Source organism: Bradyrhizobium sp. JYMT SZCCT0428, assembly GCF_018131075.1.
Taxonomy (GTDB): domain Bacteria; phylum Pseudomonadota; class Alphaproteobacteria; order Rhizobiales; family Xanthobacteraceae; genus Bradyrhizobium.
The window spans coordinates 1-57,497 of sequence record NZ_JAFCLS010000028.1; the positions used below are offsets into that span (position 1 = coordinate 1).

General features: G+C 59.1%; 49 protein-coding genes, 1 tRNA gene, 3 pseudogenes and 1 riboswitch (1 of these 54 running past the window's edge). Of the genes and pseudogenes, 24 read left to right on the forward strand and 29 right to left on the reverse strand.

Annotated features, from left to right (window positions below):
* Window positions 1-472 precede the first annotated feature (472 nt).
* Window positions 473-715: a hypothetical protein gene (locus JQ575_RS26020; RefSeq protein ID WP_212035993.1), complete on the reverse strand. Its 243-nt coding sequence runs from the start codon at window positions 713-715 to the stop codon at window positions 473-475.
* Between the two features lie 284 nt (window positions 716-999).
* On the opposite strand from JQ575_RS26020, the pseudogene JQ575_RS44915 reads away from it, so the two are divergent.
* Window positions 1,000-1,180: pseudogene (locus JQ575_RS44915) on the forward strand (CsbD family protein).
* Window positions 1,181-1,759: 579 nt separating this feature from the next.
* Here the strand turns inward: JQ575_RS44915 and JQ575_RS26025 are convergent.
* The 4 genes from JQ575_RS26025 to JQ575_RS26040 form a co-directional block, all read right to left on the reverse strand.
* Window positions 1,760-2,596, reverse strand: coding sequence for a transglutaminase family protein (locus JQ575_RS26025; protein WP_212035994.1), 837 nt, complete (start codon window positions 2,594-2,596; stop codon window positions 1,760-1,762).
* Window positions 2,597-3,074: 478 nt separating this feature from the next.
* The gene (locus JQ575_RS26030) at window positions 3,075-3,257 is read right to left on the reverse strand and encodes a hypothetical protein (protein ID WP_212035995.1); all 183 of its coding nucleotides are present in this window, start codon (window positions 3,255-3,257) and stop codon (window positions 3,075-3,077) included.
* 1,423 nt (window positions 3,258-4,680) lie between these two features.
* The gene (locus JQ575_RS26035) at window positions 4,681-6,411 is read right to left on the reverse strand and encodes a calcium-binding protein (RefSeq protein ID WP_212035996.1); all 1,731 of its coding nucleotides are present in this window, start codon (window positions 6,409-6,411) and stop codon (window positions 4,681-4,683) included.
* A gap of 126 nt (window positions 6,412-6,537) precedes the next feature.
* Window positions 6,538-6,732 (reverse strand): hypothetical protein, encoded by a 195-nt coding sequence (locus tag JQ575_RS26040; RefSeq protein ID WP_212035997.1) that lies wholly within the window; start codon window positions 6,730-6,732, stop codon window positions 6,538-6,540.
* Between the two features lie 162 nt (window positions 6,733-6,894).
* Between JQ575_RS26040 and JQ575_RS26045 the strand changes: the two genes are divergently transcribed.
* Both JQ575_RS26045 and JQ575_RS26050 read left to right on the forward strand, forming a co-directional pair.
* A complete protein-coding gene (locus JQ575_RS26045) occupies window positions 6,895-7,854 on the forward strand; it encodes an AEC family transporter (RefSeq protein WP_212035998.1) in 960 nt (319 codons plus the stop codon).
* A gap of 291 nt (window positions 7,855-8,145) precedes the next feature.
* On the forward strand, window positions 8,146-8,703 hold the full coding sequence (locus JQ575_RS26050; RefSeq protein ID WP_212035999.1) for a MarR family winged helix-turn-helix transcriptional regulator: 558 nt from the start codon (window positions 8,146-8,148) through the stop codon (window positions 8,701-8,703).
* 107 nt (window positions 8,704-8,810) lie between these two features.
* Here the strand turns inward: JQ575_RS26050 and JQ575_RS26055 are convergent, their stop codons facing one another.
* The 8 genes from JQ575_RS26055 to JQ575_RS26090 are packed head-to-tail and all read right to left on the reverse strand — an operon-like array spanning window position 8,811 to window position 16,476.
* The gene (locus JQ575_RS26055; protein ID WP_212036000.1) at window positions 8,811-9,512 is read right to left on the reverse strand and encodes an ABC transporter ATP-binding protein; all 702 of its coding nucleotides are present in this window, start codon (window positions 9,510-9,512) and stop codon (window positions 8,811-8,813) included.
* Window positions 9,505-10,293, reverse strand: coding sequence for an ABC transporter ATP-binding protein (locus JQ575_RS26060; protein WP_212036001.1), 789 nt, complete (start codon window positions 10,291-10,293; stop codon window positions 9,505-9,507). Before JQ575_RS26060 ends, JQ575_RS26055 begins: the two co-directional genes overlap by 8 nt.
* On the reverse strand, window positions 10,290-11,321 hold the full coding sequence (locus JQ575_RS26065; protein ID WP_212036002.1) for a branched-chain amino acid ABC transporter permease: 1,032 nt from the start codon (window positions 11,319-11,321) through the stop codon (window positions 10,290-10,292). Before JQ575_RS26065 ends, JQ575_RS26060 begins: the two co-directional genes overlap by 4 nt.
* On the reverse strand, window positions 11,318-12,190 hold the full coding sequence (locus JQ575_RS26070) for a branched-chain amino acid ABC transporter permease (protein ID WP_212036003.1): 873 nt from the start codon (window positions 12,188-12,190) through the stop codon (window positions 11,318-11,320). The genes JQ575_RS26065 and JQ575_RS26070 overlap by 4 nt, the downstream gene beginning before the upstream one ends.
* Window positions 12,191-12,223: 33 nt before the next feature.
* Window positions 12,224-13,369, reverse strand: coding sequence for an ABC transporter substrate-binding protein (locus tag JQ575_RS26075; protein WP_212036004.1), 1,146 nt, complete (start codon window positions 13,367-13,369; stop codon window positions 12,224-12,226).
* 44 nt (window positions 13,370-13,413) lie between these two features.
* Window positions 13,414-13,950, reverse strand: a complete 537-nt coding sequence (locus tag JQ575_RS26080) for a flavin reductase family protein (protein WP_212036005.1) — start codon at window positions 13,948-13,950, stop codon at window positions 13,414-13,416.
* A 23-nt stretch (window positions 13,951-13,973) separates the two neighbouring features.
* Window positions 13,974-14,972, reverse strand: a complete 999-nt coding sequence (locus JQ575_RS26085; protein ID WP_212036006.1) for a succinylglutamate desuccinylase/aspartoacylase family protein — start codon at window positions 14,970-14,972, stop codon at window positions 13,974-13,976.
* A 7-nt stretch (window positions 14,973-14,979) separates the two neighbouring features.
* Window positions 14,980-16,476 (reverse strand): 4-hydroxyphenylacetate 3-hydroxylase family protein, encoded by a 1,497-nt coding sequence (locus tag JQ575_RS26090; protein ID WP_212036007.1) that lies wholly within the window; start codon window positions 16,474-16,476, stop codon window positions 14,980-14,982.
* Between the two features lie 165 nt (window positions 16,477-16,641).
* Here JQ575_RS26090 and JQ575_RS26095 point away from each other — a divergent pair, with 165 nt between their 5' ends.
* The gene (locus JQ575_RS26095; RefSeq protein ID WP_212036008.1) at window positions 16,642-17,187 is read left to right on the forward strand and encodes a MarR family winged helix-turn-helix transcriptional regulator; all 546 of its coding nucleotides are present in this window, start codon (window positions 16,642-16,644) and stop codon (window positions 17,185-17,187) included.
* 289 nt (window positions 17,188-17,476) lie between these two features.
* Here JQ575_RS26095 and JQ575_RS26100 read toward each other — a convergent pair whose 3' ends face one another.
* From JQ575_RS26100 to JQ575_RS26135, 8 genes are all read right to left on the reverse strand, one after another.
* Complete coding sequence (locus tag JQ575_RS26100) at window positions 17,477-19,063, reverse strand: gamma-glutamyltransferase family protein (RefSeq protein ID WP_212036088.1); 1,587 nt, start codon at window positions 19,061-19,063, stop codon at window positions 17,477-17,479.
* 232 nt (window positions 19,064-19,295) lie between these two features.
* On the reverse strand, window positions 19,296-19,640 hold the full coding sequence (locus tag JQ575_RS26105; RefSeq protein ID WP_212036009.1) for a carboxymuconolactone decarboxylase family protein: 345 nt from the start codon (window positions 19,638-19,640) through the stop codon (window positions 19,296-19,298).
* 19 nt (window positions 19,641-19,659) lie between these two features.
* Window positions 19,660-20,937 carry a serine hydroxymethyltransferase gene (glyA, locus tag JQ575_RS26110; RefSeq protein WP_212036010.1) on the reverse strand — a complete coding sequence of 426 codons (1,278 nt, stop codon included), beginning with the start codon at window positions 20,935-20,937 and terminating at the stop codon, window positions 19,660-19,662.
* 13 nt (window positions 20,938-20,950) lie between these two features.
* On the reverse strand, window positions 20,951-22,321 hold the full coding sequence (locus JQ575_RS26115; RefSeq protein ID WP_212036011.1) for an L-serine ammonia-lyase: 1,371 nt from the start codon (window positions 22,319-22,321) through the stop codon (window positions 20,951-20,953).
* A 77-nt stretch (window positions 22,322-22,398) separates the two neighbouring features.
* Window positions 22,399-25,266: an aminomethyl-transferring glycine dehydrogenase gene (gene gcvP / locus JQ575_RS26120; RefSeq protein ID WP_212036012.1), complete on the reverse strand. Its 2,868-nt coding sequence runs from the start codon at window positions 25,264-25,266 to the stop codon at window positions 22,399-22,401.
* Window positions 25,267-25,299: 33 nt separating this feature from the next.
* Complete coding sequence (gcvH, locus tag JQ575_RS26125; RefSeq protein ID WP_212036013.1) at window positions 25,300-25,665, reverse strand: glycine cleavage system protein GcvH; 366 nt, start codon at window positions 25,663-25,665, stop codon at window positions 25,300-25,302.
* Window positions 25,666-25,674: 9 nt separating this feature from the next.
* The gene (gene gcvT / locus JQ575_RS26130; protein ID WP_212036089.1) at window positions 25,675-26,820 is read right to left on the reverse strand and encodes a glycine cleavage system aminomethyltransferase GcvT; all 1,146 of its coding nucleotides are present in this window, start codon (window positions 26,818-26,820) and stop codon (window positions 25,675-25,677) included.
* A gap of 143 nt (window positions 26,821-26,963) precedes the next feature.
* Window positions 26,964-27,053, reverse strand: a riboswitch (glycine riboswitch).
* A 76-nt stretch (window positions 27,054-27,129) separates the two neighbouring features.
* The gene (locus JQ575_RS26135; RefSeq protein WP_312016029.1) at window positions 27,130-28,395 is read right to left on the reverse strand and encodes a M20/M25/M40 family metallo-hydrolase; all 1,266 of its coding nucleotides are present in this window, start codon (window positions 28,393-28,395) and stop codon (window positions 27,130-27,132) included.
* Window positions 28,396-28,491: 96 nt separating this feature from the next.
* On the opposite strand from JQ575_RS26135, the gene JQ575_RS26140 reads away from it, so the two are divergent.
* On the forward strand, window positions 28,492-29,400 hold the full coding sequence (locus JQ575_RS26140) for a LysR substrate-binding domain-containing protein (RefSeq protein WP_212036014.1): 909 nt from the start codon (window positions 28,492-28,494) through the stop codon (window positions 29,398-29,400).
* A 2,176-nt stretch (window positions 29,401-31,576) separates the two neighbouring features.
* Here the strand turns inward: JQ575_RS26140 and JQ575_RS26145 are convergent.
* A tRNA-Ser gene (locus tag JQ575_RS26145) sits at window positions 31,577-31,666 on the reverse strand.
* Between the two features lie 136 nt (window positions 31,667-31,802).
* Here JQ575_RS26145 and JQ575_RS26150 point away from each other — a divergent pair.
* Window positions 31,803-32,666 carry an alpha/beta fold hydrolase gene (locus JQ575_RS26150; protein ID WP_212036015.1) on the forward strand — a complete coding sequence of 288 codons (864 nt, stop codon included), beginning with the start codon at window positions 31,803-31,805 and terminating at the stop codon, window positions 32,664-32,666.
* Window positions 32,667-32,963: 297 nt separating this feature from the next.
* Here the strand turns inward: JQ575_RS26150 and JQ575_RS26155 are convergent, their stop codons facing one another.
* Window positions 32,964-34,100: an ROK family protein gene (locus tag JQ575_RS26155; RefSeq protein WP_212036016.1), complete on the reverse strand. Its 1,137-nt coding sequence runs from the start codon at window positions 34,098-34,100 to the stop codon at window positions 32,964-32,966.
* 364 nt (window positions 34,101-34,464) lie between these two features.
* Between JQ575_RS26155 and rplU the strand changes: the two genes are divergently transcribed.
* From rplU to JQ575_RS26170, 3 genes are all read left to right on the forward strand, one after another.
* Window positions 34,465-34,911 (forward strand): 50S ribosomal protein L21, encoded by a 447-nt coding sequence (gene rplU / locus JQ575_RS26160; RefSeq protein ID WP_211999221.1) that lies wholly within the window; start codon window positions 34,465-34,467, stop codon window positions 34,909-34,911.
* Window positions 34,912-35,001: 90 nt separating this feature from the next.
* On the forward strand, window positions 35,002-35,271 hold the full coding sequence (gene rpmA / locus JQ575_RS26165; RefSeq protein WP_192739055.1) for a 50S ribosomal protein L27: 270 nt from the start codon (window positions 35,002-35,004) through the stop codon (window positions 35,269-35,271).
* A gap of 124 nt (window positions 35,272-35,395) precedes the next feature.
* Complete coding sequence (locus JQ575_RS26170) at window positions 35,396-35,989, forward strand: GNAT family N-acetyltransferase (protein ID WP_212036017.1); 594 nt, start codon at window positions 35,396-35,398, stop codon at window positions 35,987-35,989.
* A gap of 128 nt (window positions 35,990-36,117) precedes the next feature.
* Here the strand turns inward: JQ575_RS26170 and JQ575_RS26175 are convergent, their stop codons facing one another.
* Complete coding sequence (locus tag JQ575_RS26175; protein WP_212036018.1) at window positions 36,118-37,032, reverse strand: DMT family transporter; 915 nt, start codon at window positions 37,030-37,032, stop codon at window positions 36,118-36,120.
* Between the two features lie 213 nt (window positions 37,033-37,245).
* Here JQ575_RS26175 and JQ575_RS26180 point away from each other — a divergent pair, with 213 nt between their 5' ends.
* The 4 genes from JQ575_RS26180 (at window position 37,246) to JQ575_RS26195 (ending at window position 41,497) form a co-directional block, all read left to right on the forward strand.
* Complete coding sequence (locus JQ575_RS26180) at window positions 37,246-37,725, forward strand: MaoC family dehydratase (RefSeq protein WP_212036019.1); 480 nt, start codon at window positions 37,246-37,248, stop codon at window positions 37,723-37,725.
* A gap of 310 nt (window positions 37,726-38,035) precedes the next feature.
* Window positions 38,036-39,094 (forward strand): GTPase ObgE, encoded by a 1,059-nt coding sequence (gene obgE, locus JQ575_RS26185; protein WP_212036020.1) that lies wholly within the window; start codon window positions 38,036-38,038, stop codon window positions 39,092-39,094.
* 79 nt (window positions 39,095-39,173) lie between these two features.
* Window positions 39,174-40,799, forward strand: coding sequence for an alkaline phosphatase family protein (locus tag JQ575_RS26190; protein ID WP_212036021.1), 1,626 nt, complete (start codon window positions 39,174-39,176; stop codon window positions 40,797-40,799).
* A 17-nt stretch (window positions 40,800-40,816) separates the two neighbouring features.
* A complete protein-coding gene (locus JQ575_RS26195; protein ID WP_212036022.1) occupies window positions 40,817-41,497 on the forward strand; it encodes an ankyrin repeat domain-containing protein in 681 nt (226 codons plus the stop codon).
* 56 nt (window positions 41,498-41,553) lie between these two features.
* Here JQ575_RS26195 and JQ575_RS46570 read toward each other — a convergent pair.
* Window positions 41,554-42,518, reverse strand: a pseudogene (locus tag JQ575_RS46570) (Bug family tripartite tricarboxylate transporter substrate binding protein).
* Window positions 42,519-42,660: 142 nt separating this feature from the next.
* Between JQ575_RS46570 and proB the strand changes: the two are divergent.
* The 11 genes from proB (at window position 42,661) to JQ575_RS26255 (ending at window position 53,136) form a co-directional block, all read left to right on the forward strand.
* Window positions 42,661-43,803, forward strand: a complete 1,143-nt coding sequence (gene proB, locus JQ575_RS26205) for a glutamate 5-kinase (RefSeq protein WP_212036023.1) — start codon at window positions 42,661-42,663, stop codon at window positions 43,801-43,803.
* A 126-nt stretch (window positions 43,804-43,929) separates the two neighbouring features.
* A complete protein-coding gene (locus tag JQ575_RS26210; RefSeq protein WP_212036024.1) occupies window positions 43,930-45,222 on the forward strand; it encodes a glutamate-5-semialdehyde dehydrogenase in 1,293 nt (430 codons plus the stop codon).
* Window positions 45,223-45,271: 49 nt separating this feature from the next.
* The gene (locus JQ575_RS26215; protein WP_212036025.1) at window positions 45,272-45,898 is read left to right on the forward strand and encodes a nicotinate-nucleotide adenylyltransferase; all 627 of its coding nucleotides are present in this window, start codon (window positions 45,272-45,274) and stop codon (window positions 45,896-45,898) included.
* A 222-nt stretch (window positions 45,899-46,120) separates the two neighbouring features.
* Entirely contained in the window at window positions 46,121-46,477 is a 357-nt protein-coding gene (gene rsfS / locus JQ575_RS26220; protein ID WP_212036026.1) for a ribosome silencing factor, read from the forward strand.
* A 101-nt stretch (window positions 46,478-46,578) separates the two neighbouring features.
* Complete coding sequence (gene rlmH / locus JQ575_RS26225; protein WP_212036027.1) at window positions 46,579-47,061, forward strand: 23S rRNA (pseudouridine(1915)-N(3))-methyltransferase RlmH; 483 nt, start codon at window positions 46,579-46,581, stop codon at window positions 47,059-47,061.
* Window positions 47,062-47,218: 157 nt separating this feature from the next.
* Entirely contained in the window at window positions 47,219-48,526 is a 1,308-nt protein-coding gene (locus JQ575_RS26230; protein WP_212036091.1) for a murein hydrolase activator EnvC, read from the forward strand.
* Window positions 48,523-49,878, forward strand: a complete 1,356-nt coding sequence (locus JQ575_RS26235) for a S41 family peptidase (RefSeq protein WP_192739042.1) — start codon at window positions 48,523-48,525, stop codon at window positions 49,876-49,878. The genes JQ575_RS26230 and JQ575_RS26235 overlap by 4 nt, the downstream gene beginning before the upstream one ends.
* A 181-nt stretch (window positions 49,879-50,059) precedes the next feature.
* Window positions 50,060-51,259, forward strand: coding sequence for a divergent polysaccharide deacetylase family protein (locus JQ575_RS26240; protein WP_212036028.1), 1,200 nt, complete (start codon window positions 50,060-50,062; stop codon window positions 51,257-51,259).
* Window positions 51,260-51,341: 82 nt separating this feature from the next.
* Window positions 51,342-51,845, forward strand: coding sequence for an RNA pyrophosphohydrolase (locus JQ575_RS26245; RefSeq protein WP_212036029.1), 504 nt, complete (start codon window positions 51,342-51,344; stop codon window positions 51,843-51,845).
* A gap of 114 nt (window positions 51,846-51,959) precedes the next feature.
* Window positions 51,960-52,469 (forward strand): RNA pyrophosphohydrolase, encoded by a 510-nt coding sequence (locus tag JQ575_RS26250; RefSeq protein WP_212036030.1) that lies wholly within the window; start codon window positions 51,960-51,962, stop codon window positions 52,467-52,469.
* Between the two features lie 10 nt (window positions 52,470-52,479).
* Window positions 52,480-53,136: an HAD family hydrolase gene (locus JQ575_RS26255; RefSeq protein ID WP_212036031.1), complete on the forward strand. Its 657-nt coding sequence runs from the start codon at window positions 52,480-52,482 to the stop codon at window positions 53,134-53,136.
* A 9-nt stretch (window positions 53,137-53,145) separates the two neighbouring features.
* On the opposite strand, the pseudogene JQ575_RS26260 reads toward JQ575_RS26255, so the two are convergent.
* The 4 genes and pseudogenes from JQ575_RS26260 to JQ575_RS26275 form a co-directional block, all read right to left on the reverse strand.
* Window positions 53,146-54,866 (reverse strand): annotated as a pseudogene (locus JQ575_RS26260) (adenylate/guanylate cyclase domain-containing protein).
* A 197-nt stretch (window positions 54,867-55,063) separates the two neighbouring features.
* On the reverse strand, window positions 55,064-55,471 hold the full coding sequence (locus JQ575_RS26265) for a F0F1 ATP synthase subunit epsilon (RefSeq protein WP_212036032.1): 408 nt from the start codon (window positions 55,469-55,471) through the stop codon (window positions 55,064-55,066).
* Between the two features lie 95 nt (window positions 55,472-55,566).
* Window positions 55,567-57,009: a F0F1 ATP synthase subunit beta gene (atpD, locus tag JQ575_RS26270; RefSeq protein WP_212036033.1), complete on the reverse strand. Its 1,443-nt coding sequence runs from the start codon at window positions 57,007-57,009 to the stop codon at window positions 55,567-55,569.
* Between the two features lie 57 nt (window positions 57,010-57,066).
* Window positions 57,067-57,497, reverse strand: partial view of a F0F1 ATP synthase subunit gamma gene (locus JQ575_RS26275; RefSeq protein ID WP_212036034.1) — the end only. It continues 448 nt past the right edge of the window; only the last 431 of its 879 coding nucleotides appear in the window; its start codon lies beyond the right edge, outside the window; its stop codon occupies window positions 57,067-57,069.

The window sequence follows — 57,497 nt, forward strand, 5'->3', positions numbered from 1 at the left end:
TGGGCTAATATTTTGAGGACGGCGCACCGGAAGCTCCGCGACACCACGAAATTGGTCAACGTGGTTGCAGCATCCACCACGAATTAGGCTTCCAAATGACTGCAACGGCCCACCTCAGACCTCACTATCGCATCCGGCTTGGCCGACGTCCTTCGAGATCAGTTCCTCATCACTCCTGGGATGCGCGACGGTCGCGAATATGCTTGAGGTCCAAGAAAAGAACCCAGCACTTCTGATCATCTACCTCCGGCGAAGGCCGCCTCGTTAATTAGTGCGATTGGTGCATGACGGTCCTTATAGAGGCTCGTTGGACTGGATGCGCCGCGGTGCCCGTTAGGACGTCGGCGAGCCAAGCTTGTGGATCCCGTCGTGCGTAACAGTCCTTGGTTGCGCCGAAAGCGGTACTGGATCGTTGAAGTTGGCCGATTGCCACTTGGCATTTGTAGTCCTCGCGTAATTTCTGCACCCACAGTCAACTCATGAGAAGATCGTAGTCCCGCCGCAAGATAGCTTGGACGTGGACTGCGGCGCGGGCAGCGGTATTGGCGTCGGCAGCGCCAGCGGCCATCACGCACAGTGACCAATTGAATTCAGTGCGCTCTTCTGTAACGCGGTTGACTGCTACTTCTTGAACGTTGTGGCATCCGGGCATCTTTCGGATCTCTGCCAAAGCTCGTCGTTGCAAATCCGGCAATGGAAGTCGGATCTTGGACATATGGCCCACCTGTTTGAGACCCTGACCTGACTGGGCGGCTGCGGTGTGCGGCACTCAAGACAGAACGAAAGTAGCTAGTGCCGGTTCCGCTCACGTGCGCAACCTTCGGGCTCGCTACCAGCGTTACGAACGACCGGCGCCGATAGTCGGGAAACCTGTCCAGCATCACCAGCAGATTGCCGACGAAGCGATGGATGACCCGAACGAGCGCGCAGACCCAACGCGGCGTGGAATATCATGTCATATCGCTCGTTAGAATAGTCTCAGAACGAAAGGAACATGCAATGGACCGGAACCGAGTTGAAGGAAATTGGAAGGAAGTAAAAGGCAAAGTGAAAGAGCAATGGGGAAACTCACCGACGATGATCTGACTGCCCTAAACGGTCATCGCGACTAATTGGAAGGCGTCTGCAACAGCGCTATGGACTAGCCAAGGATCAGACCCGGAAAGAGGTCGGTAGTTAGGTTTCGACGTTGAAGTAACTCAACTGCGATCTCAGCCCCGTTGTCCCCGAAAAGAGGCCCCGGTTGACCGGGGCTTTATTTGTGCGGGGCATATCTTTCATGGGTTTCCTTCCTCATGGCCTTCCGCTGCTTTTTGAGAGCACCAAGTCGAATGCGTTCTCGTATACGCGCCGTCCGAACTTCTTCTTCATCCGTCTTGCGTTTCTTTTGATGGAGCGCCGGAGACGTCGGCTTAGCGCCAGGCATTCTGGGTAACGATTGCGTTGGCACCGTTGAGCCATGCACCACCGGTTGAATGCTCATGGGTTTCTGCTCATGCGCCTTTGGAATCGGCATCTCATTGCCTCAGATTTTGGCAAAATAAAAGACCATGCGGCATTACACATGGCCTCATACGTCCCGGCTGTTTTTCGAATAGCGACTTATCGCAACCCGATTAAGCCAATCACAACAATTAGGCCCACGAAATGATACTATTCATTCGCGCCTACTCCAGAGTTGCCATGATCTTGAACGCCCGTCGATGGACAAAGTTCCACTCGGCTAATCGCAGCGAATGGCCGCGTTCTTTCCGCCATCTTAAGCAGCCTCCTGAAGCGGGGTATCTTGTTCAACAAGCTGCTGGGTCATCACTTTGAACCGGGCCAATCGTGCAGGACCGAAAGCCGTCGAAATAGCAACATCGGCGGCGTCACGGCCCCTGGCGATGACGATGCGGCCAATGCGAGGATGGTTGTGCCTTGCATCGAAGGTGAACCAGCGACCATCAAGAAACACTTCGTACCACGCACTAAAATCCATCGGAGCAGGGTCGGTGGGAACTCCGATGTCACCAAGATATCCGGTGCAGTAACGCGCGGGGATGTTCATGCATCGGGAAAGCGCAACTGCGAGATGAGCGAAGTCCCGACAAACACCGCGCTCTTCCTCGTGACCTTCGGATGCGGTGCGGTCAGCTCGCGCATGATGATAACCAAATTCAATGCGATTGTGAGCGTAATCGCAAATGGCTTGCGCTCGCTGCCATCCCCCTTGGATACCTCCAAAGAGCGACCACGCAAGATTCGACAGCTTTTCAGTGTCGCAGTAGCGACTGGCCAACAGGAAGGGCAGTACCTCGCCGGGCAACGCGCTTACGTCCCATTGTTGCGCGGTCGCGCACACTTCATCGGGTAGCCCATTATCCTGAACAATAAATTCACTGCGGACTTCGAGCAGGCCGGGTGGCGCTACAAGCCGGGTGCAAATGTTGCCATATGGATCAAAGTAGTCACGTGCTTCCACTTCGACGGAAAACTGCATCGACTGATCAGTGAGGATATCTCCGTCTCGCGACGGATGGCTGGTGAGCATCAGCACTATTGGAACCGCGTGGGGACACTGAAATGCAATATCGTAGCCTGCCCGGATCTTCACAAAAACCTCCTCAGTCCTGTTGAGCTGGGCAAGTCAAATTTGCACCTCTTTGTTCCTGAGGTAATCGAACAAATGTTGCTCTGAGCAGCAGAGCGAGCCCCTTTAACGAAGAATTCGCTCCGATCGCGACCATGAAGTTCCGCGAATAGGTGATCGATTTCACGAATTCTCAATCAAGCAGGCGTCACACAATGCTGGCTAAGCTGTGGTCTGCTCATTCCAGCGCATGTCGCCACTCAATCCACACGCCCAGTCCGAACGGTGGCAGTATGATGCTACTGAGCTGCCGACCAAGCGGTATTGGAACGCCCGCGTCTGACGTGCTGGCATATCTGCCCACCTACGAGTCACACGCCCTCTATCTGAAACGTAATGGCTCATTGCTGGCCGTGAGGAACGGTAATTAAAGAGAGCGGATTTTGAACCTGAGAGCCTTACAGAGTGACACCCGGGCGCGGATTACCGGCCCGGGCGACTCTCAGGCGCGTGTATCCAGCGAAATCTCCAGCTGGCTGGCCTTCACGGCGACCGCGCCAACAGTGCGCTTCAGTGACTTTGAGATCTTGGCGACTCCGACACGTTTCTTAGCCAACGATCTTAATACCTTGACGTCGTTCTTGGACCAAACGCGCTTTACAATTTTCTTTATAGTTTTAGCCATTGTCACTCCGATTTTGGTGACGGGCCTTTTATCACGCGACACCGCAAGGGCAACGTTATTGTTTCCTCAATCAAGCATTCACTAATATTTGTCGCGTTTTCTGAGACACTCTATGAGCATGCAGCAACGAAAGAGATTGTGCCGCTACACCGCGCACACCCTGTACAGGCTGCGGCAGGACTTGGAAGCTGGCTTCCACCTAGACCGAGCTGGCGCGCATCTCCGGTACTCGCGAAAGACACAAAAACAGATGAAGCGTTAGGACGCTCGAAAGAACGTTGCGGAGAAATTTTGCACAGGACGGCTGGCCCCGCCTACACCATCATGAATGCTAGCTTTTGCGCGTAATAGCGCCGTCCTGATGGGCGCCATGCGCTCGCGGGAGGATTTTACATCCGCCCTGTTTCGACTGCATTCAGACTGAATTGGCAGACACGCGCTCGATCTGCCCCATGTCGTTGTGAAGAATGGCCTGCTCGTTACCGACCTTCCATCGGATGGTCACACCCGCCCAACTAGTTCCGGTGATCGTGCCTAGGTCGTTCTTGTCAGAATTCCAGCACACTAGGTCACCTACTTTAAGTGCTGTCGATTGAGTGCCAGTCATGATTTCGATCGCACCCTTTCTATACGCGCCATCTGTTTGCTCCGCAGCCGAACCTGCCGTAATCGGATTCGTCGCCAAGAGAGAGAACTTGGTGGACCTTGACGCCCACTGAACAACTCGTACGAAGATCGACTAAGCTAAATCCTAGTATCGCTACGGATCGAGACTTAGCTACTGCCCAAACCCATTCTATATTCGGGCAGCGTGGTTCACGCGAGCTTAAACTCGGCGTTAGCGGCTTCTTTCGCCAAACCGGGAACCTAAGAACAAGGCATCGAGCTCCTCAACACTTGTCCGCGAGACTTTCGCATGGTCCAGCTTGACCTGGTAAGTAAGGGCTCTGTGGAATTCGGCCGGATGAGCTATTTCACATAGCTCGGCTGGGGCGTCCAGGAGCCTATGCAGCGATTGCCCTGCCTCAGCAGGAGCAATAAAGGACATGATCTCGCTGTCCTTAGGATGCTCAACCTGAGCCCCTATGATTTCCCCTTGCGCATCCCGGATAAGTAACATGCGGCGGAGCCACGATCACGTCTGGGCACCTTTGAGACATGCCTGCCTATCCTGGAATGTCCGTTCACCGGGATAGACTGGAAGTCGCCGTGGTTCGGCCAAACCGAGGCGAATGACCCACCACTGACTTCGGCGCCTCGCCGGCTAGGGTCACATGATTCAATAGACCGCGAAGCCCTCGGTTAGCCGCAATCAACTCTACGGCGCAAAACTGAGCTCCGCCGAGGGTCGAATCGATGCCGGTGTGAGATGCAACCGAGCCGCGGCACGTCGGTCGCGAATCGCACCTGGCTTTCCACTTCTTCAGATCACTAGGAAATCAACGGTTGTCAGGCTGAGGCCTAGGGTAACGGTTGCAAACTGGATCGCCGCACCGGCGCCATTGCCATCCGCATCATACGTCAGAGCGCCGTTCTGACTGTTGTAGATGATACGGTCGTCCGCATCATGGGCCGCCGAACCAATGTGGAACTCGGCCGACGTCACGTTGCGTGCAAGATTTCCCGGCGTCGCGAGCGTCGCGAAGATGGAATTCTCCAGATAGACCGTATCAGCTGCCACGCTGAAATCGGAGATCGTATCAACGTTGGCGGCACCGAGCGTTGTGTTGAACAGAAAGTAATCCTGCCCGCCCCCGCCGGTCAGCGTGTCGATGCCGCCGCCGCCGTTAATAAGATTGCTGCCGTCGTTGCCGATCACCGTATTGGCGATACTGTTGCCGGTGAGATTGATTGAGTTAGCCGAGCCCCAGCGAAATGCTTCCAGTCTTTCGACCGACGTGTTTTCGGCGAGAGTATAACTGACGGTGGTTATCACTGTATCCGAGCCTTCGCCTGTCACTTCGGTAACGATGTCGCCAGCGTTGTCGACCATATAGGTGTCGTCACCGCCGCGTCCGATCAGTGTATCGGCGGCGCCGCCACCGTCGAGCGTATTTGCTTCCCGGCCACCGGTGATCGTGTTGGCGAGGTCGTTGCCAAGGCCGTACGAGGCACTCACCAGGTTGAGGTTTTCGACATTGGCGCTGAGCTGATAGTTCGCCGTCGCATTGACCGTGTCGATACCCTCGTTGGCGTATTCATGGACAGCATCGAGACTGTCGCGGACGATGTAGGTATCATTGCCGATGCCACCGTAAAGCTGGTCGTCTCCCAATCCACCGTTCAGCGTATCGTGGCCCTCCAGGCCGAAAAGCGTGTCGTTGCCGCCGTGGCCGGACAAGACGTTGTCCAGGCTGTTGCCGACGATCCCGTTGTCCAGGGTGTTCCCTTCCCCGTTCAGGGCGATGGGCGAATACAGCACCAGGTTCTCGACATTGCTCGTCAAAGTATAGTTCGGGAGCCGCGAGTACACGGTGTCGCGCCCCTCGCCGCTGTATTCGATCACCTGATCTCCGGTATTTTCGACGATGTAAGTGTCGTCATTCAGCCCGCCGCTCATGACGTCGCCGCTAGAGCCGCCATCGAGGGTATCGTTGCCCGCACCGCCATAGAGCGTGTCGGTGTTGGTTTCACCGTAAAGCTCATCGTCACCGGCGCCTCCATAGAGGGTGTCGATGCCGCTGCCGCCCCAAATGTCATCGTGACCTTCATAGCCCCAGATGTTATCGTCGCCCTGCATGCCATAAAGAGCGTTGTTGTACATGTTGCCGCTGATATCGTTGTTCAGGGCATTGCCGACGCCCTGAAAGGCGTCTTCGTCCTGAAAGAACTGCAGGCGCTCGACGTTGGATGGGAGCGTGTAGCTGATGCGGGAGATGACCGTGTCGTACCCGGCGTTTAACGCATTGGTTTCGCTAACCTGGTCGTCCACCTGGTCGACGATATAGGTGTCGTTGCCGGCTTCACCGTACATTTCATCTGCTCCGGTGCCTCCGTCGAGCCAATCCTGTCCATATCCTCCGGACAAGATATCGTTTCCGGCGTGACCGTAAATGAAGTCGTCTTCGTCAGTGCCGATGAGTCCCAGCGTCACCGTGCCGAACAACCAAGGCAGGCCGCCATCGCTGAATTCGGTTCCGTGCTTGATAGCCATGTCCTAGTCCCCTGTGCTTGAAAGGAAGAAGACCGTGCGTCCCCTTGACCCGCGACCATCAATGTCAGGAAAGGCTCGGTTGGGCTGTTACCTGGGGAACAGGTTCAAACGCGTTTGTGCGGAAGATCACATGCTTTGGCCGGACGTTGCGACATGGCGTGGTGCGCCGAAGAGTTTCGCAATCGCGTCGCACATTGCGCAGACAAAATGCACATCGGCCACGATCCCGCCGCCATCAACGACGCCAAACGAGCCGTCAAGCAGCTGTTCAAGAGGGTATTTCAACTTCACTAATCGGATGACGCTAAATGTCGGCCACACGCCCGCCGATCCTGGCAATGTCCGTTCACCGGGGTAGACCGGAAGTCGCCCAGGTCCGGACAAATCGACGCGAATGACCCAAAGGAGACCTCCGCGCTGGCCTGATGGGCGGTCGGCGTGCTACGGCGCTTTCAAGACTAACTGAATACTTTTAATGCTCCAATGCTGTCGTCATTCGCAGTCACAGTTCCGTTCTTCGCACTCATCCTGCTCGGCTACCTCGCCGCACGTCGAAGCATGTTGTCCCATGCCGCAATTCCGGGCCTCAACGTCTTTGTAATGTACTTCGCACTGCCATCCGCGCTGTTTCGCTTCGGCATGAACACGCCTTTGCTGCAGTCGCTCGGCCCCGGAGTACTCGCAATCTACTCTCTGTGTGCGCTGCTGATGATTGCTCTTACCATCGCACTGACATGGCGCGGCTCGGTAAGCCTGAAGGATGCTGCATTCGGGGCGCAGGTCGCTGCCTTTCCCAATACGGGATACATGGGGCTGCCGTTGCTGATTACGTTGGTTGGTCCAGCGGCAGCGGGGACAATGATCTCGACCATCGTTGTCGACATTGTCCTGACGAGTTCCATATGCATCGCCCTTGCGCAGTGGCAGGAGGCATCCAAGCACGGCCACCGCGTCGCAATCGCTATGGCTTTGCGCGGGGCGGCGTTAAATCCGCTGCCTTGGGCCATTGCGCTGGGCGCGGCAAGCTCGGCCACCGGTCTGAAGCCGGTCGGCCCGATCGACGCAATCCTTCGCATGCTTGCTGATGCAGCTACGCCCGTGGCGCTCTTCACAATTGGAGCCGTGCTGTGGCTTGCCAGCAGATATGCCCATACTGGCATACCCGTGTCTCAGTATTTGCCGGTCGCGCTGCTCAAACTTCTTGTGCACCCGACGTTGGTAGCCCTTGTCGGAAAAGTTGGCCAAGATCTCGGCGTTGGGATATCCGACTTCGAGATAATGGTACTGACGCTGACGGCGGCGCTTCCAAGTGCAAGCAACGTGTGGGCGCTCGCCGAACGTTACGGGGCCGACAATGGCCGAATCGCTCGGATCATCTTAGCGTCCACACTCCTTTCCTTTCTCACCCTAAGCGGTGCGGCCTGGATGCTGCTGGACCGCTGAGTTCTGCGACCCGCGGCGGTAGTCAGACCGCTCACGGTTGTCGTATAACGAGGCCATGGTTGTGACCTGCTCCCCTGAAACGCCCCCGGTTTTGAGTTAGGGTTCTGTTCTCCTGAAGCGCTCCCCAAAACTAGGCCAGCCAGTGCTGGAGCGACATGACGGAGTTTCGGTTCGCCGGCAGCAGGAGCCTCCTACCGCTCTGCGCATTGCACACCTTTATAGAGACGCGCTTTTGGTTAGACTGCTTCACGGCGAAAGTGCGCAATCTTACAGCTTGGGAACGAGAGACCAATGGCACGCACCGGTACAGGAAACTACAGCAGCCCGCTGACGACGTCGCGCACGCTTCTGCTCGAGGATGGGTCCGACAATAAATTTCGTTTGATGGTAGACAATCTTGTCGCATTCGCAGCCCAGCTACAGCAGTTTCGACAAGCAATAGCTCGCCGAATGGGTCTTTCCCCGCCGCAGTACAACATTTTGATGATCCTCGCGCACAACGGAGGAACTGACACACCAATTGGCTATGTGGCCAAGCGCTTGCGGGTAAGTGTCCCATTCGTAGTGAAAGAAACGCAACGTCTCCATAAAATGGGTTTCCTGGAAAAACAGGTGGATAAGAAAGATCGCCGTCGCCTAACCCTGATTCTCACTCTCTCGGGTAGGAGGGCCGTTGAGAAAATCGCACCATTTCAGCGTGACGTAAACGATGCCCTTTTCGCGACTTTAGACCGCAATGGCTTCAATAATCTCATTCGACTCACCAACGGCCTTCTGGGATCCTGCCACGACGCTCGCACCAGGATTAGCGTTCCGCCCATGCGATCGGGGAAGCAGGCAAGGGGTTAGTTTAGCGGCAATGGATGTTCCGACGCAGCGCCAATAGGACTTTTGCTGAGTTCCCGGTTGCACGGGACTAAGCTAAATGGTGTCGCCAAAAGCTACGAACTGAACCATTACCCACCGAGATATGCTTCGCGAATCTTCGGATTGGCGAGAATCTCGGCGCTAGTCCCCTGTTGAACCATTGTGCCCGATGAGAGAAGGTAAGCACGATCACTCAGTTCCAGTGCCGCCAAAGCATTCTGCTCCACCATGAGAACTGTCGTGCCCTGATTTTTGACCTCCGCGATAAAGCGAAACGTCTGTTCGACAAGGTTGGGTGCGAGACCTAATGAAGGTTCGTCGAATAGAATCATCTTCGGTCGGCTCATCATTGCTCGCGCGATTGCGAGCATTTGCTGCTCTCCACCGGACAGAGTGCCCGCAGCTTGTGTGCGACGTTCGCCAAGTCTCGGAAACCGCTCAAAGAACTTTGTGATATCCTTTGCGATGAGTGGCTTATCGCTGCGAAGGTAAGCTCCCATGAGCAGGTTTTCCGTGACGGTTAGCTGCGGGAACACCCTCCTACCTTCGGGACAGTGAGCTATCCCACTCATCAACACGGCTCTGGCGCCGCAGTTATCAAACGACTTACCGAGAAAGCTGATTTGGCCTTGATAGGAGACAAGACCCGAAATCGCCTTGAGCATTGTCGACTTGCCGGCGCCGTTTGCGCCGATGAGCGTAACAAGCTCGCCTTCCCGCACCTCCATCGAGATGTCGTGCAGTGCAGGGACGGTTCCGTACTTCACACCAAGGTTGTTGATCTTAAGCATGCCCCAACCCCTGACCAAGGTAAGCGCGAATAACTTCGGGGTCGTTCTGTACTTCTCGCGGGCTCCCTCCGGCAATAATCCGGCCGTTGTTTAATACATAGACTAGATCCGAGATGGACATCACCATATGCATGTCATGCTCAACGAGGAGTACCGTGATTTCACGGTCTCGAATGGCGCGTATGAGATCCATGAATTGACGCGTTTCATAGGGATTCAGACCTGCAGCCGGCTCATCCAAAAGAAGGATCGTTGGTTGTGCAGCCAACGCCACCGCTAAAGCAAGATGTCGTTGCTCACCATACGAAAGAGCCCGCGCCAAGACGTCGCGCCGCCTTTCCAGTCCGACGAACTCCAATAATTCTACAGTCTCTTTGCGTAGACGCTCCTCCTCATCCCGGACGGCTCTCGAACGAAAGATCGCTCCCACGAACTCTGCGCTCCCGCGCAGGTGGAGAGCAGTAAGAACGCCATCGAACACAGTGCAATCGCTAAATACGCTCGTTCGCTGGAATGTCCGCACAACACCCAACTGCGCGATCTCCGGCGGAGACAAGCGCGTTAGGTCGCGGCCCTTATATAGGACCTGGCCTGCGCTCGGCCGGAGGAAGCCCGTCATCACGTTGAAGGCTGTCGTTTTCCCGGCACCGTTGGGGCCTATCAGGCTCACGATTGAGCCTCGCTCAACCGCAAAAGTCATATCCGAAATTGCTAACAAGCCACCAAATCTGACTGCTATTTGATTGATCGCCAGGCGATCGGACGATAACAGGGACGTCATGTGTTCGCCTCACTGTTCATTCTCGCCGACTTGGATTCGTTTGACGCGCTCGATGGTCGCTTGAGTAATGCAGGAACAATTCCGCGAGGCAAGAAGAACACGATTAGGATCATCGCGACGCCATAAATAATCAGTTGCAGTTCCGGACGAACAAGCTGACGTAACAACTCGGGGAGGAGACCGAAGATCAAGCCGCCGACTACGGGCCCCAACAACGTCCCTTTTCCGCCTGTCATCACCATGATGACCATGGTCACTGTATAGATGAACATGAAGACATCTGGATCAATCACGCGCACATAGTGAGCGTACATAGCGCCCGCTCCTCCGGCCATCGCGGCTGAAATCGCAGTAGCTAGGACGAGATAGCGCGTCACCCTTATGCCGACAGAACGAGCGAGAGGCTCATTTTCGCGTAACGCGACCAAGGCACGGCCGACACGCGAGTGGACGATGCGATCTAAGATCCAGTAAGCAATGATGCCCAAGATCAAGACGACGTAGTAGCTCTCCATACGTCCTTGAATGGGCACTATCCCGTGTCCCGGCAGCCAGAATGAAAGTGGTGGGATATTGGTCAAGGCCATGGGCCCATTGGTCAAGCTCACCCAATTCAGTGCAACCATCCGAGAGACCTGAGCGAACCCGATTGTCAAGATTACGAAAAACGCCCCACGCACACGAAACGCTAGCTTGCCGATTATCCATCCGAACACTCCCGCAAAGCAGATGCCCAGGACGAACGCTATCCAGACCGGAAGCGCCGGAACGACAATAGGCTCCTCCGCTCCATAGTGGAATTCGAAGCCTAGAGAAAAGAGGGCGCTCACGTAAGCACCGATCCCAAAAAAGGCAACATGTCCCAGGCTGAGCTGCCCGGCATAACCAAGCAGGAGGTTCAAACTCATCGCGGCGATAACAAGTATGCCCGCTGAAGTGAGCGTGAAGAGCACATACTGGTTCGTGACCCCAAATGGCAGCACTGCAAGGATCGCAGCCAGACACAACGCAATGTTACGCTCGGTCATCCCGTACGCTCCCGCGGTGCAAAGAGGCCTTGCGGCTTCAATAATAGAACGAGGATAATAAGGATAAACCCAATTGCATCTCGATAGCCCGAGTCGATGTAGCCAGCGCCGAACTCTTCCGCCAACGCAAGTATGAATCCACCGATTGTTGCTCCGACGATGTTCCCAAGTCCTCCAAGGATAACAACTGCGAATGCCTTCAGCGTCACGAGATCGCCCATTATCGGGATGACGACGAAGACTGGCGCAAGCAGAGCGCCCGCCGCAGCCGCAAGACCGGAGCCGATCGCGAAGGTGAGCGTGAACATCTGGTTGATCTTCACTCCCATTAGCGAGCTTACATCGGGATCTTGAAATGTCGCTCGTATCGCAATCCCGAATTTTGTTCTGTTCAGAATCAGATAGAATACGGCAAGGAGAACTAGCGCAGCAAGCAACACGAAGATGCGAAGTGGCGCGACGGAGACGGAGCCAATCACCAAAGGCTCCGTCGGGAAGGGTTGCGGGACAGATTTCGCTACCCCGCCCCAGGTCAGGAGCTCCAGATTCTGTAGCGCGATCCATGCACCAATCATCACAAGCATGACTGTGTCCATGTGCGCGCCCTGAAGCGGCCTAAGTAGCACGTACTCGATCACCGCGCCCAGAAGCACGCCGAGGAGAACTGCGATAAGCAAGCCGAGGAAAAAGTTGAGACCTAGTGGACCGATTAGCAGGTACGCCATGTAGGCGCCGAAAGTGTACAGTTCGCCATGCGTGAAGTTGGCGACCTTCATGACCCCGAAAATGAGCGTTAGCCCAATTCCGAGCAAGGCATACGTGCCGCCGAGGACGACTGCGTTCAGAACGTGCTGCAACAACTGATCCATGAGCTTGCTTTCTTACTCAAGAAGGACCAGCAACTAAGGTTTTATGACTTTGCCGTCTTTTATCTGAACGATGAATATACTGGGTATGCTTTGCCCGCTTTCAGAGCCATCTGGCCCTACCTTAGTAAACTTGATGTCGCCGTTGACGCCCTTGACGTTAACATTCCAGAGCGCTTGTCGGATCGCTTCGGGCTCAGCCTTTCCCGCATCCTTGATTGCCTGAACCGCTGTCAAGATTCCGTCGTAACCACGGTACCCGTCCGTCAACCCAGCAGCATTATAGCCCTTCTTTTTCCACTCGTCGACGAACGTGCGAGCGACCTCCGCGTGTGGGGCGGCGTCAAGAAACCAAGGAGTAAAGAACACGATATGGTAGCTACCATTGGCAGCATTGCCCGCCTGCTCGATCAATTGATCGGGCGCCGTCGCCCCGCCAGTGCTGACAATTCGCTGCGGTAAACGCTGTTCTTGGGCTTGCTTCAGAACTAGGGTGAGTTGCTCGATGCTTGTTGTAACGAACAACGTGTCACCACCGGCCTGTTTAATCTTGGCAAGTTGTGCCGAGAGATCCGTTGCATCTGCCGTCATTCTCTCGACCGCGCCGATCTCGATACCCTTTGAGCGCAATAGCTTGGTAAACTCGTCGGCTGCGCCGCGCCCCCAATCGTTGTTCACGACCAGCATGTCCGCTTTCTTGATCGCTGGATTGAACTTATCCAGAAGAGTCTCGCCGAACGCCTTAGCTTCCAACGAGGAGGGAGGAGAAATTCTGAATATCCAGGGGTTTCCCGAATTAGTGACTTTGCTGGAGGACGCGGTTTCAACGATCATCGGAACCTTGTAGTCCAGCAGGCGAGGCATAATTGCGAGGGTCAAAGTTGATCCCCATGCTCCAAGCAGGACAGGTACCTTGTCTCCGCTCAAAAGTTTTTCGGCGGTAGCGACCGCCTCCTTAGGGTTGCTCTTGTTGTCCTCGAGGATCAATTGAATTTGTCGACCAAGAACACCGCCTGACCTATTGACGACGTCGACCGCGACCTTTGCGCCGTTGGCGACGTAAGTTCCTGATGCGGCAATGTCGCCAGTTAGTGGCTGGCTCATTCCGATTTTAATTGGCTCGTTGGCGGAAGCAGACGTAATCGACAAGAACGCGGCGATAAGAGGTAATGTCTTGCGCATGATTCCATCCCTATGCTGTTTGAATTCGATCGTCTCAGTTCGAGTTATTGCTCGACTTCTATGGTTGCGAATTTTCCTCGCCAGAACACCAGGGGAGTTCGGGACGGATTTGCGTTAATCCTCAAAACACGCCCCACGTAAATTATGTGATCGCCTCCGTCGTAGCTCGCGTATTTCTCGCATTCGAGAGTTGCGGCTGCTTGCGATATGAGTCTGCAGCCAAATGCGCCCATTTCGAATTCGACGTCCTTCCATTTTTCGCCGAGAGATATCGCGAACTGCTTCGCTAACGGTAGTTGCCCCTCATGAAGAACATTGATGGAGAAGTGCTTCGATCCCTCGAACGCTGGGTGGCTGCGCAATTTTCGCGCCATACTGAACAACACCAGAGGCGGATCGAGGGAAACAGAACTGAAGGAATTTGCCGTCACGCCTATCGCTTCTCCTTCAGGCGAAGTCGTCGTAATGATTGTGACCCCTGTCGCGAAGCTTCCGACGACCTGCCTAAAGTCTTCAGGCCGTATCTGATCTAGTGGAGCAGACTTGCCCGAGCTTTCTTGTATCGCTATCGACCCGCTCATTCTAAACTCCATAGTGCTTGTAGTTAGAGTAGCCCCAACGTCGTCACCCGTTCTCCCTGCGATACTGATCCCATCGTAGTGGTGCGAACGATCAAGCCATCCTGAGGCGCCTTTACAACTTGCACCTCATCTCCAAAGACGTTTATGACTCGGCAGAGCAAGTCATTAGTTCGCACCTCGTCGCCAAGTTTCGCCACCGGTACCAATAAACCGCCGTGGTTAGCGCGAATGCCGAGGAAATCGCGCATTTTGTAAGTCTTCGCCGGCAGTTCGCGCTCGCCATCGATCATACCCAACGACTTCAGAACGTTGGAGACACATCTGGCTCCGGTTGCGACACATTCCTCTTCAAGCCGTCCTCCTTCTCCAATTTCGAAGGTAAAGCAGGGAACATTCGCCTTGCATGCTTCGACACAGAGAATGCCGTCGGCGACGTACATCCCTTTGTCGCCCTTCATGATCCAGCCGCTTCCCATGTCTTCGGCCATTTGGTGCGCGCGCACAGCGGCGGGACCTGTACTGGTGTGCGGAAGGATTGAAATAGGGACATACCGTCCACCACGGGTCGGAGTGTGGATGTCGAGCGCATAGTCGCATTCGCGGATCAGTGAAAAAATCGCTGCTGCGAAGATCTGCGCGACGTTCCCGTTTTTATCACCCGGAAAACAAGTCCAGGCGTCGTGCGGCACCTGATCGAGCGGCGACTTCAGGAACTGGGACACCGGTAGCCGATGATCCGACTGAAGGGCCAAGGGATGCTGGACTGGAACGCAGACAATCCTTCCGCCAAGCTTGGTCGGATCAACTTGGGCCAGCGCGCGCGCCAGGATAGCGATGCCATTGACTTCGTCACCGTGAATCGCCGCGCCAAGATAGAGTGTTGGTCCTGTTCCCGTCCCGTTAACCACCACTAGAGGTAGGGACACGTTGCTTCCATCTGCCAAATTCAGGACGGGAATTGAGCCGCGCTTCTTTTCGCCAGGCCCCACTTCGAGGTTTGCAACTCTGAACGACTTTGACATTGCCACCTCACTCAGCAGCAGCAGCTTGAGACGATTTTGCCAGCACCGGCGACGGATATCCGGCCAATACTTTTCCGACCATTCCTGTCGCCTGACTCCAATTAAAATTGCGGTAGGCCATATTGGTCGTAACCGTTCGGGGACCGGAATAGAACATTTCGTATTGAGAGTGACGGGAGGCGAATTCCGAGCCGAGCGCATCCCAAGCGAGCTTAAATAGCTTCACTCGATCAACCGCGTCTCCAGTTGCAGAATACTGCGTCCGCGCGATCACATCCGCGATCTCTGGGTTTTGGAAATCCTCCACACTGGACGGGAGCATCAACACGCCACCTCCTGCGAGCTCCCGTATCGTTGCGATCACGCGCGGATAGAGACGCTGCTGGTAGACTTGAGCTCCATACAGGATGTCCTTGTTCGGCATGAAGTACTCGCCATAAGAGTGGCCGGCGGTCTCCATAGCGTATACGTATGCCTCGATGGTACTCACTTCTGAGCTAAGTTCGCCTAACGTCTCGCGAACGGAAGGGAAGTTGATTGTTCCGATGGCTTCGGTGATCTTGTGAGCCAATCCGACCAGGAAGCGGAGCTTCACCATCAGGCGGATCGCCGCCTGATAGTTCTGGTAAGAATGCGTCGGTGCCACATGCCACTGAGCAAGCTGAGCATCAGTATCGCGATGAACGAACACACGGTCCCACGGAATCTTGACTTCATCAAAATAGAGCAGGGCATCGTTTTCATCGAAACGCGAGGAAAGGGGATAGTCGAATACCGAAGGCGCGGCCGACTCGTACGACCGTCGGGACATCAACTTCAAGCCCTTCGCGTTAATCGGAACTGCTGCCGTGAACGCGTAGGCCTCCTCGCCCTTGGCCAGCGGACGCAGTGTAGTGACAAGCACCTCGTTTGAAAGGATGGCGCCGGTGCCGAGCATTTTGGACCCACGAACCGTGATCCCCTCGGCGTCTTCGTCGCATATGGAAACCGCAAGGTCCGCGTTTCCACCAGTGCCGGTCGCCTTAGATCGATCCCCCTGCGGATCAATAATTACATATGAAAGATAGAGGTCGTTGTCCCTTGCGTACTTATAGTACTCGCGAACGTTACCGGCCTTGCCGCCCTTGTGCTTTTCGTAAACATCCGAGCCGATAAGCATAGCGGAAATAGACGACGCAACGTGATCGGGCGAACGTCCCATGAAACCTTGGTGGAGTTCCGCCCATGCTGTTAGCGCTTTTCGCCGCTCGACAAGGTCGGCGTGCGACTTCGGCAATTGCCAGGCACGATTGACGCGCTTGCCCCCCGGCACTTCGAAGGTCATCAATTCTAGATTTTCAGGCTTGGACTGAAACTCGTAAAGACCCGCAATTGAGCGCGCTGCGTTTCGATACGACGGATCGGTTGTCACATCGGCAATGCTTTTCCCATTAACAAACACAGCCCTGCCGTCCTGTAGGCTACGCAGATGTTGCTCGCCGTTTTTGGAGATATTCGCTGACATGCCAGCCTCTCGTTCGTGTTCGCTCACACCATTTAATTCAGTTAGTGAACTATTTTGGGCGGGCCATGTCAACAACTTTTCCGCTTCGCAGGCGCAACAACCAACAACTGATTGGATCTCTTGAATTTATTTGGCTATGAAGGCTGTGCACTAAGAGTGAGAGCCATGAAGAAGCAGAACAGTCGAGCTACGGTTTTCCCGCCGACAACTATCTCGGCGCCGGCACTTATGGTGGACGGAGGAGATGACGCCTTCCGGCGTCTAGTGGACAACCTGATGTTGTTCGCCGATCAGATTCAGGATGTTCGGCAGAACCTTTCCACCGCGATGGGTGTGACACAACCTCAATATAAAATTTTGATGATTCTAGCGCACGACGACGAACATAGCGGCATGACGCTCAAGCGGTTAGCGAATGAGATGAGTGTCAGCCCCTCCTTCGCCGTTCTCGAAACGAAGAAGCTCATTGAAAGAGGACTGCTTCAAAAGAAGGCGAGCGCCACAGATGGCCGAAGCATCAACTTGCATCTCACTGACGAGGCCATCCAATTGATAACGGAGATCGGTCCAATTCAAAGACGTGTTAATGACAAGCTGTTTGGCGGGCTGAGTCGGAATAACTTCAGATTGCTTGCGCAAATCGTCGACAAGTTGATTGCCGGCTATCAACCGGCGCTGGACGAAGCCCGCAAGCATGCATTTATTCGATGAAAAATGGCGCGTCGGAAACAGAGAATCATTGAGCCCTTTTAACTGGGCATGACAATTAGCTGCTTCAGCGAGTGAGAGTCATCTCCGCACCCGATAACCAAGGATTATGAGACCAAAATCGATGGCTATTTGATGCTGTACGCGAAAACAGTTAGGCAGAACTCGTGAGCGCCGCCCCTTTACTCGGCTGCGTTACAACCTCCCAAACACTTAAGTCGCCCAAGCGGGCGACTTTTTTTTTGATTCCGGTTGAACGATGTTTAAGCCAACCGATTCATCGCCATCTGCATCAGTACGCCGCTACTGCTCCATCAGACCGAGGGTCAGTTGCGCCTTCGAGAACTCCATCTGAGCGTCTTACGATTGCACCGGCGTGCCCAACCGTACTTGAATAGCTCTCAAGTACATCGACTTGATGGCCAGCATCCCTGAGCGCTTGGACGACATCACTTTGCATCCGATCCTCAACTTTCAGTGTTACGCTATCCTCACCCCAGGTCTTTCCGAGTAACCACCGCGGAGCTGAAACGGCTTGTTGCAGGGGCATATCGAACAAACCATACCGCGAAAATACGGCGGCTTGCGTCTGCGGCTGTCCTTCGCCGCCCATCGTGCCGTAAACCATGCGACGACCGTCGCTAAACACTGCTATCGCCGGATTTAGTGTGTGGAATGGCTTCCTGCCTGGTTTGAGGGTATTCCAATCGCCAACGAGTCGGAATGATGATCCGCGGTTCTGCCAGCAGATTCCGGTTTGCGGCAGTACGACTCCCGAGCCATACTCATAATATATCGATTGTATGAAGCTTACTGCGCGGCCCTTTCCATCAATTGCCCCGAGCCACACTGTGTCGCCAGGCATTGCAACATGAGGCCACGGTAAGGCACGCTGCATGTCGATAGAGTTAACAAGGCGGTTAAGGGAACCCTCGGTAAGGAACGAGGACGGATCCGCAGTCATGTGAGACGGATCGCCGACGTGCCTATCGCGGATCAAGAACGCCTGCTTCGTCGCTTCGACAAGTCCGTGCACATGTTCAACGCTTTCGCCGGCGCGGACTTGCAACCGATCGAAAATGCCCATTATCATGAGTGACGCAAGCCCCTGCGTTGGAGGAGGTGTGTTGTAGAGAGTGGCTCCGCTCAAACCAACAGACAGGGGAATCGCACGAATTGCTCTGTGCCCTTGCAAATCCTCTTCAGTGATCGGCGAACCTATCTCGGCTAGATCCGCGGCGATCGAATGCGCAAGCGCGCCTTCATAAAAGCTTGCAAAGCCATCCTTGACCAACCTGAGTAGGGTATCCGAGAGCGCAGGCTGCCGCAGAACATGCCCATCTTTCGGAGGTTCTAGACCTACAAGAAAGGTGTCAGCGAAACCCGGTTGATGCCGCAGTTCCGCCAATTTGCTCGCTGTGAGATCGGATTGGCTACGCGTGACCACAATTCCTTGCTTGGCGTAGTAGATCGCATCTTCCAACAGTCGACCACGTGCCAGCGGAGTCTGCCAATGGCGGGTACTATCGAGCGCCAGCTGCCAGCCCGAAATGGTCCCCGCGACCGTATTCGTCGCCAACGGTCCTCGTGCTGGGATGGCAGAATAGCCACGTGCGGAATAGTACGGGAGACTTGCGGCCCGAGCTGCGCGACCACATGCGTCAATAGCATAGATCTCTTTTCCCGGTTCGGATATCAGCCAGAATCCGTCTCCGCCTATTCCAGTCATATGAGGATAGACCACACTAAGACAGCCCGCCGTCGCGATCGCAGCCTCGACCGCAGTACCACCGTCTTTCAGCACCTGTAGACCCGCTTGCGAGGCCAAATGATGGGGCGAGGTCACCATGCCTCGTCGCGCTCGCGGAGTTTCAATCATGGTTTGGCCGAATTGCGAATTGAAGCACGTTCTCGGAGCTTCTGTCCGTGCATTGACGAACAGCTGTGACATTCAGTTTCATTTTTCGGTGGCCTCCTTAGATGAAAGGATATCGGACATGAACAGATTGATCAGGACATGGCCGATGCGATTTGTCGGCGTCCTTACATGTCGAGACGACTAGGGGTACTGTCATCGCACTGACTTCGCAGCAGCGACAAAGGCGATTACCCTATCTTGCCCTGCCAGTTAACTCATCAAAAGCAGCAAGTGCTTTCCCACCATAGACAGTAGACGGGCCGCCTCCCATCTCAATTGCAACGGCAATCGTGTCGACCACCTCCTCGCGGCTGGCGCCATGTTTGATCGCATTTTGGATATGGAAGACAAGGCACCCTTCGCACTTCGAGCTAATTGCGATCGCCAAGGCCATTAACTCCTTGGTTTTCACCGAAAGCGCTCCCTCTTTTCCGACGGCATTCATCAGACCCTGGAATGACCGCATCACCTCTGGTAGCGCCTTGTAAAGGTCCAGAGCTTCCTTGCGAACGTCATTGGAAACTTGTTCGTAGTTCATTTCGTGGATGCTCCTATTTTCAAGCGCGCAACGAAGAATAGATCGGGTGCGCGTCGCACAGGTCGCGCACCTCTTTTGCAATCCGTTCCACTCGAACCTTCTCGGGATCGCCCTTCGCAAGTTCAGTCAATCGTCTAAGGATTAGCGAGCCGACTGTCCGAAATTCCTGCTCTCCAAATCCTCGCGACGTCCCAACGGATGAACCGAGCCGAATTCCAGAAGTGAGGGCTGGCTTTTGCGGATCGAAAGGAATCGCATTCTTGTTACAGGTGAGTCCCACTTGCTCAAGCGCAGTCTCGGCCGCCTTGCCAGTAATTCCGAGAGGCCTGAGATCGACAAGCGCTAAATGACTGTCTGTCCCTCCCGAGACAATGGATAGACCTCCCTCCGCTAGAACCGCGGCCATCGCTCGAGCGTTCTCCAACATCTGACGCGCGTAGATCTTGAAGGAGGGCTCGAGAGCCTCTCCGAACGCGACCGCTTTGCCTGCGATTACGTGCATCAACGGTCCGCCCTGAACACCCGGGAACACCGCCGAATTGATCTTCTTCGCCAAGTCAGCGTCGTTTGTCACGATCAAGCCACCTCTCGGTCCGCGCAGCGTCTTATGAGTCGTTGATGTGACAACGTGGGCGTGCGGGACCGGCGATGGATATGCGCCGCCGGCGACCAAGCCCGCTACGTGCGCCATATCCACCATCAACTTGGCACCGATTTCGTCCGCGATCTGGCGGAATGAAGCGAAATCGATCTGGCGCGGGTATGCTGAACCGCCGGCCAAGATTAGCTTCGGGCGATGTTTCAAAGCGAGTTCACGAACATTGTCCATGTCAATAAGATGGTTATCATCTCGCACGCAGTACTCGACGGGCGAAAACCATTTTCCGGATATGGTGACTGGAGAACCGTGCGTTAGGTGTCCGCCGTGTGCAAGCGCCATACCCAGGAAAGTATCGCCCGGATTGAGCAGCGCTAGGAACGCGGCTAGATTTGCTTGAGCCCCAGAGTGCGCTTGCACATTGGCGAACTGACAGCCAAATAAATTCTTTGCTCTGGAAATGGCTAGAGTTTCGACTTCGTCAACGAACTCGCACCCACCATAGTATCGTCGGCCGGGATACCCCTCGGCGTATTTGTTCGTGAGCACCGAGCCTTGCGCAGCCAATACCGCCTCGGAAACGATGTTTTCGGACGCAATCAACTCGATCTGGTTTTGCTGTCGCGCCAGTTCGCGCCCTATCGCATCGAACACCGCAGCATCGGACGACACGCTTGTCGTTGGTTCGTGAACATTCATAACAGTCTTCCTTTCAACATTCCGGAACGTTAACGGCGAGCCCTCCACGGGAGGTTTCACGGTATTTGTCGTTCATATCGACGCCGGTCTGGCGCATCGTTTCGATCACCTGGTCTAATGAGACTCGATGTTTGCCGTCGCCGGCGAGCGCCAGGTATGTTGCGTTGACCGCCTTCACAGCGCCAAAGGCGTTACGCTCTATGCAGGGTATCTGAACCAATCCGCCTACCGGGTCGCAGGTCATTCCTAAGTGATGCTCCATGGCGATCTCAGCAGCATTCTCAATCTGCTCGTTGGTCCCGCCGAGCGCTGCAGTGAGTCCGGCGCTCGCCATGGCCGCAGCCGAACCCACCTCGCCCTGACATCCCACCTCCGCCCCCGAGATGGAGGCATTCTGCTTGATGATGCTGCCGATGGCACTAGCGACGAGCAGGAAGGTACGTAGTCCTTCCTGATTGGCATCCTCGCATAAGTCTCGATAGTAGCGAAGTACGGCCGGAACGACGCCGGCAGCCCCGTTGGTCGGAGCAGTAACAACCCGCCCTCCGGCGGCATTCTCTTCGTTCACCGCAATTGCGAAGGCTGATATGTAATCAAAGGGCCGGCTCGTAGAAAGCGAATTGTTAGGATTATCTCTTTGCAATCTCTCGAACAGAGCGCCTGCCCTCCTCCGAACGCGCAATCCGCCTGGAAGTTCTCCGCTCTGCGCGAGCCCTCGATCGATACACGCCATCATGACCTCGATGATGCGGTCGATCTCCTCGATTGTCCGTTCCTCCCCACGTCGGGCGGTCTCATTTGCCATTGCGATCTCCGCAATGGTGCAGGAATGAACTAGACACAGTTCAAGCAGATCACGGGACGACCGAAAGTCGAACCCATGGGGACAATCCGGATCCTCGTTCTGATTTTCACTGCCAAGTCTCTCGATGAACCCACCGCCGATCGAGAACCAAACATCGGATTGCAAGATATTTTTGTCTTTGTCGAACGCCTTGAATTCCATTGCGTTCGGATGGCGGTCGAATTGGCGTTTCGTATTGAAAACAATGTCACGATCCGGATCGAACGCGATCGTCCGGCCGCTTGGCAGTTCAATCCGACGTTCTATTTGAACTCGTGCGAAGAGCTGGCTCGCCTCGTCCGGATCAATGCAGTCGGGCGTCTTACCTAAAATGCCCAGGACAAGCGCCTTGTCGGTTGCGTGACCCTTGCCTGTCCATGCGAGAGAGCCGAAAGCGGTGGCTTCAATCCGTGCTACGCGCCCGTCCTCCCCGAGGCTGCGAACGAATGCCGCAGCCGCTTTCATCGGACCTACGGTATGAGACGAAGATGGACCAATCCCGATCTTGAAAAGATCGAGGACTGATATGGGCAGTTTCATGAAAGCCCCGTTTCCGGAAGCGGAACGTGCAAGCAGATCAGAAGCGTGGTGGTGCGGAGTTCGCATTGCCTCATTGTTCATGACGACGCCACAGTATAATGCGCCACCGGTGGACAAGAGCAGATCAGATTGCGATCGCCATAGACGTTGTCGACTCGGCCGATGGGACTCCAATACTTGTCCAATCGTAAGGCGGCCGTTGGAAAGCAACCCTCAGCGCGGCTGTAAGGGCGTTTCCAACCCTCATCCGCTATGTCATGTACCGTATGGGGCGCATTCCGGAGCGGCGACTGCTCGATCTCAAACCGGCCGGACTCGACATCCGAAATCTCCCTCCGGATTGAAATCATTGCCTCGCAAAACCGATCGAGCTCGGCCTTTGATTCCGACTCGGTGGGTTCGATCATGAGCGTGCCGGGGACGGGGAAGCTCATTGTCGGGGCATGGAAGCCATAGTCGATCAGTCGCTTGGCGAGATCCTCTACGGTGACGCCGATCGTGACCTTTAGCGGGCGCGGGTCGATAATACATTCGTGGGCAACGCGGCCGTTGGTATTCTTGTAGAGCACCGGAAAATAACTATCCAATCGTGCGGCAATATAATTCGCGTTGAGAATGGCTACCTCTGTTGCGCGCTTCAAGCCATCGCCGCCCATCATTAGGATGTAGATATAGGAGATGGTCAGGATAGACGCCGAGCCGAATGCAGCGGCAGAAACTGCGCCAACGTGCGCCGCGGTATCGGTTGTCGGATGGCCAGGCAGAAACGGCGCAAGGTGCGCCTTCACGCCAATAGGCCCCATGCCGGGGCCGCCCCCTCCGTGCGGGATGCAAAAGGTTTTGTGCAGGTTAAGATGGCTGACATCGGCGCCGTAATCGCCCGGCCGAGACAGGCCGACCTGAGCGTTGAGATTGGCGCCGTCGAGATAGACTTGGCCGCCGTAGCGATGAACGACGTCGCATATCTCTCGGATATGCTCCTCGAAGACCCCATGCGTCGAGGGATAGGTGATCATGACAGCAGCTAGGTCTGTAGAGTGCTTTTCGGCCTTTATAAGGAGATCGTTGAGGTCAACGTCGCCATTCTTATCGCATGCGACGACAACTACCTGCATGCCCACCATCGAAGCGGAAGCTGGGTTGGTGCCATGCGCGGAAGAAGGAATGAGGCAGACGTTCCGATGTGCCTCGCCGCGCGAAGTGTGAAAACCTCGTATTGCGAGGAGACCCGCGTATTCGCCCTGCGCGCCGGAGTTTGGCTGGAGCGAGATGGCGTCGTAACCGGTGATCTCGCGCAGCCACTCCTGGAGGCGCTCAAACAGCCGATGATAGCCTCTGGCCTGCGCAGCGGGCGCAAACGGATGCAACGACGCGAACTCCGGCCAAGTCAGTGGAATCATCTCGGTCGTGGCATTCAACTTCATGGTGCAGGATCCGAGTGGGATCATGGCTCGATCCAGCGCAAGATCGCGATCACTTAACTTGCGCATATAACGCAGCAGCTCGGTTTCAGAGCGATACATGTGGAAGACGGGGTTGTCGAGGAAGGAAGTTGTGCGTTTGAGCTCTTCAGGAATCGCTTCGTGCGCGGTGACGTCGATCTCGGCGTAGACAAGTTCTCCACCAAAAGCTCTCCAAACCGCCTCGACTGTATCTGACGTTGAAATTTCGTCGAGTGCGACCCTGAGCGTTGAATGGCCGATACCAAGGTTAATCTTCTCGGCAAGGGCCCGCTTCACGATATCATCGCGTCGGGTACCCACGTCGATCGTCAGGGTGTCGAAGAAGTTGTCCGATTGGAGTGCGAAGCCGATTTTTCGCAGACCCGCCGCGAGCACCGCCGTGCGGCGGTGTACCGATCTTGCGATCTGGGTCAATCCGTCGGAACCGTGATACACGGCATACATCGAGGCAATGACGGCAAGGAGGACTTGAGCCGTGCAAATGTTGGAGGCAGCCTTCTCGCGGCGAATATGTTGTTCGCGAGTCTGGAGCGCCAGTCGGTAGGCGGGCGCGCCCCGCGAATCCACGCTCAGGCCTACGATGCGTCCAGGGAGGGACCGCTTAAGGGCATCGCGCACCGCCATGTAGGCTGCGTGAGGGCCCCCATACCCCATCGGGACGCCAAGACGTTGCGCCGAACCAATTGCGATATCGGCGCCTAGTTTGCCTGGCGATTCGAGAAGGGCCAATGCAAGCGGATCGGCGGCTACGGTCGCGAGCGCGCCCTTTTTGCGCAAGGAACTGATTGCGAGACGTAGGTCACGCACTGTACCGGAGCTGGCCGGGTATTGGAGGATACCTCCGAAGACGTCTGCGCCTTCGAGATCGCTCGTAGGGTCGCCTACAATCAGCTTCCAACCGAGAGGCTCGGCACGGGTGCGCAGAACCGCGAGCGTCTGCGGATGTACTTCGCGGTCAACGAAGAACGCCTTTGTTTTGACCTGAGAGCTACGTTCGGCCAGGGCCATAGCTTCGGCCGCGGCGGTCGCTTCGTCCAGAAGCGAGGCGTTCGCTACGTCGAGCCCGGTCATATCGCAAATAAGAGTCTGGAAATTGAACAACGCCTCCAATCGACCCTGGCTGATCTCGGGCTGATAAGGGGTGTACGCGGTATACCAGGCCGGGTTCTCAAGAATATTTCGCTGAATCACAGCCGGCAAAATTGTGCCGTAGTAGCCTTGCCCGATCAGCGATGTGTACGTCTGGTTATCCGCGGCAAGGGCGCGCATATGGGCAAGCGCTTCCGTCTCACTAAGCGCTCTGCCGAAATCGAGTGAAGTTTTCTGTCGGATAGCGGACGGCATTGTATCGGCGATTAGCGCGCTCAGACTGCTTGCGCCAACCGTTTTCAACATCGAAGCTATGTCATTTGGAGATGGGCCGATGTGGCGGCGGCTGAAGGGCGTAGCTACATCGCCGATTGGCTTAAGGGGTGCGTTCATGTGTGCCTCGCTGGAATGCTCGAGTCGTGCCGGTCAGGCCGTGTGTGCTTTGTAAGCGGTTTCGTCCATGAGCCCATCGAGCTCGTCTTTGTCGACGATCTTCAGTTTGAAAAACCAAGCTTTCCCTGGCGCATCTGAATTGATCATCGCCGGGTCGGCGGCAAGCTCTCCATTCACCTCCAGCACCTCACCGGAGATCGGCGCGTACACGTCTGAGGCAGCCTTGACGGATTCTACGACGGCGGCGACCTCGTTCTTCCGTAAGGCGCGCCCAACCCTGGGGAGTTCGACGAACACGACGTCCCCGAGTTGCGACTGAGCGTAGTCGGTTATTCCGATCGTTGCGACGTCCCCTTCGATCCGAAGCCATTCGTGGTCGGACGTGAAAAGAGTTCTCATGTCAAATTCTCAGCGCTTGTAGGTGTTGGGAACGAACGGCATAGCCGCGACGTGCAGCGGCAAGCGTTGCCCGCGTATCTCGGCAAAAAGTTGCGCGCCGTTACTCGAAAGCGAGGTGGGAACATACCCCATTGCCATCGGCCCATTCAGGGTCGGACCAAAGCTGCCGGAGGTTACCGAACCGATTTGCTCCTTGGAGTTACGATCGGCAAAAAGTAGGGTGCCTTCGCGCACCGGCGCGCGGCCATCGGGCTTCAATCCCACTCGCCTGCGATTAGCGCCGTTGGCGAATTGGTCCAAAATTTTCTCTGCCCCCAAAAAGCCTCCGGCGCGAGCCCCCCCCACCCGGCGGCTTTTTTGAACGGACCATTCCAGGGCTGCCTCGACCGGCGTTGTCGTTTCATCGATATCATGGCCATAGAGGCAAAGGCCGGCTTCGAGCCGCAGGCTATCGCGAGCGGCAAGGCCGATAGGAAGCACGTTTGGATCCTCGAGTAGCGTCTTCGCAAGACGCTCGGCCTGATCGGCTGGGACCGAAATCTCAAAACCGTCCTCGCCCGTGTAGCCGGAGCGCGAAATGACGCTATCGAGCTTTGCGACCTTTCGTGGACCCGCATCCATGAAGCGCATTGTGGACGCTTCGGGGCAGAGCTTCGCGAGCGCAGTCTCTGCATAGGGCCCCTGCAGGGCCAACAGCGCACGATCGGCACGTGAATCAATAAGGCAAGAGGCGGAGAGATGCGCACGCAGATGCGCCTCATCGGCCATCTTGCAGGCGGCGTTTACTACCACGAAGAGGTGATCGCCGAAGTTCGACACCATGAGATCGTCAAGGATGCCGCCTTCTTCATTGGTGAACAATGCGTAGCGCTGGCGTCCTACGCCGAGAGAAACGAGGTCCTGCGGGACGAGGCGTTCAAGGGCCAATGCGACATCTTTGACGTCGCCGGATTTAGGATGAAGTGAGATTTGACCCATATGAGAGACGTCGAACAACCCGGCCTTCTGCCGAGTATGCAAATGCTCCTTAAGAACTCCGGCAGGATATTGGACGGGCATATCATAGCCGGCGAATGGGACCATTTTGGCGCCAAGACCCACGTGAAGAGCGTGGAGTGGAGTGCGCTTCAGGGACTTTTGTTCATGAACAAGCATCAAGGGGCCCTCGGTGGTTCCCAAGGTCCATTCCTCGGGAAACCTCTGACGAAACCCCATCTGTCGCTTTTGCCTGAGAGTATTATCCCTTCGGCGGACGTCACTCGGCTCTATCGCCGGCTGCGTCTCTTTCCAGATGCTGTCAAAGCCAAACGGTCCTTTTGCCTGAGAGTTTCCGGGGCGGTTGCTCCTTCGGCGCCGGCATCAAAGCCGGTCTCTCCCGATGTGGCGGTCATGAGTGTATATTGATCGCTATTCAGCGCCGGAGCCAGATCAAACGTTCCGCTGCCGATCAGGTCAAACGCGTTGTCATCTCCCTCCCTCCGTGAGGTAGTCAAAGGCCGCCATCGTCAATATGACGCCCAGTGACAACAGCTCATCGACCTCAACGTATTCGTTTGCCGCTCCCATATTGTGAGGCGTCAGGCCGCAAACAACCGTTGGAATGCCCGCCCTGCGGTGAAGACGCGAATCTGATGCGCCAACTCGCATGTTCAACACCGGATCTAATTCCAGCACTTCTCGGCAAGCGCCTTTCAGCGATTTCACAAGCGGGTGGTCGGGTACGGTCCACGTTGGCTCGTAGGCCCGAACAAACTCTACCGCGATCCCTTGAAGGTCAGACACTCTGTCGACTACAGCCTTCTTGATTTCATCCGTAGAGATGCCCATGGGCAGCCGAATATCTGCAGTTGCCTCCGCCCTGTCAGAAATGAGGTTGGGGAGAAGGCCGCCTTGGAACGTACCGAATGTTACCGTTACCTGCTGCAAGACCTCGCTTTCCCCTACACCCGATAATGATTCGGAAATCGACCTTGCGCCCTCAACGATCTGACGAACATCTTCAAGATTTGGGCTTGAGCCGCGCAACTCCGCAATACGACCTAACGCAGTCATCAGCTTATCGATCGCGCTCTCCCCACGATGAACATGGGCAGCATGAGCGGATCGTCCTGTCGCCGATATCCGCAACCACACCAGTCCCTTCTCCCCAATGCGGAGAACCTTTGGTGAGCCGGCATCCGCACAAATCACCGCGTCGCCTCTTGCTTCGGGAACAGTATCGAGCAGAAACTGCGTGCCGAGCACCCCCATGGTCTCTTCGTCGCCCGCAAAGGTCGCTACCACCTCACCAGGCCAGCTATCCCTCGCGGCAGCAAGATGCCGCAAAGCGAAGATGCTCGCAGCTACCCCGCCCTTCATGTCAGAGACGCCCAGCCCGTATAGCTTACCATCACGCTCTAAGCCGGTCGGCGGTACACTCCACTGGCTGGCGTTACCGAGCGGAAATGTGTCGAGATGCCCATTCAAAACAAGGCGACTGCCGCCGGATCGTCCGCGTACGCGCGCGACGACATTGTGTATTTCGTCGTGGGAGGGATAGACAGCTGCCTCAATCCCGAACGATCCGAGCAAAGTCACGATCTCAGCTGCAATCGCGCGCGTGTCCCCCGGGGGGTTCTCGCTCGGCGTTTTCAGCAACCGAAGCGTCAAATCGATCATGTCGCGCTTCGTTGCCTCGGCATGCGCCTTCAAGGACGCACGATTGGATATCTGGATCGATTGATGGTTCACTGGTCTGTCCCGCTCGATTGGGACCAATTCACCATCCTTGAGCAGCCAACACAAATAACCTAATCTTAGCTTCCCATAATCTCAGCGAATACCAACATGCAACTCCGCGAGCTCGAATGTTTCCGCACTCTAATGCTTTCCGGAACGATGACTCGAGCCGCGGAGGAACTCGGAATTAGCCAGCCGGCAGTGAGCGCTACGATAGCGACGCTCGAGAAGAAGATCGGATTTACCCTGTTCGCACGTCAAGCTGGGCGACTCAGGCCCACGCCCGAAGCGCACTTGTTCTTCAATGAGGTCAGCCGCTCGCTGGTCGCGTTCGAGAGCACCGAACGAGCCGCTGCAGAGATCCGGGAGGGTAAGCGAGGCAGTTTGTCGATCCTCGCTTACCCAAGCATCTCTATAGCGCTGCTCCCGAGAATCCTGTCCCTATTCATGGCGGAGCGTCCGGATATCCGGATCAACCTTGTCTCCAGAAGCTCATATGTGGTGAAGGAGCTGATCTCGACGCAGCAATTCGACTTTGCAATTGCCGAGCTTCCGACCGACCATCCAGCGGACAGAACGGAGCGATTTTCATACAGATGCGACTGCATTCTGCCGAACGATCACTCTCTCGTCGCGCGCGATGTTGTAACGGCCCAAGATTTGAGCAACATCCCATTCATTTCTCTATTTCGAGATCACACGACTTCTCACCAGCTCGCAACCGCGTTTTCGTTGGCCAATGCAAGATGGAACATCGCCGCCGAGGTTCAATATTTCGTCTCCGTCTGCGAATTGGTTGCCGCCGGCTGCGGAGTGGGACTTGTTGATCCCGTCATCAGCGCCCCGTTCACAGGAGAGGTCACGCGACGTCGTTTCGAGCCTGCGATCACCTATGAGATCGGCTTACTCTACCCCGACAGGGCTCTATCCGTGATCGCGCAGGAGTTCGTGGCTCTTGTTAGGAAGCATCTCGCTGATTGCCAATATCCGGTGAGCAATGCTACCTCGCGCCCCTGAAGCAACGGACACGTTTCGGCATGGCATAAGCGGATCTGAGGTTCCAATAGACTCTTCTTATGCTGTCGACCTTGCCGTTCATGCAGGATCGCTGCACTTTAACGTGGGCTGGGCAAATCTCCGGATCTGGTGAATTTGGCAGAGGACCACCAAATGAGCGAAGCGCCTCAACTGCTAAACTTACATTGGCCCATACGAATGGCGCACCGATCCAATCCGACGACAGGCGCAAAACCGACGGGATGATCACGCTTAAGTCGTAGGCTAATTCTTTCAACATGGCCGCCGAAGAGCTCGCAACATGACCCTACCTGACGTATTTAGGCACCTTGGCAATCGCCTTACCGTAAGTGCGGTAGAGCAATTTTCACGCTTTATCGAAGTTTCCTATGGCGAGTATCTGGCGATGGAGTTTGTCGCTTGCCGACGGGTCGAGGGCGAGCCCGAGAGTTCGAGCAAGGTGGAAAACGTTCTTGATGAAATGTGGTGGCGAGCGGAAAGCTCGGGCTCGCGATCCCGAGGCTGCCCCTAACCCGATCGAGTTGGTCCTCGATCGAGTTGAGGGGCACCCTAAAAAGGAGCTTTCGTCAACGCGATCATCATTCAAGCAGAGAACGCGATCAAGTGCTTACTCACGGTGGCGTCGTTCCAGCACGGCCAGGCGAGACCTCTCGCCATAAGTCGCAATTAACAAGAAGCCAGTTGTCCGGTTGGCATCAGCATCTAGCCGATAAGCCAAGAGCTTCAAAGCGAAGGCGGCCTCGGAACCAAATGAGCAATGGCACCTTATAAAAACGACCTCTCCATTGCTCTTTTCTTGAACGGTAATCGGAAGTGCCGATTGGACGCTATTTGCTCGGAGTCGGAAGCGCATTGATGGCGCTTCTTTTCATTGCAGACCTCTATATTCCTCGAAGTACAGCATCGTTTGGACGGGAAGGTCGGATCGACAAGTCGATTATAAGGATAACGTCCAGTCATAAGTGGCCCGAAAAGGTCGTGTATGACACCAGCCTGCCAACGATTATGCCCCTGCCCGCCGTCGCCGTAGCAGAGCCTCCACGTTCTTCGTCAAATGCTCACAACTCTTTTGCCGAATTGGTTACGGTCCAGCCGGTCTCGAAACGCAATGTGCGTTCTAAGCGGAAAGTCGCCCGGCGAGCAACCGGACCTCGGGTCGCGTATCGAGTACCGCTTCCGGAGACTTGGCCTTCAGAACAATGGTGAGTGCACGGAACCAAGGTTCCGGTCACCGCATTGTGGTTCACTGACATTCACTGAAGCTAGGAAAAGCTGACCGATTGGTCATGCGCCCGTTCGTGCAGGCTCTCAACAAAAGCTAAAAGTTTGATGTGCTCTGGAGGAGAAATGTGGCCCGAACGCAACGAGAAGGATGACAATAGTCGATGACGTCACTCTTTCAGACGGGTTCAGGAGATAATCCCGGCTCGGCTTCATCAGCTGCTGAGCACTTTTTGGTTTCCACCTTTGTACATCGAATGCTGCGACTTAGGAATCATGCGACGCGCAGTCATTTCGGGCCGGCTGCTTTGTTTCAAAATGACATTGAGATCGTACGGCGCAATCAGCGGGAATGACCGTTGACGACGAAATGGCGCCCAGCTCAGCGATCAAACACCTACACCGCAGTATTCAGGCACGAATAGGCGGAAGATCATGAGACCGTTACCCCTACTGTTACCCCAAGGCCACTTTTAACCTGTGAGACCAGCAGGATTTCACGCCAAGATATTGTAAATGCTGGCGATCCCGGCATGACTCGAACATGCGACCGACGGTTTAGGAAACGCCAAGCCGTTGGCGGCGGCGGGATGGCCTCTGACGTGCGCCGCAAAGAACGCTTCCATGTTGGTGATCCAATCGTCGATGTCATCCGGCAGGTGCAAAGTAAAAACAGGGAGGGGGTTCTGGTGTCCTAGGAACATAATCCGCAATAAGCGGGCTTGGGTTGCAGCCCGGGCGTCAGCCCGAAGGGGTATTTACGAGTGCGTGGCGACGGCCCGCCCATGCGTTGGGGGTTGAAAGGGGGGTTGCCTCTGGTCGCCTCGGAGGCGGCCTAGGCGCGAGCTTTCAGGGTTCAAAGCCAGCACTACTGGGGTCGTTCCGGGGGTCTTATCCACATTTTAGGAAATATTTCAATTAATTCAATCATATATGGCGGAGAGGGAGGGATTCGAACCCCCGATAGGCTTGCACCTATGCCGCATTTCGAGTGCGGTGCATTCGACCACTCTGCCACCTCTCCAGGCGCCATTTTGGGGTGATTCCTCACCCGCGGTCGGGGCGAGTTCTAGGCGAGGACGACGGGCCAGACAAGGCGCGGGGGCAAGATTTTCGCTGACGCCCAGGCGTACCCAGGACCTGAAAAAAGGAGGCGAAAAATGGAGCATTTGACGGTTCGAGCCAATGGCGCGGCGTTCCATGTCGCCCGCGCCGGGAAAGGGCAGCCGCTATTATTGCTGCATGGCTGGCCCGAATTCTGGCTGACCTGGGAGCCTGTCATGGCGCGGCTCGCCGATCGCTTCACGCTTTATGCGCCCGACCTGCGCGGTTTTGGCCACAGCGACAAGCCCAATGGGCCGCACGGTCCCGATCAGCACGCAGCCGACATGCTGGCGCTGATGGACGCGCTCGGCCTGAAGCAGGCCGGCATTGTCGGCCACGATGTCGGCGGCGGGCTGATGCAGCCGATGGCGCGCGCCGCGCCGGAACGCATCGCCGGATTGTTCTTCTTCGATTTTCTCTATCCCGGCATCGGGCGGCGGATGGCGGAGCCGGACCGGCTGAACCATATCTGGTACCAGTCGCTCAACCAGCTGGAGATCGCACCAATCCTGATCGGCGCCAGCCGCGAAAGCTGCCGCGCCTATATCGGCTATTTCCTGACACATTGGAGCCATCGCAGCCGAGCCTTCGACGACGTGCTCGAGGCGTTCGTCGACAATTTCCTGAAAGACGGCAACCTCGCCGGCGGCTTTGCGTATTACCGCGGTGCGCATGCCGGGCGGATCCGGATGCTGAAGGGCGAGGCGCCCAGGCTGGCGCCGATCGATCTGCCGACCTGCGTTCGCTGGGCCGAACACGATCCGCTGTTTCCCTATGCCTGGACCGATCGGCTCGGCGAGACCTTTTCAAATCTCGATCTCGCGATGTTTGAAGGCGTCGGTCACTTCGCGCATCGCGAGGATCCCGACCGCGCGGCATCCGAGATCGCGGCGTTCTTCCAACGCATCGGCTGGAAATGAGTGGGAGATAAAGGTGGGGCCGCCAGACGCGACAAAACACTGACGGCCCCGTGCCGCTACTTTGAAATTCTGGCCGGGAAGTGCGGCTTCGCCGGTCAGCTGGAGCGACGATTTGACGGTAGCGGCGCGCGCGGAAAGGGCAACGCGATCCCGGTTTTAACCTAACCAGTCAACCTTACCGCGCGCGACGGAACTCTCATCGCGCGCAGCGCTGGAATCGGGAAGATCGCTCCGGCCCCTTATTTGCAGGGGTTTTGCGCAATGTGTGCCGGCATTAACCGAACTCGCTTGCGCCTGTTAATCTTTACCCTTCTTTGCTTTCTTGTCGTCCTTGTCGCCGTCGCCCTTGTCTTTGGCCTTTTCGCCCTTGCCGTTTTCTTTCCTGCGATTGGTGAAGCGCGCATTGCCGAGACCGGTGCCGATGGTCAGCACGCCCCATCGTTCGACATCCTGCATGTAAGGGACCTCGGAAAGCCCCTGCACGACGCCGTCATTATGCATCAACACCGCCGTGTCGTGATCGCCGATCATCGGTATGGCTTCCACGAGACTTGCCGGCAGATTGAATTTGCTGCTCTCCCAATTGCCCGGCAGATTCTGGGCGCCTTTTTCGATCGAGCCATCCCCGTTGATCACGCCGGGACAGGCGATACCGATGAAAGGCGCCAGCTTGTGGCCCTCTTTTTCAGCCTCGGTGATCAGATCCTTCAGCATCTTGACCAGCCGTTTCACCGCGCCCTCGCGCGTCGGCTCGTCGTCGGCATGCCGCCACAGTTCGGACTTCCACACCTCGGCCTTCGAAAGATCGGGCGTCTTCTTCCAGCGCGTCTCGACCACGCCGCAGCGGATGTTGGTGCCGCCGATATCGACGCTCAGGATGCTGTCATAGCCCTCGAAAATCCATGACGGCGCCAGGTGCAGCGCGCCGATCAGGCCGGCGTCATCCGGATGAAAACGGATCGGCACCAGATCGACGTCATGCTCCTCGGCCCTGAGGAGAAGCCCGGTGCGGGCGATCGCGAGTTCGCCGACCCGGCTTTGCCGGAATCCGCCACCGACCACGATGCGCTCGGTATCGGCCCATGCCTTGGTCTTGAGGAAGCGCCCGGTCACATAGGCAAGCTCCTGCGCGAATTCCTCGATCGCGCCATGCACCAGCGCGGCGGCCGCGAGATCGTCGCCCACCAGCGCCTCGTCGAGGTCGCCCTTGGCGATCTCGTCCGTGGATTTTTTCCCGAGCGGATCGTCGCCGTTTTTCTTCAGCGGCTTGCGCAGCGTATCCAGTATCTTGCGAAACGCGCCCTTGCTGGCGCGGTCACCGAGGAACCCGTCATCGTCCTTCAGCTCTATATTAAAGCTGTCGACCTCGACGGACGGTAGACGGCCTGCGCCGTGGCGGGCGATGCCCGTCGTTGTGACTGTGTCTTCTGCCATTTTTGCCCTAGCCCAACCGGATTTCGGTGACACAACGGGCGGGGAACCCTTTGGTTTCACTTGGGCGAGTGGCCAATGGCTGATGGCGAGCAGCGAACAGGCCGCCCTATTCGCCGTTTCCTGACCCAAATCCTTCATTTGGCCCGGTTTTTGGGCTCCTTTGCCTTGACTCGGGGCTGCCAGCGGCTATAAGTCCCGGCATCGGGCGCGGGATTTCTCGCGCCGCTTGTTGTTGCGCGAATTTGAGGGCTCACGCCCCGACCGTGCGAAAATTGTACCCATAACGACTGACCAAAAAGCCGACCCGGACATGCCCCAGTGGGGAGACGTCCGAGGCCGGGATCGAACACGAAGGAATAAAACGATGTTCGCAGTCATCAAAACCGGCGGCCGGCAATACCGGGTCGTTCCGAATGATGTACTCGAGATAGGCAAGATCGCCGGCGAAGTCGGCACGATCGTGCAGCTTGGCGAAGTTCTGGTGCTCGGCGGTGACACGCCGGTGCTGGGCATGCCCACGGTTGCCGGCGCCTCGGTCGCGGCAGAAGTGCTGGACCACAAGCGCGGCGCCAAGGTGATCGCGTTCAAGAAGCGCCGCCGCAAGAATTCGCGCCGCAAGCGCGGCTATCGCGACGAGCTCACGGTGCTTCGCATCACCGAGATCCTGGCCGATAACGCCAAGCCTTCGATCGGCCCGCGGCCGAAGAAGGAAAAGGTCGTCGCGGCGCCCGCCGAGGGCGACGAGGCACCGGCGGCCAAGAAGGCGCCCGCAAAAAAGGCTCCGGCCAAGAAGGCCGCAGCCAAGAAGTGATATCAGCGCATCAAGATTTGATGCGTGACAAAGCGTGAAATGATTCCGTCAAGGAATTGATCTAGATTACGGCGAAGTTGGAGACGGGCCATGGCTCACAAAAAAGCAGGCGGTTCATCGCGGAACGGACGTGATTCAGCAGGCAAGCGCCTTGGCATCAAGGCGTATGGCGGCGAGCACGTGATCCCCGGCAACATTATCGCGCGTCAGCGCGGCACCACCTGGCATCCCGGCCTTAATGTGGGCATGGGCACCGACCATACTTTGTTCGCCAAGATCGAAGGTCACGTCGAGTTCCGTGCAAAAGGCAATGGCCGCACTTTCGTATCGGTTGTTCCGATGGCGGAGGCGGCCGAATAGACGGCGGACAACATGAGTCCGCCGGGTCCTGTTGAACCGGCGGAGTCAAAAAGGGCTCCAAGGGGAGGCGGGAAACCGGCCTCCCTTTTTGTTTGCGTATGTTTTCGCATTTCAGGAGCCCGACATGTTGCAGGACATCCCGACCCCGACATTGCGTGAAGCGAGTCCATGCGTCCTCGAGACCGAGCGGCTGACCTTGCGCCGGCCGACGCTCGCGGACGTAAAAGCGATTGCGTACCTCGCCAACGATCGCCGCATTGCGGAAAACACCCGCCGCCTGCCGCATCCGTACTCCAGGGATCACGCCGTCGAATTCGTGCGCGCGTTGGGCGGTGGCCGGGCAACCGTGTTCCTGATCGAGAACAACCATTCGCCGCTCGGCATGGTCGGCATCGACTGGCGCGAGCCGGACGCGCCGGAACTCGGCTATTGGCTTGGCGTCGAGCATTGGGGCCAAGGTTTTGGCACCGAAGCTGCGCGCGCGGTGATCGATTTTCACTTCGAGGAGTTCGATGCCGAGCACCTGATATCAGGCGCCCGCGTCGCCAACCCCTCCTCACGCAACATCCTGGAGAAATGCGGCTTCCAGTGGAGCGGCGTCGAGCTGCATCGCTTCGAGGCGCTGGGATCGTCGACCCCGGTCGATTGTTTTCGGCTGTCGCGCAGCGTCTGGTCGTCGCTGAAGAACTGGGGCACTTCAACGCGGCGGGAGCAATAGGCTCCTCCGCGTCGTCCCGGCGAAGGCCGGGACCCATACTCCGTGCTCTCTCGGCCTGGCCACCGGCGGCCGCCACCTTCTGCAACAATCAAGGCCGGTGGCTATGGGTCCCGGCCTTCGCCCGCGAGTCACGCCGGCGGATTAACCACCGTCTCCTCGCGCCCCAGCTTCTGCTCGCGCAGGAAGATGTAAAGTCCGGCGCCGATGATGATCGCGGCACCCACGATGGTCGCCGGTGACGGCACGTCCCCCCACACCACGAAGCCGAAGATCACCGCCCACACGATCATCGAATATTGATACGGCACCACGACGCTGGCCGGCGCCAGCTTCAGCGAGCGGTTGACGCATAGCAGCGCGCACACCGAAATAATGCCCGCCGCGGCAAACAGGCCGAGGCTGCCGGGCGACGGCGTCACCCAGCCAAACGGCGACATCACCGCGCCGAGCAGGAAGGTGCCGGCGAATTGCGATGACGCCAGCACGATATCCGGCGTCGCCCGCAGCGAGCGCGTGATCAGCATCAGCAACGCGAATGAAAAGCTGCCGCCGAGCGCGATCATCGCGGGCCAGCTCACGGTCTGCGCCGACGGCCGCAGCGCGATCAATACGCCGACGAAGCCGATCAGAATCGCGCTCCAGCGCCGCCAGCCGACGCGCTCGCCCAACACCAGCCCGGACAGCGCCGTGACGAAAATCGGCGCCGCCAGATAATAGGTGATGACGTCGGCGAGCGGCAGATAGACGGTCGCGATAAAGAAGGCGGCAACTTCCAGCGTGGAGAGAGTCACCCGGAGCAATTGCAGCCAGGGCCGTTCCAGGCGCATGAATTCGGCGCGCTGCCTCCAGATGATCGGCAGCAGCAACAGGAGCGCCGCGCAGGCCCGCAGCCACAGCAATTGCCCGACCGAATAGGTCGCGACCAGGAACTTGCCGAGCGCGTCGCCGAACGAGAACATGAAGATCGACAGCAGCATCAATCCGATGCCGGCCAGCCGCGCGGAACGCTCGTCATAGGTGGATGGTTTTGCGAAGAGGCTCATCGATGAATTCGGCGTTTCCCCGGCATGGCTGGACTTGCTCCGGCCATCGACGTCTTTTTGTTGCTGCGATGTTTTAAAGACGCGGACGCCCGGGATGTCCAGTGCGAAGGCGCGCTTTGTGCGTTTACCCCTCATGACGAATTGAACGGATTGTCGCAGTATCCCCTCTGCGATACCGGTACGTCATCGCGCAAAGCACAACAGGAATCAGCCATGACCGACTTCGACCCCGCGCAACATCGCATGGTGCCGGAACAGCGTTGGTTCGAGGATTTCAAGCTCGGCGAGCGTTTCGTGATCCCGAGCCGGACCCAGACCTCGGCCGTGTTCGCCGCGTTCCAGACCGCGAGCGGCGATACCCACCCGATCCACTACGATGTCGAATATTGCCGCGCCCGCGGCATGCCGGACCTGCTCGCGCATGGATTCCAGACCCTGGTGCACACCGCGCCGGGCGCCGGGCTGTTTCCTTACATTGTCGAGGAATCGCTGATCGGATTTCTCGAACAGTCGAGTCGGTTCCTCAAGCCGGTCTATGCCGGCGACACCATCTATCCCGCGCTTGAAGTAACCGAACTTGTCCCCGGCCGCAGCACCGGCGTGGTGACGCTGCGCTCGAGCGTGTTCAATCAGCGCAAGGAGCTGGTGCTCGAGGGCATGCAGAAGTTTCTGATCCGCAAGCGGCCGACCTGATCGCGTCTCGTTCGGTCACCCAGCCCCGATGTGAGCTGGTCGGAGCGATATCGCGCCTTGGCGGCCGAAATATCGCCCAAGGCCGCAAAAAGGCCCGAAAATTAAGGCTTTTCGCCAATGTTTGATGGCTTGAGGGTTGCCGCAGCGGCCTCCCTGCCTTACCTAGTACCTATTCTGCACCGATTGATCGGAACGAGGCTCCAGCGCTCGTTTGACGCGTTTACCGCAGATAAGTCTACGCAATCTGCGTAAACTTGATTGCATCGCGCATCCGCTGCCCAATTCGCTCGAAAACGCCATAGAAGCCATTATGAAATTCCTTGACGAAGCAAAGGTCTATATCCGCTCCGGCGACGGCGGCAACGGCTGCGTGGCGTTCCGCCGCGAGAAGTTCATCGAGTTTGGTGGTCCTTCCGGCGGCAATGGCGGCCGCGGCGGCGATGTCGTCATCGAAGTGGTCGATGGCCTGAACACGCTGATCGACTATCGATATCAGCAGCACTTCAAGGCGCAAAAGGGCACCAATGGCATGGGCAAGGACCGCCATGGCGCCAACGGCAAGTCGATCGTGCTCAAGGTGCCGGTCGGCACGCAGATCTTCGATGAAGATCGCGAAACGCTGATCCACGACTTCACCACGCTCGGCGAAAAATTCGTGCTGGCCGAAGGCGGCAATGGCGGCTTCGGCAATGCGCATTTCAAATCCTCCACCAACCGCGCCCCGCGCAACGCCAATCCCGGCCAGGAAGGCGAGGAACGCTGGATCTGGCTGCGGCTGAAACTGATCGCCGATGCCGGCCTCGTCGGCCTGCCCAATGCCGGCAAATCGACCTTCCTCTCCGTCGTCAGCGCGGCAAAGCCGAAGATCGCGGACTATCCCTTCACCACACTGCATCCGCAGCTCGGCGTCGTGAACGCGCAGGGCCGCGAATTCGTGCTGGCGGATATTCCGGGCCTGATCGAGGGCGCGCATGAAGGCGCCGGGCTCGGCGACCGGTTTTTGGGCCATGTCGAGCGCTGCCGCGTGCTGCTGCATCTGATCGATGCGACCTGCGAACATGCCGGCAAGGCCTACAAGACGGTCCGCACCGAACTCGACGCCTATGAAGGATCGCTTGCCGAGAAGATCGAAATCGTGGCGCTCAACAAGATCGATGCCGTGACGCCGGACGAATTGAAGAAGCAAAAGGACCGGCTGAAACGCGCGGCGAAGAAAACGCCGCTGCTGATCTCGGCCGTGACCGGCGAAGGCATGCCGGAAGCGCTGAAGGCGCTGGTCGAGGTGATCGGCGAGGCCCCGGTTTCGCTGAAAGCCAAGGGCGGCGCGGCACAGGCCGAGCCCTGGACCCCGGCGACGCCGCAGGGCTGACCTCGCACTGCGAGTACGTTTGCAATCGGCCGTTCGATATTGCAGCATCGGACGATTGAAATCGTACCCTGTGTGAAGCATGCCGCAGCCGAAGAACGTCCTCTGGATCATGTGCGATCAGCTTCGCTATGATTATCTGGGCTGTACCGGCCACCCGACGCTGACCACGCCGAACATCGATGCGATGGCGAAACGCGGCGTGCGCTTCTCAAAAGCCTATGTGCAGTCACCGATCTGCGGCCCCTCGCGGATGTCGTTCTACACCGGCCGCTACATGCGCTCGCACGGCTCGCACTGGAACGGCTGGCCGCTGCGGGTCGGCGAGCCCACGCTCGGCGATCACCTGAACAAGATCGGCGTCCGCAACGTGCTGGTCGGCAAGACCCACATGGCGCCTGATATCGAAGGCCTGAAGGCACTGGGGATCGCGCCGGATTCCATCATCGGCGTGCATGTGTCGGAATGCGGTTTCGAGCCCTATGAACGCGACGACGGCCTGCATCCCGATAACCGGCCCCGCCCGCGCTACGACAATTATCTGCGTGAGCAGGGATATGAAGCCACCAACCCATGGGAGCATTGGGCCAATTCAGGCGCTGCCGATGACGGCGCGCTGCAGAACGGCTGGTTGTTGGTGCACGCCGACAAGGCCGCGCGCGTCCCGGAAGAGCATTCCGAAACGCCTTACATGACGCGCCGCGCGATGGACTTCATTGCGGAAGCCGAAACGGACGGACGCCCCTGGTGCCTGCATCTGTCCTATATCAAGCCGCATTGGCCCTATATCGCCCCCGAACCCTACGCCAGCATGTACAGCGCCGCCGACATCCTTCCTGCAGTGCGTTCGGAGAAGGAGCGTCAGGAAGCCCATCCAGTGTTCGCCGCCTACATGGACATGCGCTACTCGCGCAACATGGCGCGCGACGAGGCACGGGAAAAGGTCATCCCGACCTATATGGGCCTGATCAAGCAGATCGACGACCAGATGGGCGTCTTGATGCAGTTCCTGGAAAGCCGCGGCCTGCTCGACACCACGATGATCGTGTTCACCTCCGACCATGGCGACTATCTCGGCGACCACTGGATGGGCGAGAAGGATCTGTTCCACGATCAATCCGCCAAAATCCCGCTGATCGTGATCGATCCGTCGCGCGAGGCCGACGCGACGCGCGGCACCGTCAGCGATGCGCTGGTCGAGGCGATCGATCTGGCGCCGACCTTCATCGAGTATTTCGGCGGCAAGGCGCCGGATCATATCCTCGAGGGCCGCTCCCTGATGCCGCTGCTGCACGGCGCAGCACCCGCCGATTGGCGCAAGGTGGTGTTCTCAGAATATGACTTCTGCATGCAAGACGTTCGGCTGAAGCTCAATCAGCCGATCGAGCAATGCCGCCTGTTCATGGTGTTCGACGGCCGCTGGAAATATGTTCAGGCCTCAGGTTTTCGCCCGATGCTCTACGACCTCGAAAACGACCCGCAGGAATTCGCCGATCGCGGCGAGGACCCCGCCTGCGCTGACGTGATCGCGCGGCTGCAAGCGGCGCTGTTCGACTGGGCGCTGCATCCCAAGATGCACATCACCACGCCGAACGCGAAGATCGCCGCCTACGCGGAGAAGCAGCTTCAGGTCAAGAACGGCGTCCTGATCGGCATCTGGGACGAGGCGGAGCTCGCCGCGATCCGCAAGCGGATTGCCACGCAATAGCGCCGGGAGGCTCTCCCATGCATGTCCTCGCTGCCCTGCTTCTCGCGCTCGTCACCACCCTGCCCGCCTCCGCCCAGATCGCCCCGACCGAGGCGGAAGTGCGTGCCTATGGCGGCCTGCACGCCGCGGCCGCCCGGGGCGACATCGCCGAAATCGAAAAGCGCATCGCCTCGAATGAAAACAAGGAAGTGACCGACAGCCGGCAGCGAACGCCGCTGCACGTCGCCGTCTACCTGCAAAAGCACGATGCCGCCCGCGCCCTGATCCGGCTTGGCGCCGATCCCAACAAGCTTGAAGCCGACCGTTACGACATCATCACGATCGCGGCGGTCGCCAACGATGTGCCGATGCTCCGGATTGCGATCGAGGGTGGAGGCAACCCAAAGGCCGTCACCAGCCGCTACGACGGCACGGCCCTGATCGCGGCAGCCCATCTTGGCCATGCTGAAGTGGTGCGAATGCTGATCGCCGCCAAGGCACCGCTGGATCACGTCAACAATCTGAAATGGACCGCGCTGATCGAATCCATCGTGCTTGGCGACGGCGGCAGGAACCACACCGAGACGCTGCGTGCCCTGGTCGAGGCCGGCGCCGACGTGAACATTCCGGACGGCAGTGGCGCGACACCGCTCAAACTCGCCAAAGGTCGCGGCTATCGCGAGATGGTGGCCATCCTGGAAAAGGCCGGCGCGAAGTGAGCGAAAGTCTCAGAGCCCATTTTCAAGCCGACATCGATGCGCAGCGCTCACAAACTTCAATTCGTGATCTTGTAGCCCGTGGCCTTCACGATCGGCTGCCAAAACGCGGTGTCGGCGGCGAGCGCTTTGGTCAGATCTTCCGGGGTTGAACCGACCGGAATGAGCGAGACGGCATTGAGCTTCTCCTTCACATCGGGCTTTGCCAGCACTTCCGCCGCGGCGGCGCTCAGCTTCTTGGCGAAATCAGGCGAACTGCCCGCCGGCAGCCACATGCCGTACCAGCCGTCCGCCACCAGGTCGACGCCGGCCTCCTTCAGGTTCGGCACATCAGGCAGGAAAGGCGAGCGCGCCGGGCCGCTCACCGCGACGATGCGGATGCCGCCGGCGCGGTGCTGCGTGATGGTGTCCGAAAGCGTCGTGACCGCGAATGGGATGTGCCCGCCGATGAGATCGGTGATGATCGGCGCGGAGCCACGATACGCCACGCGCGTCATGGAAAGGCCAAGCGCCTTTTCGAGCTGCCATCCGGTGAAATGCGGAATGGTGCCGCTCGACGGCACGCCGTAACTGGCTTTCGAGGGATTGGCTTTGATCCAGGCCACCAATTGCTTGAAGTCCGTCACGCCGATCGATGGGCTCACCACCACAACGAATTCGAAGCGGGCAATGAGACCGGGATGAAATCCTTCGCGGAGTCGTAGCTCGGCTGGTTCTCCACCATCGGCAGCAGGTACATGGTCGGGCCGGTCGTCACCAGAACGGTGGTGGTGTCGGGGGCGGCGCCCTTCACGGCCCGTATGCCGATCAGCCCATCGCCGCCGGTACGGTTCTCGACGATGACGCTGCGGTCGATCAGTGGCGGGAGATGTTGCGCCAGCTGGCGGCATAACATGTCGCCGCTGCCGCCGGCCGCGAACGGAAAGATGATCCTGGTCAGCGGCCCGGACTGGCCGAACGCCTCTCCGGCACCAGCGGCCAACGACCATCCGATGCTTCCGGCCAAAAACTTCCGACGATCCATTTACCTTCCCCCGAGAAATTCGACCGATTACACCAGACTGCGGCCATCATTGAAACATAGCTCAGGCGCCGCCGGGTCGCTTGCACCGGCCCCCGTCCTGCTGCAAAACAGCGCCAATTCCGCAACATTCGAACCCGAACCAATGGCCCGCCCCGCGCTCAAGAATTTCCGCCGTATCGTCGTCAAGGTCGGCTCGTCGCTGCTGATCGATTCAGACGCCGGCGAGGTGCGCTCGTCCTGGCTATCAGCGCTGGCCGCCGATATCGCCAAGCTGCACGGCCAGGGCCGCGACGTGCTGGTGGTCTCGTCGGGCTCGATTGCACTCGGGCGCAGCCGCCTCAAGCTGCCGCGCGGGCCGTTGAAACTGGAAGAAAGCCAGGGCGCGGCGGCGGTCGGACAGATCGCGCTGGCGCGGATCTGGTCGGAAGTGCTCGGCAATCACGGCATCGGGGCCGGGCAAATTCTGGTGACGCTGCAGGACACCGAGGAGCGCCGGCGCTACCTCAATGCCCGCTCGACCATCGCCAAACTGCTGGAATGGCGCGCGGTGCCCGTCATCAATGAGAACGACACGGTCGCCACCAACGAAATCCGCTACGGCGACAATGACCGCCTCGCCGCGCGCGTCGCCACCATGACGAGCGCCGATTTGCTGATCCTGCTGTCCGACATCGACGGCCTCTACGATGCGCCGCCCGGCGCCAATCCCAACGCCAAACTGATTCCGATCGTGGAATCCGTCACCTCGGAGATCGAGGCGATGGCCGGGGCTGCCGAATCCGAACTGTCACGCGGCGGCATGTACACCAAGATCGAAGCGGCGAAGATCGCGACCACCGCCGGGACGCACATGTTGATTGCGTCGGGCAAGATCGAGCATCCGCTGCAGGCCATCGCCGACGGCGGCCGCTGCACCTGGTTCCTGACGCCGGCCAATCCCGTCACCGCGCGAAAACGCTGGATCGCGGGATCGCTGGAGCCGAAGGGCACGCTGACCATCGACGCCGGTGCGGTTACCGCGCTGCGCGCCGGAAAGAGCCTGCTGCCGGCCGGCGTGATCCGGATCGACGGCCAGTTCGCCCGCGGCGACGCCGTGGTGGTGCGCGGCCCGGATACCCACGAGATCGGCCGCGGCCTCGTCGCCTATGACGCCGAGGACGCCGAAAAGATCAAAGGCCGCTCCTCCCCTGATGTAATGGCCATTCTTGGCATCAGCGGCCGGGCCGAGATGATCCACCGCGATGATTTGGTGGTGGGGCCTGCCGGGGCTATTCCGGCCAAATAGGCCATTGGCCGACCTCCCGGCCCCGCGCCCGCCCACCAGCCATGCCGGGTCCGCACCTCGCAAGAGCGGGATTTCCGTGCTAGGACATGACCTTAACCCGATACCTGACGTCTACCTGGGACCGCCATGACCGCGCCGCTGAAAGCCATCGACGGCAACGCCGATTTACCCGCTTTGATGACCGAACTCGCTTCCCGCGCGCGCGCTGCTGCGCGGGTGCTGGCGCTGGCCTCGCCCGAACAGAAAAACCGGGCGCTCGACGCCATCGCGTCCGCGATCCGCAGCCATGCGCCTGATATCCTCGCCGCCAATGCCGAGGACGTCGCCGAAGTGCGCACCGGCGGCGCGACCTCGGCCTTCATCGATCGCCTGACGCTGACGCCGGCCCGGGTCGAGGCGATGGCCGAGGGTGTCGCGACCGTGCGCGCCATTGCCGACCCGATCGGCGCCGTCACCGAAAGCTGGCAGCGCCCCAACGGCATGACCATCGAGCGCGTGCGGGTGCCGCTCGGCGTCATCGCCGTGATCTTCGAAAGCCGCCCCAACGTCACCGCCGACGCCGGCGTGCTGTGCCTGAAGTCCGGCAACGCCGTGATCCTGCGCGGCGGCTCCGACAGTTTCCGTTCCTGCCGTGCGATCCATGATTGCCTGGTGCAGGGTCTTCGCGAAGCCGGCCTGCCCGAGGCCGCGATCACGCTGGTGCCGACCCGTGATCGCGCGGCCGTCGGCCTGCTGCTCACCGGCTTGAACGGCGGCGTCGACGTGATCGTGCCACGCGGCGGCAAGAGTCTGGTCGCGCGCGTCGAAGCCGAAGCGCGCGTGCCGGTGTTTGCGCATCTGGAAGGTGTCAACCACGTCTATGTCGATCACACCGCCAAGCTCGAAATGGCGAAGTCGATCGTGCTCAATGCCAAGATGCGCCGTCCCGGCGTCTGTGGTGCCGCGGAAACCTTGCTGGTCGATCGCGCCGGTGCGTCTGTCAGCCTCAAGCCGCTGGTCGAAATGCTGATCGATGCCGGCTGTGAAGTGCGCGGCGACGCCGCCGTGCAGCGCGTCGACAGCAGGGTGAAAGCAGCCTCCGACGAAGACTGGGACACCGAATATGAGGATGCGATCATCGCGGCGAAAGTTGTCGATGGGCTCGATGACGCGATCGCGCATATCCAGAATCACGGCTCGCACCACACCGATGCGATCGTGACGGAAGACGCCGATGCCGCCGAGAAATTCCTCAACGAGGTCGACTCGGCGATCGTGCTGCATAACGCATCGACGCAATTCGCCGATGGCGGCGAATTCGGCTTCGGCGCCGAGATCGGCATTGCCACCGGCAAATTCCACGCCCGCGGCCCTGTCGGCGCCGAGCAACTGACGAGTTTCAAATATCGCGTCCACGGCACCGGGCAGACGCGGCCGTGACCCTGACAACACGTTCGAGCAAACCCGCGCGCGCGCAGTGGCGGCATTGATGCCGCCGCAATCAGCTTCGCAAGCGATCCCGTTCCACACCAACGGCATGCGCGTCGGCCTGCTCGGCGGCTCGTTCAATCCGCCGCACGCGGCGCACCGCGCCATCAGCCAGTTCGCGCTGAAGCGTCTGAAGCTCGACCGTGTCTGGTGGCTGCTGACACCGGGCAATCCGCTGAAGGATAATGGCGGGCTGCATGACCTGTCCGAACGCGCCGATGCAGCGCGGAAAGTCGCCGACGATCCGCGCATCGATATCAGCTGTCTCGAAGCTGTCATTGGCGTCAGGTACACTGTCGATACGATCATCCATCTGCGGCGCCGCGTCTCCGGCGTGCATTTTGTCTGGATCATGGGCGCTGACAACCTTGCGCAGTTCCATCGCTGGAAGGATTGGCGGCGCATCGCGTCCGAGGTTCCGATCGCTGTGATCGACCGCCCCCCACAGAGTTTCCGGGCGCTGGCCGCACCCGCCGCCCAGGCGCTGGCGCGCTACCGCCTGCCCGAGAATCAGGCTGCCCGGCTGGCGGAGCAGCGCCCGCCCGCCTGGGCTTTCCTGACCGGCATGAAACTGACCCTGTCTTCGACCGGCCTTCGGAACTCGGACGGAAGCTGGAGGACGAAGTGAGCCTGAGGCCAACTGGAATATTGAAACCGTTAACCCCACATGCCTAATATAGCCCGTGGACACCAAGATTCGGCGTTCGCGATACAGTGAAAGGAATGGTCCCTGGCCACATCTGTATTGTCCAAGTCTGTTTTGCCCAAGGTTTCCAAGACTTCTGCAGAGAAGACGACTGCAAAACCTGCTGCAAAAACCGCGCGTAAAACATCGACCAAAGCTGCGGCCTTGAAGGTGCAACCCGACGCCGACAAGACGCTGAATATGATCCTCTCCCGCCTCGACGATATGAAGGCGGAAGAAACGGTCACCATCGACCTTCGCGGCAAATCCGCCTTTTCCGACTACATGATCGTCACCACAGGCCGGGCCAACCGGCATGTCGGCGCGATCGCGGAAAACGTGACCAAAGCCCTGAAGGAAACCGGTATCAAAGGCATCCATGTCGAGGGCTTGCCCAATTGCGACTGGGTGCTGATCGATTCCGGCGATGTGGTCGTGCACGTATTCAGACCCGAGGTGCGCGAATTCTACAATCTGGAAAGATTGTGGACGCAAAACCCGGCGGCGGCGAAGGCGATCTAGGTTTTTGAGCCGATGCGAATCGGCTGCAGCGCATGTCGCGTGCGCGCGCCGTTGGCGCGCGGGTGAACGATTTGACGCTTTTTCGGCGCGGCATGCTTTGAATGAAGATCGTCGTCGTTTCAATCGGCCGGCTGAAACAGGGCCCGGAGCGGGAACTGGCCGAACGCTATCGCGAGCGATTCGAGGACATCGGCCGCAAGCTCGGCTTTCGCGGCCTCGAGATTCATGAAATTCCGGAAAGCCGCGCGCGCGACGCCGCGACCCGGATCGCCGAAGAGGCAGCTGCGATTTCAGCGCTGATCCCGGAGAAATGCGTGCTGGTGGCGCTCGACGAACGCGGCAAGAGCATCGACAGCGCAAGCTTCGCCCAGCAGCTCGGGCGCTGGCGGGATGAAGCGGTCGCCAACACTATTTTCACAATCGGCGGCGCGGACGGACTTTCGCCCGATTTGCAGCGCAGAGCCAAACTGCGCATTGCGTTCGGCTCGGCGACCTGGCCGCATCAAATGGTCCGCGTCATGCTTCTGGAACAGATTTACCGGGCCGCGACCATTTTGGCGGGCCATCCTTATCACCGCGTGTAATGCACGCTAGCGTGAATACCGACTATAAATACAGAGAGCGCTGAATAACTGGATGCACACAACACGGGACATTCAAGTACGCCCTGACGCCATCGGTCACGATGGGCTGTTGGCGTCGCGTGTTCCGCTTTGCATCGTGCTGCTGTCCGCAAGCCTGATGGGTCTTTCGATTTCGCCGGCGGCCGCGCAGGTGACAGCGCCCGCTCAGCCGGCGTCGGCCCAACAATTGCCCGCCCAACAAGCCGCCGCGCCTTCCCCCGAAGCCATCAAGGAACGCGAGCAGGAACTGGAAGCTGCGCGAGAGCAGCAGAAGAAGGCCGCCGAGCTGCAGCAGAAGCTGAAAGCCGACATCGCAGCGATCGGGCAGGACCGCAGCAAGCTCAATGCGCAGCTGATCGACATCGCCGCCCAGGTGCGCGGCGTGGAAACGCGCATCGGCGACGCCGAAGCGCGGCTGCGTCCGCTCGACAGCCGAGAGCAGCAGATTCGCGGCTCCCTCGACTCGCGCCGCACCGAGATCATCGAGGTGCTGGCGGCGCTGCAGCGTGCCGGACGGCGCACACCGCCGGCGCTGCTGGTCCGCCCGGAAGACGCGCTGCAATCGCTCCGCACCGCCATGCTGCTCGGTGCTGTTGTGCCCGAACTGCGCGGTCGCGCGGAAAGATTGGCCAACGATCTCGGCGAACTCGTCGCGCTCCGCAAGACCATCGCCACCGAGCGCGATGCGCTGGCGCTCGACCGTGACAAGTTGAAAGACGATCAGATCCGGATGGCGGCGCTGGTCGAGGAGCGGCAGCGCAAGCAGAGCGCGATCGAAAAAGACATGGAAGCGGAAGGCGCCCGCGCCATCACGCTGTCCAAACAGGTCGACAGTTTGCAGGGCCTGATCGCCAAACTGGAGCAGGACCTGAAAAGCGCCGCCAAGGCGGCTGCCACCGCCAGCCTGAAGGGGGCCCCGGTGACCCCCGGCGGCAAGCCCAATCTGGGGGCACTGAAGGATCCTGCCCGGCTCAGCCCGGCGATCGCCTTTGCCTCCGCCAAGGGATTGTTCGCCCTGCCGGTCAATGGCCGCAAGATTCGCGATTTTGGCGGTTCCGACGGCGCGGGTGGCGTCGAAAAAGGCATTTCCTTGGCAACCCGGGCCGGCGCCCAGGTCACAACCCCGTGTGACGGCTGGGTTGTTTACGCCGGGCCGTTCCGCAGCTACGGACAACTCTTGATCCTTAATGCCGGTGGCGGGTATCATGTCCTGATCGCCGGGATGGAGCGCATTTCGGTTAACATCGGCCAGTTTGTACTTACGGGGGAGCCGGTCGCCACCATGGGATCGACATCCCAGGTTGCATCCATCCTCGCCACCACCGCGAGTCAACCCGTGCTCTATGTTGAGTTCCGTAAGGACGGCACTCCAATCGATCCAGGCCCATGGTGGGCCGCAAATGAAGGCGAAAAGGTTCGCGGATGATGCGCAAGACTTCAGTAATTCTCCTCAGCGCCGCCACCGGCGCAGCATTGACGCTCTTCGTGACGCAGCCTCGTTCTGTGCTGATGGGATCGGTCGCGCGTGCGGCGACCTCGGACACCTATCGCCAGCTCAATCTGTTTGGCGATGTGTTCGAGCGTGTGCGCAGCGACTACGTCGAGAAGCCGGACGATTCCAAGCTGGTCGAGTCCGCCATCTCGGGCATGCTGGCCGGTCTCGATCCGCATTCCAGCTACATGGACGCCAAGAGCTTCCGCGACATGCAGGTGCAGACCCGCGGTGAGTTCGGCGGCCTCGGCATCGAAGTCACGATGGAAGACGGCCTGATCAAGGTCGTGTCCCCGATCGACGACACGCCGGCGTCGAAGGCCGGCATCATGGCCAACGACATCATCACCAATCTCGACGACGAAGCCGTGCAGGGTCTCACCCTCAACCAGGCCGTCGAGAAGATGCGCGGGCCGGTCAACACCAAGATCCGGCTCAAGATCATCCGCAAGGGCCAGGACAATCCGATCGAAGTCACGCTGGTGCGCGACAATATCCGCGTCCGTTCAGTGCGCGCCCGCGTCGAACAGGACGACATCGCCTATATCCGCATCACGACCTTCAACGAGCAGACCACCGAGGGCCTCAAGCGCGAGATCGGCAATCTGACGAACCAGATCGGCGCCGACAAGCTGAAGGGCTTCATCATCGACATGCGCAACAATCCCGGCGGCTTGCTGGAGGAAGCGGTGACGGTTTCCGACACCTTCCTCGAGCGCGGCGAGATCGTCTCGACCCGCGGCCGCAATGCCGAGGAAACCCAGCGCCGCGCCGCGCATGTCGGCGACCTGACAAAGGGCAAGCCGGTGATCGTGCTGATCAACGGTGGCTCCGCCTCCGCTTCCGAAATCGTCGCGGGCGCGCTGCAGGACCACAAGCGCGCGACGCTGATCGGTACCCGCTCGTTCGGCAAGGGCTCGGTCCAGACCATCATCCCGCTCGGCAGCGGCAACGGCGCGCTGCGTCTGACCACCGCGCGCTATTACACGCCGTCGGGCAAATCGATCCAGGCCAAAGGCATCGTTCCCGATATCGAGGTGCTGCAGGACGTTCCCGACGAGCTGAAGTCGCGTACCGACACCAAGGGCGAAGCCTCGCTCCGCGGCCATCTGAAGAACGACGGCGACGAGAAGACCGGCTCACAATCCTACGTGCCGCCGGACGCCAAGGACGACAAGGCGCTGAAGACCGCGGCCGACCTGCTGCACGGCATCAAGTCCACCGCGGCGCCCGCCACCGGCGACAAGGCGGCGATCGACAAGCCCGCCACCAAGGCGGCGAACTGATCGAACCCAAGTCTAATCGAACCTAAGCCAATTCCCGTGAAAAGGGCGGCCTTCGGGCCGCCCTTTTTGTTGCCGGTTCCAACTCCCCCCGCGCCATCCCGGGGTTGGCGGCTTTTGAGTGGGTCGCGAGCGCTCGAATCGGGTCCATCGTGGTATCGTCACGGTTGATTCGGGGAGGTTCATGACGGAAACGGCCGACGAGCTGAGCACGCCGCTCGGACAGGACACCAAGCGCAAGAAGCGCCGGTTCCGGCTGCCGTTCACCGCGATGCAGGCGCTGGCCGTGCTGCTCGGCCTGTTCCTGGTCGGCTTTGCCAGCATCGCCCTGTTTACGGACAATCCCTTTGGCGGCGAGCCGGTCGCGCACGTCGCCATGCGCAAGACGCCCGTGTCTGACGAGAAAGCCACCGCGGCCGGTCCCGCCGAACAGGCTGCGAAATCCGCGCCCAAACAGGCTGCGGCCGGCGAGAACAAGACCGTCACCATCATCGACGGATCCAGCGGCAAGCGGCAGGACGTCGTGATCGGCGGCGATGCCGGCAACAACAACGATGCGGAGACAGCGCCCGCAACCGCGATGGCCGGCATCGATCCGCGCCTGCTGGAGAAGTCGCGCTACGGCATGATCCCGGTGGTTGCCGACGGCCTGAAGCCGTTTACGGTCTATGCCGCCGACGCCGACCGCGCCAAGGCCGCCAAAATGCCGGTTGTCGCCATCGTCGTCGGAGGCCTCGGTGTCGGCGCCGCCAAGACGGTTGATGCCATCATGAAGTTGCCGCCCGCCGTGACGCTGGCGTTCACGCCCTATGGGGCCGACCCGACGAAGCTCGCCGAGCGCGCGCGGGCGCAACGCCACGAGATCCTGCTGCAGGTTCCGATGGAGCCGTTCGATTATCCCGACAACGATCCCGGCCCGCAGACCCTGCTGACGACGCTGTCGCCCGAGCAGAATATCGACCGTCTGTATTGGCATATGAGCCGGATCCAGGGCTATGCGGGGATCGCCAACTTCATGGGCGCGCGCTTCGTGGCGACGGATGCCGTGATGCAGCCGATCATCCGCGAGGCGGCCAAGCGCGGCCTCGGCTATCTCGATGATGGCTCCACCCCGCGCAGCGCCGCCCCCGCATTGGCGGCGGGTCAGGCGATGCCCTTCACCAAGGCCGATTTCACCATCGACGCGGTGCCGACCTCGGCCGAAATCGACCGGACGCTGCTCAAGCTCGAAACCCTGGCCAAGGAACGCGGCCTGGCCGTCGGCGTCGCCTCTGCCCTGCCGATTTCGATCGAACGGCTCGCCGCCTGGATCAAGACGCTCGAGACCCGTGGCATCCTGCTTGTGCCATTGACAACGGCGATGCTGAAATCAAAATCAGGCTAGCGATCAACCTGATGGCGCCGATCCGGCATTGCCGGATTTCGCCCGCCTGATCGCTCGAATTGTGTGTAGGAAACCCGACGGAATGGCGCGCTACGAAGACCTGCCTTACCGGACATGCGTCGGCATGATGCTGATCAACGCAGCGGGGCTGGTCTTCATCGGTCGCCGCGCCGGAGGCATCGAGCACGTCGACGAAACGCACGTCTGGCAGATGCCGCAAGGCGGCGTCGATCCCGGCGAGGATACCTGGGCGGCGGCAAAGCGCGAGCTCTATGAGGAAACCAGCGTTCGATCGGTGGAGAAACTCGGCGAGGTCGCCGACTGGCTGATCTACGACATTCCGCGCACCGTGGCCGGCCGGACCTGGAAGGGCCGCTACCGCGGGCAGCGCCAGAAATGGTTTGCGGTCCGCTTCACCGGCAAGGATAGCGAGATCAATGTCGCGAGCCCCGGCGGCGGCCACAAGGCCGAATTCATCAGCTGGCGCTGGGAGCCGATGAAGAATCTTCCGAGCCTGATCGTGCCGTTCAAGCGGCCGGTCTATGAACGCGTGGTGAAGGAATTTTCCAGCCTCGCGGGCTTGTAGCATGCGCGTTTCCCTTGAAGCAGTCATTCCGGGGCGATGCGAAGCATCGAACCCGGAATCTCGAGATTCCGGGGCTGGTCCTTCGGACCATCCCGGAATGACGCCCGAAGATTTGTGATGAACAGCAAACCCTACCGCCCCAATGTCGGGATCGCCTTGTTCAACGCCGCCGGTCAGGTGCTGATCGGCCGGCGCTTTCGCGACGATGGACCCGAGATCATCCTCCCCGGCCTCGAATGGCAGATGCCGCAGGGTGGCATCGACGCCGCCGAGAACCCGCGTGATGCCGTGATGCGCGAACTCTGGGAGGAGACCGGCGCGGTCAGCGCCGAGCATCTCGGTGAAACCGACTGGATGAGTTACGAGTTTCCGCCCTATGACGGTCCTCCCTCGCATCGCCTCGCCAAGTTCCGCGGCCAGCGGCAGAAATGGTTCGCGCTGCGCTACACTGGGCGCGACGACGAGATCGACCCGCTGACGCCGCGCAACGGGCAGCCGGCCGAATTCGACCAATGGCGCTGGGAACGGCTCGACCGCGTTGCCGGTCTCGTGGTGCCGTTCCGGCGCGAGGTGTACATGGCCGTCGCCACGGCGTTCGCACGATTTGCAGCCACGCCGACTTAAGAAAGTGCCGATGCCGATCCGCGCAATATTTTTCGACGTTGGCGAGACGCTGATCGACGAAACACGCCTGCTGCACGGCTGGGCCGACACCATGGGCGTCGATAGGGCCGAGTTTCTGGCCGTGCTCGACGATATCATTGCCAAAGGCGAAAATTACCGCCTGATCTTCGAGCGGCTGCGGCCGGGTTTTGATGTCCGCGCCGCCGCCGCCGAGCGCAAGCGAAGCGGAACTGATTTCAGGATTGAAGCGCGCGATCTCTACGCCGACGCCAGGCCGTGCCTGTCCGAACTGACGCAAGACGGCTGGTTTGTCGGTATCGCCGGCAATCAACCACCCACGGCCAAGGCGGCGCTCGAATCGTTCGGGCTGGAGGCCAGATTGATCACGACTTCGGCTGAGCTCAGCGTCGACAAGCCTTCGCTCGATTTCTATCGCAAGACGCTCGCGATGACTGACCTCGATCCGACCGAGGTGCTCTATGTCGGGGATCGTCTCGACAACGACGTCATCCCGGCACGAAATTTCGGCATGAGAACCGCCTTGCTTGAACGCGGCCCTTGGGGTCGCAATCACGTTCGCTGGCCCGATGCCGCGCTCGCCGATTTCATTCTGAAAGATCTAGCAGGGTTGCCGGCTTTGTTGCGCGGGATGAAGCGCGAAAGCTGAGATCCGCCGCTAATTCGGTCCGACCGTAAACGGCCCGATCGCGACGACGCGACAATCGCTGTCGCGCCTGGCACAGTCGCTCAAGGCATCGTTGATCGCGGCCTGCTCACTGGCCTGCTTCAGTCCGAGACCGGGCCGTCTTGCGGCGCCCACGGCGAGCGCGCTCCATCCACCCGCGGCATCGGCAAGTCCGCGCGCAGCCTCGTCGCGTGCTTCAGGTGCGGAGCGAGGTATCGGTGGCCTTGAAGAAGCCGGTCACCCTCATCGTTGTCGGAACCGGAGCGACAAAGGCATCGTTCAGCGCCAAGATCATGCAAGGGACCCCCGCAATGGCGCCGCACGATTCCAGGCTCCGGCGCGTCGCTTCCTCGACCGAATCCACACCAACGATCATGTAGTATTGACCGACGCCGGGACCGAGCGCGAGCACCTTGGTCTTTCGTGCCGGCACATAGATATTCTCGATCCGGGCCTTGCCGGGCTCACGCGTCAGCGGCATCTCGCTGGAGGAAAACGGCCGCTCGGTTATCGGGTCATGCTTGATCCAGGGCGGCGCCGGCATCGGCGGCTTGCCGTTGACGTAAACGACTCTGTTGCCGACGGCATAGAGTTCGCATTTTCGGGGTGACGAGGCGCTGTCCGCGCGCTTCTGGCATTGCTCGACGGCCATACTTCTTGCCGCCTCTTCGCTCGGCTGCCCGGTGACGAAGGCGTTAAAGCCACCAAAGTTAAGCGAGAACGCCTTGAAGTCGTTGGCGGGTGCGTACTCTTTCTCGAGCGTCGCACGAATCCTCTCGCTCACGAATGGCACGGCAGCGACTACGAACGTCTCCCCTGACGCAATCGGCGGCGGCGAAGCCGATGCTGCTGGCGGCGGCGCCGCCGCCAGGACCGGTGCTGGAACGGCAGGTGCCGCTACGGTCGGCGTCGGAGCCGACAGCGATCTCGGCGTCGCCACGCCGCCGGGCGGCGGAGCAAGTGCCGGCGAGGGAGAACTTGTCGGAGCCAGCGACGGCGCCGGGCTCGCGCTATGGCTTGCGACGACTGGCATCTGTTTCGCCGCCATGTTCTCAAGCTTGGTGAAATACAGAAAGCCGCCGACGCCGATCGCGGCCAGACTGACCAGTGTCACCGCGGCCGGCCACATCCAGTTTGGCGCACCGTGATCCGAAGCCTTGATCGGCTTCTTGACCTGCGGCGTCGAGTAGGAACCGTCCTCGCGGCATCGCGACCATGAAGGCATGCACCGGGGTCGGGATGTTCTTTACTTCCTGCGCGCCGATATCGGCGAATTGCACCGACAATTTGTTGGCGACCTGTTCGTGCACCGCGCGCGAGACGCAGATGCCGCCGACCTCGGCGAGGCCCTCGAGGCGCGCGGCAATGTTGACACCCTCACCCAGCAGGTCGCCGTCGCGCTCGACCACATCGCCGATCGTGATGCCGATGCGAAACGACATCTGCCGGCTCGGCGGATACGCCATGTTCCGGGTGCGCAGGCTTTCCTGGATATCGATCGCGCAGCGTACGGCTTCCACCGCGCTCGGGAATTCGGCAAGCACCGCGTCCCCCGCGGTATTGAAAATGCGGCCGCCGCCCTTGGCGATGAAATCGTCGGTCACCTGACGATAGGACGCGAGCCGCCGCAGCGTTTCCTCTTCGTCCTCGGACATCAGGCGGCTGTAGCCGGCAATATCGGCCGCAAAAATCGCCGCGATCTTGCGCTTCATAAAAAACAGCCCCGGACCAGCACCTGCGGGCAGGAGAATGCCGTCAGAAGTTCCCGGGCGCAACTGTAGCGGCTCCGGGCACAGCCGGGGCGGCCCGCGAAAGAAATACTGCCGCAAAAAATTCAGCGCCCGTCACGGTGTGACGAGCGCTGGTGTTATCAGGGGCCTTCATTGCGCCCCGGAGCGGACCCCGGGGCTTAATGCATCGCCGTGGAGCTGAGCTGATGCTCGATGCTCTTGAAGTGATCGAGCCGCTCGATCGCGTGGTCGAGTTCGGAGCCCTCGTGCTCGGCGAGCTTGGCTTCCATCTCGGCAATCGTCTCGGCAAACTGGGCCCGATCGATGTCCTGAATCGAGGTGGCAACGTCGGCCAGTACGGTGAGGCCCTTCTCCGACATTTCGGCGAGACCGCCGAGCACGATCATCTTCTGATGCGTGCCGCCGGAGGTGATGGTCAGGATGCCGGGACGGACCGCGGCCACAACCGGCGCATGGCCGGCCAGCACGCCGAAATCGCCTTCCACGCCGGGGATGTCAACCTGATCGACCTCGCCGGAGAAGGAGAGTTTTTCGGGGGAAACCAGATCAAAGTGGAACGTGGCCATGGAGTAGTCCTGCGAATAGGAAGTGGCGCGTAGCGACTAGTGAGTGGCGAATGGAAGGGCGAATATCTATTCGCTACTCCCTTTCGCCATTCGCCTTAGGCTGCCTCGGCAGCCAGCTTCTTGCCCTTCTCGACGGCTTCTTCGATGTTGCCGACCATGTAGAACGCCGCTTCCGGCAGATGGTCGTACTTGCCTTCGCACAATCCGCGGAAGCCCTTGATGGTGTCGGCGAGGTCGACGAACTTGCCGGGCGAGCCGGTGAACACTTCGGCGACATGGAACGGCTGCGACAGGAAGCGCTCGATCTTGCGGGCGCGGGCAACCGCGATCTTGTCCTCTTCGGAGAGTTCGTCCATGCCGAGAATGGCGATGATGTCCTGCAGCGACTTGTAGCGCTGCAACACCTGCTGAACCATACGCGCGGTCTCGTAGTGCTCCTGACCGACGACCAGCGGGGACAGCATGCGGGAGGTCGAGTCGAGCGGATCCACCGCCGGATAGATGCCCTTTTCCGAGATCGCGCGGTTGAGCACCGTGGTCGCGTCCAAATGGGCGAACGAGGTTGCGGGCGCCGGGTCGGTCAAGTCGTCGGCCGGCACGTAGATCGCCTGCACCGAGGTGATCGAGCCCTTGTGCGTGGTGGTGATGCGCTCCTGCAGCGCGCCCATGTCGGTGGCGAGCGTCGGCTGATAACCCACCGCCGAGGGAATACGACCCAAGAGCGCCGACACTTCCGAGCCTGCCTGGGTGAAGCGGAAGATGTTGTCGACGAAGAACAGCACGTCCTGGCCCTGGTCGCGGAAATGCTCGGCGACGGTCAGGCCGGTAAGGCCGACGCGGGCGCGGGCGCCCGGAGGTTCGTTCATCTGACCGAACACCAGCGCGCATTTCGACTTCACGTTCGGATCGGGATTATGCGGATCGGCGTTGACCTTGGATTCGATGAACTCGTGATAGAGGTCGTTGCCTTCGCGGGTACGCTCGCCGACGCCGGCGAACACCGAATAACCGCCATGCGCCTTCGCGACGTTGTTGATCAGTTCCTGAATCAGCACGGTCTTGCCGACGCCGGCGCCGCCGAACAGGCCGATCTTGCCGCCCTTGGCGTAGGGCGCCAAGAGGTCGACGACCTTGATGCCGGTGACGAGAATTTCAGCTTCGGTGGACTGGTCGGTATAGCTCGGCGCTTCCGCATGGATCGGGCGCAGGCCTTCGGACACCATCGGACCGGCTTCGTCGATCGGCTCTCCGATCACGTTCATGATGCGGCCGAGCGTACCGGCGCCGACGGGAACGCGGATCGGCGCGCCGGTGTCGGTGACTTCCTGGCCGCGGACCAGACCCTCGGTGGTGTCCATCGCGATGGTACGCACCGTGGATTCACCGAGATGCTGCGCCACTTCGAGCACCAGGCGGTTGCCGGCGTTCTTGGTTTCGATGGCGTTCAGAATGGCGGGCAGATGCCCTTCGAACTGCACGTCGACGACGGCGCCGATGACCTGGGTGATGTGTCCGGTCTGGTTTGCTACTTCGGCCATAAAACTCTCTCCTTCGAATTCTGTCTCTGGAAGTCCGTCAGGGTGTCGCGCGAATGGCTAGAGAGCCTCGGCGCCGGAGATGATTTCGATCAGCTCCTTGGTGATCTGGGCCTGACGGGTGCGGTTGTAGATAAGGGTCTGCTTGCGGATCATATCGCCGGCGTTGCGGGTGGCGTTGTCCATCGCGCTCATCTGCGCGCCGTAGAACGAAGCGTTGTTTTCCAGCAGCGCGCGGAAAATCTGCACCGCGAGATTGCGCGGCAACAGGCGCGTCAGGATCTCGTCTTCTTCCGGCTCATATTCGTAGGACGTCGACGGACCGGCATTCGCGGCCGGCGCTTCAACCACCAGCGGGATGATCTGCTGTGCGGTCGGGATCTGGGAGATCACGGATTTGAAGCGCGAATAGAACAGCGTGCAGACGTCGAATTCACCGGCTTCGAAACGCGCCAGAACCTTCCTGGCAATATCCTCGGCATTGATGAAGC

Excerpts from the sequence above, each read along its gene's own strand:
- JQ575_RS26020 (WP_212035993.1), bottom strand. The coding sequence starts at position 715 with ATGTCCAAGATCCGACTTCCATTGCCGGATTTGCAACGACGAGCTTTG.
- JQ575_RS26030 (WP_212035995.1), bottom strand. The coding sequence starts at position 3,257 with ATGGCTAAAACTATAAAGAAAATTGTAAAGCGCGTTTGGTCCAAGAAC.
- JQ575_RS26035 (WP_212035996.1), bottom strand. The coding sequence starts at position 6,411 with ATGGCTATCAAGCACGGAACCGAATTCAGCGATGGCGGCCTGCCTTGG.
- JQ575_RS26045 (WP_212035998.1), top strand. The coding sequence starts at position 6,895 with ATGCTGTCGTCATTCGCAGTCACAGTTCCGTTCTTCGCACTCATCCTG.
- JQ575_RS26050 (WP_212035999.1), top strand. The coding sequence starts at position 8,146 with ATGGCACGCACCGGTACAGGAAACTACAGCAGCCCGCTGACGACGTCG.
- JQ575_RS26055 (WP_212036000.1), bottom strand. The coding sequence starts at position 9,512 with ATGCTTAAGATCAACAACCTTGGTGTGAAGTACGGAACCGTCCCTGCA.
- JQ575_RS26060 (WP_212036001.1), bottom strand. The coding sequence starts at position 10,293 with ATGACGTCCCTGTTATCGTCCGATCGCCTGGCGATCAATCAAATAGCA.
- JQ575_RS26065 (WP_212036002.1), bottom strand. The coding sequence starts at position 11,321 with ATGACCGAGCGTAACATTGCGTTGTGTCTGGCTGCGATCCTTGCAGTG.
- JQ575_RS26070 (WP_212036003.1), bottom strand. The coding sequence starts at position 12,190 with ATGGATCAGTTGTTGCAGCACGTTCTGAACGCAGTCGTCCTCGGCGGC.
- JQ575_RS26075 (WP_212036004.1), bottom strand. The coding sequence starts at position 13,369 with ATGCGCAAGACATTACCTCTTATCGCCGCGTTCTTGTCGATTACGTCT.
- JQ575_RS26080 (WP_212036005.1), bottom strand. The coding sequence starts at position 13,950 with ATGAGCGGGTCGATAGCGATACAAGAAAGCTCGGGCAAGTCTGCTCCA.
- JQ575_RS26085 (WP_212036006.1), bottom strand. The coding sequence starts at position 14,972 with ATGTCAAAGTCGTTCAGAGTTGCAAACCTCGAAGTGGGGCCTGGCGAA.
- JQ575_RS26090 (WP_212036007.1), bottom strand. The coding sequence starts at position 16,476 with ATGTCAGCGAATATCTCCAAAAACGGCGAGCAACATCTGCGTAGCCTA.
- JQ575_RS26095 (WP_212036008.1), top strand. The coding sequence starts at position 16,642 with ATGAAGAAGCAGAACAGTCGAGCTACGGTTTTCCCGCCGACAACTATC.
- JQ575_RS26100 (WP_212036088.1), bottom strand. The coding sequence starts at position 19,063 with ATGATTGAAACTCCGCGAGCGCGACGAGGCATGGTGACCTCGCCCCAT.
- JQ575_RS26105 (WP_212036009.1), bottom strand. The coding sequence starts at position 19,640 with ATGAACTACGAACAAGTTTCCAATGACGTTCGCAAGGAAGCTCTGGAC.
- glyA (WP_212036010.1), bottom strand. The coding sequence starts at position 20,937 with ATGAATGTTCACGAACCAACGACAAGCGTGTCGTCCGATGCTGCGGTG.
- JQ575_RS26115 (WP_212036011.1), bottom strand. The coding sequence starts at position 22,321 with ATGAAACTGCCCATATCAGTCCTCGATCTTTTCAAGATCGGGATTGGT.
- gcvP (WP_212036012.1), bottom strand. The coding sequence starts at position 25,266 with ATGAACGCACCCCTTAAGCCAATCGGCGATGTAGCTACGCCCTTCAGC.
- gcvH (WP_212036013.1), bottom strand. The coding sequence starts at position 25,665 with ATGAGAACTCTTTTCACGTCCGACCACGAATGGCTTCGGATCGAAGGG.
- gcvT (WP_212036089.1), bottom strand. The coding sequence starts at position 26,820 with ATGCTTGTTCATGAACAAAAGTCCCTGAAGCGCACTCCACTCCACGCT.
- JQ575_RS26140 (WP_212036014.1), top strand. The coding sequence starts at position 28,492 with ATGCAACTCCGCGAGCTCGAATGTTTCCGCACTCTAATGCTTTCCGGA.
- JQ575_RS26150 (WP_212036015.1), top strand. The coding sequence starts at position 31,803 with ATGGAGCATTTGACGGTTCGAGCCAATGGCGCGGCGTTCCATGTCGCC.
- JQ575_RS26155 (WP_212036016.1), bottom strand. The coding sequence starts at position 34,100 with ATGGCAGAAGACACAGTCACAACGACGGGCATCGCCCGCCACGGCGCA.
- rplU (WP_211999221.1), top strand. The coding sequence starts at position 34,465 with ATGTTCGCAGTCATCAAAACCGGCGGCCGGCAATACCGGGTCGTTCCG.
- rpmA (WP_192739055.1), top strand. The coding sequence starts at position 35,002 with ATGGCTCACAAAAAAGCAGGCGGTTCATCGCGGAACGGACGTGATTCA.
- JQ575_RS26170 (WP_212036017.1), top strand. The coding sequence starts at position 35,396 with ATGTTGCAGGACATCCCGACCCCGACATTGCGTGAAGCGAGTCCATGC.
- JQ575_RS26175 (WP_212036018.1), bottom strand. The coding sequence starts at position 37,032 with ATGAGCCTCTTCGCAAAACCATCCACCTATGACGAGCGTTCCGCGCGG.
- JQ575_RS26180 (WP_212036019.1), top strand. The coding sequence starts at position 37,246 with ATGACCGACTTCGACCCCGCGCAACATCGCATGGTGCCGGAACAGCGT.
- obgE (WP_212036020.1), top strand. The coding sequence starts at position 38,036 with ATGAAATTCCTTGACGAAGCAAAGGTCTATATCCGCTCCGGCGACGGC.
- JQ575_RS26190 (WP_212036021.1), top strand. The coding sequence starts at position 39,174 with ATGCCGCAGCCGAAGAACGTCCTCTGGATCATGTGCGATCAGCTTCGC.
- JQ575_RS26195 (WP_212036022.1), top strand. The coding sequence starts at position 40,817 with ATGCATGTCCTCGCTGCCCTGCTTCTCGCGCTCGTCACCACCCTGCCC.
- proB (WP_212036023.1), top strand. The coding sequence starts at position 42,661 with ATGGCCCGCCCCGCGCTCAAGAATTTCCGCCGTATCGTCGTCAAGGTC.
- JQ575_RS26210 (WP_212036024.1), top strand. The coding sequence starts at position 43,930 with ATGACCGCGCCGCTGAAAGCCATCGACGGCAACGCCGATTTACCCGCT.
- JQ575_RS26215 (WP_212036025.1), top strand. The coding sequence starts at position 45,272 with ATGCCGCCGCAATCAGCTTCGCAAGCGATCCCGTTCCACACCAACGGC.
- rlmH (WP_212036027.1), top strand. The coding sequence starts at position 46,579 with ATGAAGATCGTCGTCGTTTCAATCGGCCGGCTGAAACAGGGCCCGGAG.
- JQ575_RS26230 (WP_212036091.1), top strand. The coding sequence starts at position 47,219 with ATGGGTCTTTCGATTTCGCCGGCGGCCGCGCAGGTGACAGCGCCCGCT.
- JQ575_RS26235 (WP_192739042.1), top strand. The coding sequence starts at position 48,523 with ATGATGCGCAAGACTTCAGTAATTCTCCTCAGCGCCGCCACCGGCGCA.
- JQ575_RS26240 (WP_212036028.1), top strand. The coding sequence starts at position 50,060 with ATGACGGAAACGGCCGACGAGCTGAGCACGCCGCTCGGACAGGACACC.
- JQ575_RS26245 (WP_212036029.1), top strand. The coding sequence starts at position 51,342 with ATGGCGCGCTACGAAGACCTGCCTTACCGGACATGCGTCGGCATGATG.
- JQ575_RS26255 (WP_212036031.1), top strand. The coding sequence starts at position 52,480 with ATGCCGATCCGCGCAATATTTTTCGACGTTGGCGAGACGCTGATCGAC.
- JQ575_RS26265 (WP_212036032.1), bottom strand. The coding sequence starts at position 55,471 with ATGGCCACGTTCCACTTTGATCTGGTTTCCCCCGAAAAACTCTCCTTC.
- atpD (WP_212036033.1), bottom strand. The coding sequence starts at position 57,009 with ATGGCCGAAGTAGCAAACCAGACCGGACACATCACCCAGGTCATCGGC.